Genomic DNA, 43,348 nt, shown 5'->3' with positions numbered 1-43,348 from the left:
GTGCGAAATGTTTCTAGTTTAAATTGAGAATGGTCACATTACTCAGGTAAAGGCTAGACAGTTCCTTTCGGAACTGAAGGGTTATATCGAAGAATCAAATGATGAGGTAACGCTCGGAAGGGTTCTCTCTTAGTCGAATAGCACTGGATTTAGTAAGAATGATTGTGTTATAAGCTCGGTGAAAAGGCGTGAGAAATTACCGTACCAGGTCCGCTGACGAAAGCCTACTCGAGGGAGTGGTGTAATTCATGATGCTTGAGTTGAATGAATATGGTGAGAATGCAAATAAACCGAAAAGAAATGGTTAAGCTGACGAACTTCTGAATGTACGGGTCTAGAACTGCGATACATAGAAATGTGTATATCACCAAATTGTGAGGTTAGATGTGGGTGAGTAAGACTAACTAATATGAAAATCCATGATACGTTACAGGCGTATGTATCTAACAGGCTTAGAGGAAGCACCTAAGTTCATTCTATAATAGATATAATTCAACGTTTTAAGCTGATAACGTGGAGGGCTTACTCCCCTAAGAAACGTTGACAAGGAAAGCAATAATGATACTAGTTACTGTATAACTTGCCTTTATATCAGTGAAAGTGGTGGCACAGTACCAATGAAGTGTCTAATCCACATGGAGGGATAGCCACTAGACTAATAAAGATTTATTCAACCAAGTAAGGCAGTTCTTTATCGATTAATAAGGTTCTTGTGAGACTAATAGAGGTTTAACTCCAAAAGGAGTCACCGACTTATTGAAACGGAAGAAACTGAGACACAATGAGTATTATAGTATGCAAGATTGTTTTGATACACTCTACGCTCAAAGTGTTTGTGGTCATCATTTCTATAACTTAACAGAATTAATGAGTTCTAAGGATAATATACGTCTTGCCTACCGAAACATCAAAAGAAATACAGGTAGCAAAACTGCGGGAATCGATAAATTAACAATTAATGATATTCTGCATTTACCAGTTGTAGATGTAATAGCTAAAGTTCAAGGTATGTTCAAATGGTATGAACCACAACCAGTTAGACGGGTTTTCATTCCAAAAGGAGTAGATAAAACTAGACCTTTAGGGATACCGACGATATGGGATAGAATTTTTCAACAATGTGTACTGCAAATTTTAGAGCCAATCTGTGAAGCTAAATTCCATAAACATAGTTATGGTTTTAGACCAAATCGCAACACTCATCATGCCAAAGCTAGACTTGAATTTCTCATTAACCAATCTGGACTACATTATTGTGTTGACGTAGATATTAAAGGTTTCTTCGATAATGTAAATCATAGCAAACTTTTAAAACAAATGTGGTCAATAGGCATTAGGGATAAATCCCTTCTTTCTATTATATCTAGGTTATTAAAAGCAGAGATTGTAGGAGAAGGTATTCCTACAAAAGGAACACCGCAAGGTGGTATTCTTTCACCTTTATTATCTAACATTGTGTTAAATGAATTGGATTGGTGGGTTAGTGACCAATGGGAAACATTTGAAAGCAATTATACGTATTCGACTAATGGTAGTAAGTATCAGCAATTAAAGAAATCGAGTTTGAAAGAGTGTTTTATTGTCCGTTATGCGGATGATTTTAAGGTGATGTGCCGAACAAGGTCACAGGCAATTAAAATAAATTATGCATTAAAAGAATTCTTGAAAAAGAGATTACACTTGGAGACGAGTGAAGAAAAATCAAAGGTCGTGAACTTAAAGAAAAACTCTTCAGAGTTTCTAGGATTTACAATAAAAGCCATAAGAAAAGGTAAGACCAGATTTGGTTTCGTAGCAAAGTCTGATATGTCAAAAAAGGCTAAAGCAAATGCCTTTCAAAAGATTAAAGAAGCGATAAAAGTAATCAAGAGAAAACCCTGCATTCAGACCGTTTGGAATTTTAATACCGTTGTAATGGGTATCCAAAACTATTACTCAGCTGCAACTCAAATTACAATTAACTTGAATGAGTTAAATCTATATCTACGCAAGACGTTATACAATCAACTAAAGAATATTCGAACAGAGGCAAGTTTTCATGAGATGTCAAAGACATTACAGAAGCGATACAAAGGATATAAGTCCAAACTATTTAAAATACAAAATATGGTCTTTGTCCCCATCCATGCGCAACGATGGAGAAAAACACTTGGTTTCTCCCAAGTGATATGTAACTATACTGCCGAAGGCAGAGCAAAAATTCACAATAGCCTAAAGGCTATCAATAAAAATACGCTTTCTTACGTCATGAGAAACTACATTCCAAACAGATCTATTGAATATAACGACAACAGAATAAGTAAGTTTATTGCCCAGTATGGCAAATGTGCAATTTTAGGTGAAGAATTAGGTATTATCGACTGGCATTGTCATCATATTAATCCTTTTCACATTTCAAAAGATGATAGCTACTCAAATTTAATAGTTTTGAATAAGGCTATACATCAACTTATACATTTGAAAGACAAAGTAAAAATTGAAAAGTTCCTAAAAGCTGTAAAGCTTACAAATAAGCAATTAGAAAAAGTAAATAACTTACGACTGAAATGTAACAATGAAATAATCTAACTTTGGAAAATCTTCACTCGGCTGCTTAAAACATAGAAAGAATAAATTGGATTAGTTGGAACGCCGTATGCGGTGAAAGTCGCACGTACGGTGTGAACAGGGGGAAAAGCCAGCGATAACTTCAAAGGCTTACCTATCTGTATCAATAAGGACGATACGACCTAAAGGCAGATTTTCTATATGTCTGCCAATTTTTCGTAATTTTTGTAACAAAACTTACTTTACTTAGTCTTAATTATGAAAGGAGGTAGAAATGTGACTGAGTTTGAGAGTATATACAATCAATATTTCCGAGATGTTCACTCGTTTGTATTATCATTAAGTCGCAATGAAAAGATAGCAGAAGAAATAACACAAGAAACTTTTTTTAAGGCTTTAAAAAGCATTGATAAATTCAAAGGCAATTGCAAAATCAATGTATGGCTTTGTCAAATAGCGAAAAATACATACTTTACCTATCTGGATAAACAAAAGCGATATGCTACAGACGATATACCAGAAGAAATAAGCGAGAATAGCATTGAATCAATGATAGTGAATAAAGAAGAAACCTTCCGTTTACATAAGGTCTTACATCGCTTAGAAGAGCCTTATAAAGAAGTTTTTACATTAAGAGTGTTTGGAGAACTGTCCTTTAAACAAATAAGTCAACTTTTTGAAAAAACGGAGAGTTGGGCAAGAGTAACATTTCACCGAGCTAAAGGTAAAATTCAAGATTTACTGAGGGAGGAATAGATATGAGCAATAAAGTGTCATGTGAAATAATTAAAGACATGCTTCCGTTGTATTATGACGATGTATGCAGTGATGAGAGCAAAAGAATGGTAGAAGAACACCTTGTTGGGTGTCATAATTGTAAAAATGAATTAGATAGATTAAAAGCTGATTTTAAATTACCGAAAGAAGAAATCGAAACAATTAGAAATGATAGTAATGTTATAAAAAATATTTCTTCTTTTTGGAATCAGTCAAAAATTAAATCCTTTATGAAAGGGATAATTATTAGTGCATTATTGTTTTCACTCATCATTTTGGGGTATTTTGCTTTGTTTAATTGGCAAATCATAAGCGTTTCAACTGATAAGGTAGAGATAAAGAATTTAGGCCAATTGGCAGACAGCAAAATTTTCTATTATGCTGAGCCAAATGATGGTTATAGTTTGAATAGATTAAAATACGATATGGATAAGGAAGGTAACTTTTATATTACTCCTTTACGACCAATAATTAAGCAAGAAGCAGAACCACATAACGGTTTGGTAAAGAGCTATGATTATATTGACATTAAGTACCAGGAGAAAGAACGTGGTAAGGAGATAAAAATGATTTATTATGGAACTCCAAAAGATAAAATTTTGATTTGGGAAAAAGGAATGGATTTACCAAAAGTGAGTGAAGAAATAGAGCAAATGTATTATAATGGTAAAAGCTCGTGGTAAGGAGCTTTTAAGTGCTTGTTCACAAGATGGGAAAGAATATAGGGTTTTGAAGGAAAAAGTAAAAATTGAATTGTTAAATACGAAACTGGATGATTTTGGAGGGTTAAAATTTGTTATATTTAGCTTTATTAATTGGTATCGTTTTAATTGTAATTACGGATAAGCTTACCCAAGCATTTAAATTATCCAGCATCTGGGGATTGATTGGTCACATTTGTGCATCACTTGTGATAATAATGGTCGGCAAACTTGAGGTTAGTCATATTAATCTAGGTAATCATTTCGAATTAGGATATTTGGCGATTCCATTTACTTTATTATTCCTTGTAGGTTTTACAAATGTAATGAATATAGAAAAAGTGCAAAATCCTTCAATATTGTTGTTGCCATTCGTTTCTTTAGTTTGTTTCTCAATAGCAGCTTACTTTATAGGCCATTCATTTGTTTTCATAACGGGGATTTGTTCTAGTTTAACGATAATGGTTATTCTGCTATACGGCTATTTTACTGGTAAAGTATTTGTAAGACGAACGCTTACTACGTCAATAGGTTTCATAATAGCCGTGCTGTCAATATCCCTCATTGAAATATCTATTGTAACAATTTATATCCCGTTATTTACTTTAGCACTACCATTCACTTTATATTATTTAATTCAAGATAAAATTACGAATGTACAATCAATTACAGTTAGCTTTTTAACCGCTATTTTATTTGGTGTATTAATGTACATAGTTCCTTTTAATATAATATGGTATCTCGTTGTTGGGTTAACGAGTATCTTGGTTATCACACAATTTTCACGTAAATATCGCTTTATTTAGAAACTAAAGTTCTTACTCTACTAATGGGGTGGTTTATATGAGGATATCATTGAGCTGTTTTAGACAGCTCTTTTTTCTTATTATTCTAACGGGGCAGCAGAATAAGGACTTCAAGGTTTTTACATTGAATTACATGTAAAAAGTGGGGGAAATAATGAATAAATTTATAGTATATCTAGAACAGCGGTAGTAGGTAAAGGAGGGAAAGCCACACATGTGGCTTTCCATCTAGAAATTTTATTTTTATGAGTGTACGTATTCTGGATGCCACCTTATATTTGGATATCAATGACATACTGTCTAAAGAGTAAATTGCAAGCACTCCATCATTACTTTTTGCAATAAAAGTATTTTTGTTTGGGTTGAGCATACCACGGTATGCAAATTTCAGGCCCTTAAATTTGGCAATCATTTCATGAATGTCTAAATCAATAATATTGAATATTGATAGCAGAGCCATTAAAAATAATCTGATAATTATGTATAGATAGTTTAAAACCCATAGATATATGACTCCTTTCTGTTATCTATAATATTTGTTGATTCTGATAAAGCATGTGAATAATTGTACTAAAACTAACAGTGCAGGATAGTTACTTAAGATTATGGTAATATTTTTGTTAAATAACAGAAAAAAGTGAGTGTGTTTTATTTGAACATAAGATATGATTCATCATACATCTATATCGAAAACATTGAAGATGAGGCTAAGATTCTCAATAAATTTTGTAAAGATAAAGGAAATAAACTTGTTTTTTTAGAACTATATTATGAAGAAGATGTGGCTGCGTTATTTATTAATAACTATCGTTTTAAAATCTTGGATAATGCCGTCGTATATAAAGAACAGGAAAATAAAACATCAATATTACATAGTCCAGCTACAACTATTGATATTAGAAAAACATTAAAGGTATTTCCGTGCGATTTCTCAGCTATTGTATTACAAAAAAACACACCAATAAGAATTAAATACCATATAAGAGGTTATGAGTCTGACGATGGGTTTGGTATAAGAATTAAGGAGTTTAAAAACGGTTCTTTTATTAAAGAGATACTTCCGCTATTAACTCAGACCAAATAAAATATATAAAGTCAGGGGAAGGGCATACCATAACATAAATTAATTTTCCCTTATTCAACTGACGGGGTGCTTAGTTGAATAAGAGATAATCCAAAAGCAACAATCTTTGAGAAAACAGTCATTTATAAAAAGATTAATTAAGTATTACAAACATTAATGCTTGATGAAATGGGTGATTGTCGTGGAGGCTGAGCGACTCCTCGAGGATCAGACCACAACGTCACAGATGAGACCCCGCAGCGAAGCGGCTCATCGGACACCCCTAGGAAGCTTTATTCTGTCCGAAAGCGATGCGTCAACAACAAAGCGCCCAGTCGGAACGAAAATCACTCCCTCGTTTTGCCGAAGGTAATTAAAAAAACATTTATGTCTTCTTTATTCTTCATCATAAGCTTGAATTATTTTTTGTATAGATTTCAATGTTTCATAAAAATCCTCGTACTTCTCTATGCCAATATCATTGATAATTCTTTTTTGGATATCTTCCCAGATGGGGGCTGCCTCGTTTAATTTTTCAACCCCTTTTTCAGTTAGTGTAATGACCTTCGTTCGAGCATCTTGCGGATCTTTCATTATATCCACATAGCCATTTTGCTTTAACAAGTTAATATTGCGTGTAATAGTTGTTTGATCGAGCAGCAAAATTTCACCTAGTCGACTTATGGAAACGGATTGTTGATGATCGATATTTGCTAACATGGAGTATTGTGTAACTTTTAAGCCAGTGGACAGTAGTAATTTATCATACAATTGTGTCACGACTCTTGTTTTTTTTCGAAGGTTTGCACATACACATATTTGTGTGTAATCTATATTCTTCATTGCTCCGTACTCCTTTTTTGAGTGAGTTCAATATTATAGTAGCCTTATTGATATATTTTGTTAAGCTAGAAAATATTTCTTGACGGTAATTAAAGCCGAACCTAAAATTAAATGTATGTATATACATGTATTTTGAAAAGGTGTTCTCGTAATAAATATATGCATATACATACATAATGGCCGTAAATATAATTATATCTTTCTTATTAATAACTACATCAAAATTTTTCAAGAAATGAAGGTGTTAAGATGAAGCGTATTCATTATAGCTGGATTATTTTAATTATAACCTTTTTCTCCATTATTGTTGCAGGGATTACAATGTCATCATCAGGGGTATTCATAGACTCCTTTGAAAAAGAATTTAATTGGGATCGATCTTTAATTGCTTTAGCATTTGCAGTGAGTCTATTTTTATATGGATTTTCAGGCCCGTTTATGGCGGCATTACTAGAAATAACCGGTTTAAAGAAAATGATGCTAGGTGCGATGGCTACATTATTCATTGGCATGTTGCTTACACTTTTCATGACTCAATCATGGCAGTTAATCATTATATGGGGCGGTATTATTGGTTTAGGAGCAAGTCTTTTTTTAACGGTGTTAAGTCCGTATGTAGCCAATCATTGGTTTGTGAAAAGTAGAGGGTTGGCAGTAGGGATTTTAACGGCGAGTACTGCAACAGGGCAGTTAATTCTCTTACCTTTATTGGCAATTATTATTGAGCATTATTCTTGGCGATGGGCGATTGTATTAATTCTCATATTAAGCATTATTATGTTCATCACTATTTCTATATTTATTAAAAATAAACCTGAGGATATTGGAATTCTTCCTTATGGGATGGAAGAAGAGTTAGAAATACAACACGAGAATCAAAAGAAAAATCCCATTAGTATTGCTTTTAACGGTTTATTTGAGGCTATTAAGAGGAAAGAATTTTGGTTACTAGCGGGAAGCTTTTTTATTTGTGGACTTTCAACTAGCGGGTTGATTGGTACTCATTTCGTTTCTTACTGTATTAGCTTTGGTGTTCCTTTAGTAACCGCTGCATCTTTTCTTTCTTTTATGGGGGTATTTAATCTCGTAGGCACCACATTATCAGGATGGCTGTCTGACCGTTTTGATAATCGATGGTTATTGTTTTGGTATTACCTTTTAAGAGGAGCATCTCTGCTTTTACTTCCATATTCATTAATGCAAGGGTCATTTACTTTACTAACAATCTTTACAATATTTTATGGATTAGATTGGATTGCCACAGTACCTCCAACAATTAGTATTTCTAGACAAATTTTTGGTACAAATAAAAGTGGCATTATTTATGGGTGGATTTTCGCTTCACATCAAGCGGGAGCTGCAGTTGCCGCTTATGGTGGAGGCCTAATCTATAAGTTTTTCAATTCATATACTTGGGCCTTTTTCCTTGCAGGGATGTTCTGTGCATTGGCAAGTTTATTTGTCATCATCGTGAAAAAACAAACACCCCAGCAGGCCAATATTTGAAAAAATCAATTCAAAAAGTTTAACCGATAATATTTATTGGTTCAACTTCACAGTGTTGAAAAACAAAATGACCAAGGGAATCTGTGAGGATGTTGTAGCGTTTTAATAGGATGATTTCCGTTCCAGGAACTTGCCCCCCTTTGGGCGCAATTATCGTAGGTTCTCGAAATTTTATCAGCGATTGGTATTTGGGATAATCGGGCCGTTTCTCCCGCTTTTGTTGCGCTGACCTTACGCATTTGCACATAAAAACCGTTGCTGGAATTTAGTGGTAACGTGATAAACTAGAGTAACATGCCGGAAGATACATACTAAGTGAAATGGCTGATTGGAGTGGTGACTGAGCGACTCCTCAGGGATTAGCGATAGGGGAACGAAGGCTAAGGGCATCACGTCCTGTGATAACGCCCTCGTGACCAACATCGTGTTGGCCCAAGCGACTCATCGGACGCCCCCAGGAAGCTCTGCTCTGCGCGAAAGCGAAGCGTCAGCGGCAAAGCGCTCAGTCGGAACGGAAATCAGACCCTTCTCTATGCCGAAAAGCCATACTTATTTAATACGACACCTTAATTTCATTGAAGCAATAGATATAACAACATGAAGTTGAAGCCAATATTATACCGGCTTCAACTTTTTTGTTAAAAAATTTTTGACATCGTCCAAACAAAAGTTTATAATGTAAACAAATATAATAAAAGGTGATGCTATGAATGAAAGAGAACAGGCGGTCCTTGCTTTAATTCGCCAGAATCCGTTTATGTCTCAGCAAGAGATGGCCGATAAGATGAAGCTATCTCGACCAGTCCTTGCTAATTTAGTGTCGAGCTTAACGAAGCAGGGGAAAATTGTAGGTCGTGCATATATTTTGCCTGAGGAAAATGAAGTTATTTGTATCGGTGGAGCCAATCTCGACCGAAAGTTTCATGTCAAAGGAAATGTCCAATTTGGTACGTCCAATCCTGCTAGCTCTTCATTTAGTGTAGGTGGTGTTGGACGAAACATTGCTGAAAACTTAGGCAGATTAAATCATCAGGTAACATTGCTAACTACCGCTGGCAAAGATGCTGATTGGCAAGTAATCCAAGAAGCGTCAGAGCCATTTATGAATTTACGTTATGTAGAGCAGATACCTGACGCTTCGACGGGTTCCTATACTGCGGTTATGGATGAGCAGGGCGAGCTAGCATTAGCGGTAGCAAACATGGAAGTATATGATCTTTTATTGCCAAGTTTGCTAAAAAAACATGAGGCAATGCTAATGAATGCGGGTTGCTTTATTATGGACTTAAACTGTCCAAAGGAAACAGTGGCTTACATACAGCAGGTTGCGATTGCTCGTGACATTCCATTTGTCATCGTGCCGGTATCTTCGCCAAAAATGAATCGATTACCGGATACGTTGCAAGGTGTAACATGGTTTATTTGTAACACAGATGAAGCAGAGACGATTGTAGGTCATACAATCGAAAACTCTGAACACTACGAAAAGGCTTTACAGCAACTTCTTACATTAGGTGCTGAGCATGTCATTATTACAGCTGGTAGTAAGGGTGTGTATGCCGCTTCTACTACAACGAAGCCAAGTCATTTCTCAGCTAAAGCTATAGAAAAGATTGAAGATGTGACAGGAGCAGGAGATGCCTTTGTCAGTGCAGTAATCCATAGCTGGCTTACTGGCAAATCCTTTGCAACATGTATTGATGCAGGCTTAACAAATGCCAAAAATACACTTGCATCGCCATATACCGTAAGACCTGAGCTATCAGTTGATTTGTTAAACAGTGAAATGGAGGAATAACAACATGAAAGAATTCATCGTATTATCAGAAGAAGTAAAAGCAGGACAAGCGAAAGGTTTACCAATCGTAGCATTAGAATCAACAATTATTTCTCACGGAATGCCATATCCACAAAATGTAAAAACAGCACGAGAAGTAGAACAAATTATTCGTGATAATGGTGCAGTACCTGCAACTATTGCATTAATTGATGGGAAAATCAAAATCGGTTTATCAGATGAAGAACTTGAAATGTTCGGTAATTCACAAGGTGTAGCAAAGGCATCTCGTCGTGACTTAGGCTATCTTTTAGCAACAAAAAAATTAGGAGCGACAACTGTAGCTGCGACAATGATTTGTGCGGAGCTAGCTGATATCGAAATTTTTGTAACTGGCGGTATCGGTGGCGTACACCGTGGTGCTGAAACAACAATGGATATTTCAGCAGACTTAGAAGAGTTAGCACAAACAAATGTTGCTGTAATTTGTGCGGGTGCTAAGTCCATTTTAGATATTGGTTTAACTTTAGAATACCTTGAAACAAAAGGTGTACCAGTCGTTGGATACGGTACAGATGAACTTCCAGCATTCTACACACGTCAAAGCGGTTTTGATGTAAACTTCAAGATTGATACGCCAGAGGAAGTGGCAGAGATGCTACGTGCAAAATGGCAATTAGGCTTAAAAGGTGGAGCAGTCATTGCAAACCCAATTCCAGAGTCTGAAGCACTTGAACATTCATTCATTACAGAAATCATTGAAAAAGCTCTAGTAGAAGCAGAAGAAAACGGAATTCAAGGTAAAAATGTGACACCATTCTTACTTGGAAAAGTGAAAGAATTAACAGAAGGTAAAAGCCTTGATGCCAATATTGCATTAGTAAAAAATAATGCAGTAGTTGGGTCGAAAATTGCAGTAGCTTATAATAAATTAAGCTAATTAACTTTTAACGAGAAAAGAGACTCTTTGCGAAATATAGAATTCGCAAAGGGTCTTTTTATTCATTTGTGGGGATATTTTTCCAATTTTCACATTGTTCACGAGAATAACTAAACAAAATGACACAGTTACTTTACAATAGCCCATTAAATTTTATACAATTAAGTTTATATCTAATCTGAAAAATTTGACGAGCAAGGTGGACATGTTATGGCGAAAGAGCAAATTTTGACTCCCGAGGACGTTTTTGAGTTAGTCAAATCCTACATGAATGATGAAAATGTCGCATTCGTGAAAAAAGCATATGAATTAGCAAGGGATGCCCATATTGAGCAATTCCGAAGCTCAGGTGAACCGTATATTATTCACCCAGTGCAAGTAGCTGGTATTTTAGCTGAATTACAAATGGATCCAGAAACAGTTGCGGCTGGTTTTTTACATGATGTTGTCGAGGATACGGATTTTACGCGCGACGACTTAGTACGTGAATTCGGCGAAGAAGTTGCAATACTTGTTGACGGTGTAACAAAGCTTGGGAAAATTAAATATTTATCTAAAGAAGCGCAACAAGCAGAAAATCATCGAAAAATGTTTGTAGCGATGGCGCAGGATATTCGTGTCATTTTAATTAAATTGGCAGACCGCCTACATAATATGCGCACATTAAAGCATTTACCTGCAGAAAAACAACGCCGTATTTCTAAAGAAACACTTGAAATTTTTGCACCACTTGCGCATCGTCTTGGGATTTCGACTGTTAAATGGGAGCTTGAGGATACAGCACTTCGTTATTTAAACCCCCAACAATATTATCGCATTGTCAGTCTTATGAAGAAAAAACGTGATGAGCGTGAAGCATATTTAGACAATGTCATGACTGAAATGAAGTCACAGCTTACAGATGTTGAAATTGAAGCGGATATTTATGGTCGCCCAAAACATATTTACAGTATTTATCGTAAAATGGTGTTACAAAAGAAACAATTCAACGAGATTTATGATTTATTAGCCATTCGTGTACTTGTCGATAGTATTAAAGATTGCTATGCCGTACTTGGGATTGTGCATACATTATGGAAGCCGATGCCTGGCCGTTTTAAAGATTATATTGCGATGCCAAAACAAAACCTATACCAATCATTGCATACGACAGTAATTGGTCCTTATGGTGATCCATTAGAAGTACAAATTCGTACGAAGGAAATGCATAAAATTGCAGAGTACGGGATTGCAGCGCATTGGGCATATAAAGAAGGTAAAAAAGTTGATAATGAAAAACAAAATGTTGACCAAAAATTAACATGGTTCCGAGAAATTTTAGAATTCCAAAACGAATCATCGAATGCTGAAGAATTTATGGAATCTTTAAAATTTGATTTATTCTCTGATATGGTCTATGTATTCACACCTGAAGGAGATGTCATTGAATTACCGGCAGGCTCTGTACCTATCGACTTCGCATATCGTGTGCATTCAGAAGTCGGAAATCGTACAATTGGCGCGAAAATCAATGGTAAAATGGTGCCGCTTGATACACCGTTGAAAACGGGAGATATTATTGAAATTTTAACTTCAAAGCAATCATTTGGTCCGAGTCGTGATTGGCTGAAAATAGCCCAATCCTCACAGGCCAAAAATAAAATAAAGCAGTTTTTCAAACGTCATCTTCGTGAGGAAAATATCATCAAGGGCAAAGAGATGATAGAAAAGGAAATCCGTGCACAAGGTTTTGACGTGAAAGAAACAATGTCAGCGGAAAATTTGAAGCGTGTATGCGAAAAATTTAACTATACAAATGAAGAAGATTTATATGCTGCTGTCGGCGTGAATGGTATTACAGCTCAGCAAGTTGCTAATCGTCTAGCGGAGAAGCGCCGTAAAGAGCGTGAACAAGAAGAAGCTCTTGAGAAAATTGAACAAAAAATGAAAAACCCTATTCCTCAAAAACGAACGGAATCGGGTGTTATCGTAAAAGATATAGACAATATGCTTATTCGACTTTCTCGTTGTTGTACGCCAGTTCCTGGAGATGAAATTGTAGGCTTCATTACAAAAGGTAGAGGTGTTTCAGTACACCGTGCAGACTGCCCAAATATCCAAGTAGAAGATGAGCAGGAGCGTTTAATAGAAGTAGAGTGGGAACATGGACTTACTCCAGAGAGAAAAGAATACCCTGTCGATATTGAAGTTTCAGCTTTCGATCGACCAGGCATTTTAAATGAAATCATGCAAATTGTTAGCGAAACGAAAACGAATATTTTAGCAGTAAGTGGTCGTGCAGATCGCGATAAAATGGCAACGATTCATTTAACGATTTCGATTTCAAATATTTCGCATTTGCATAAAGTAGTGGAACGTATTAAGCAAACACCTGATATATATTCAGTACAACGCGTTATTAACTAATTGATTTCTTTATTAAATGAATAGTTGGGCAGTAGCAACTTTGTTATGTACCGAAAGTTAATACTTCTGGTGCATATAATGAGGAATTGAGGTTTAAAAAAATGAAAGTAGTTTTACAACGTAGTAAAGCAGCATCTGTTACGGTTGACGGAAAAGTAACGGGAGCTATTGATAGTGGCTATGTTCTTCTAGTGGGAATTACACACGAAGACACGCAAGAAAATGTTGAATATTTAGCAAAAAAAGTAGCTAATCTTCGCCTATGGGAAGATATTGATGGAAAAATGAATCATTCCATTTTAGAGCATGGAGGGGCTATTTTGTCCGTCTCACAATTTACGTTGTATGGGGATGCAAAAAAGGGGAATCGTCCAAGTTTTACAAATGCAGCAAGACCAGAAGTTGCGGAACCGTTATGGGAGGCTTTTAATAATGCCCTACGCGAACACGGTTTACATGTAGAAACAGGAATATTTGGTGCAATGATGGACGTTGCACTTACAAATAATGGCCCAATTACGATACTTCTTGAGTCTAAATAAATGGTACATTTCCTATAATTCCTTCATACATTTAATAGTATGGTTAGTTTTGTAGGAGGGAAGTGTGTTAATGGTGACTCAGGGAGAACGCATATCAAATCCATATTTATACGAAACACTAAACATGATGATTGGTCATGCAATAGTAGTGCAAACAGTGAAAAATATCCATCAAGGAAAATTAATCTCTGTATTACCTGACAATATCGTTGTAGAGATTAGTCGGACTCCATTGTTCATTCGTATGAAGGAAATTGTGTGGGTTACGTTGGCAAAAAGGAAAAAATGAGCTCATAGGTCTCTATACTCAGAAAATATGAGTTGGAGGCCCCTTTTGTTTTAGTGTGTAATTAGTAGTTAGTGAATATCGATATATCATTTACAATACAGTGCCAAAACACCGTATTATTAGCTGATTTCAGTTCCATCAGCATATTTACACTTCTAAAAAGAAAACGTCATATTTGTTTGATAATCAAAAATAAGCTGCAAAGGAATGATAACTCTAGATTCCTTTGCAGCTTATTTATATTGCCTAATGGACAGTGATTTTTTCGTACCGAAAGCTATACGTCATGCAGTCCCAATAATTCAAGTTTCACTTTATTGATTTTCGTTAAAGTAATCTAAAACGCCTTGGTAGATGCCGAGAGTAGCTTGTTCCCGGTATTTAGCGGTTGTAATAACACGTTCCTCACTACCATTACTTAAGTAGCCCAGCTCAATAAGGGCAGCTTTTTGACGATTTTCTCGTAGAACTAAATAATTTCCTTGTTGGGTACCACGATTTTTTAAATCGATTTTATTTGAGAGTCCATTATTTATTGCCTCTGCAAGACCTTGTTGATTACTATTCATATAATATGAGGTGAAACCATTAATGGAGCTATCGTCAGTTGCATCATAATGTAAACTGATAAAAGCATCTGCCTCATATTGGTGTGCAATTGATACGCGTTTGCGGAGGTCAACATATTCATCTGATTCTCTTGTCATGACAACATTTGCTCCAGCAGCACTCAATTTTGAAGCAAGAAGAGATGCAGTTTTTAACGTAATTTCTTTTTCGTCGGTTCCACGTTGTCCAGTAGTACCGTGATCATTCCCACCATGTCCAGCATCTACAATAATCGTTAACCCATTTAAAGTACCTTTCTTGCGTGGTTTCGATTTTTCCTTTTTTGTAGGAGTAGTAGCTTTACTCGACGAAGAAGTCGTAACGACCCAGTTCGCTACAAAAGCAGTCTTATCATCTATTTGTATTTCATAAAAATCATTTTTAGTGCCTACAATAGGGTAGGTTTCACCAGCGTCTACGCGTTCAACCACATCAGCAACTGTTGATGCATCCGTCCGTAAGTTTGTCCCATTATATATGACTGTGACAGATTCAAGCTCTGAGGAAGCAGAAGAAGATTTTGATGCCTTACTTTTTATATTTGAAAAAGTACCATAAAAGCTATAAACCCAACCTGTTTTTTTATTGTTATATTGAATTTGTACCCAGTTATGTTCTTGAGCTAGTACCTTAAAGGCTTGTCCATTTGAAACAGTTCCTATTTTGCTAGCATTTAAGTCTGGCTTTTGGCGCACATTAAGAGCATCCACTAAAACTGTAAATGTTGTATCTTTGTTGACTTTTTTTGTGGATACTTCGACTTTAGGTTCATCAGCCTCAGCTTTTACCTTTTTTTCAGGTAGATCATTGATCGTCACATAGTCAGTGGATACCCAACCAACTAGCCCATTCCAATCTATTTTCGCCCACTCGCCATTTTTTTCAATAAGGTTAGCTTGGTCGCCTGTTGATAATTGTCCAAGAACTGTTGAAGATATGTCAGGCTCAGTACGGATATTTAGACGATCGACTTGTGAAATTAACGTTTGATTAGCTACTTGCTTATCGTCTATCGAAGCGGTTAGCCAGGATGCTACCCAACCTTCGTACTTGCCTGCTTTTACTTGTATCCAATCGCCCTCACGACCAATAGAGGTTAAAGGGTCACCCTCATCTAATGTCGTAATAATTGGATAAGACAGTCCAGGTCCCTCACGTAAATGAAGAATCATTCCAGTTACTTTTAAATCACTGGAGTCGGCTAGTGCTCTTTGAACAGAGTGACTTGGAAAAGCAAACGTTAGCACTAGTACGAAGATGATTAGAATATGTAAAAGTTTTGTCCTCATCAGATTCCTCCTATTCTTGTTCTATTTTACCATGCTTTTGTAATAGAATTCGTGGGAAAAAGGTAACGGAATTTGTTATTTTAACGAATGTAATGTAAAAAAAACAAAAACAGTTGACATTGCCTTTTGATGTGACTAACATAAAGGGTAATCAAAAAATGATTAACCGCTTATGACCAAGCAAGTAGCGTATACCTCTATTGGAGAAGAGAGGGAAAGACCTAGGCTGAAATCTTTCCTACAAAAATGTATAACGTGAATAACACTTGAGAGGCTTTTTTCTGAAAAGTAGTGCTTAGTAGGAAAAAACGGAATCGGCCGTTATCCGATCAGGAGGAGGACGCATGTATTTGATGCGTCAACTAGGGTGGAACCGCGGAAGCTTGTACAGCTCTCGTCCCTTGCATTACGCAAGGAGGCGAGGGCTTTTTTATTGGATAAATTTTAAGGAATTCATACTTAAAATGATAAAAGTCCAGAAGACAGCTTGCTCATAAGCAATTTACAAAGGAGGTATTTCTATGAGTTTTAAAGTGCCACGAGGGACGCAAGATATTTTGCCTGGTCAATCTGAAAAATGGCAAAAGGTAGAAGCGGTTATCCGTGATATTTGCCGTGTCTATCGTTACAACGAAATTCGCACACCAATTTTTGAACAAACAGATTTATTTGCACGTGGTGTCGGTGAAACAACAGATGTTGTTCAAAAGGAAATGTATACATTTGAAGATCGCGGTGGCCGTTCATTAACATTACGTCCGGAAAATACAGCTGGAGTAGTTCGTTCTTATGTTGAGCATAAAATGTTTGGTGCACCTGATCAACCAGTAAAGCTTTCATATTTAGGACCTATGTTCCGCTATGAACGTCAACAAGCAGGGCGCTACCGTCAATTTGTTCAATTTGGAGTAGAAGCCATTGGTTCAGCGGATCCAGCTATCGATGCGGAAGTAATCGCGCTAGCAATGGATGTCTATGGTTCAGCTGGTTTAAAAGATTTAAAATTAGTCATTAATTCACTTGGCGACAAAGATACACGTGATTCACACCGTACAGCACTGCTACAACACTTCGAACCACATATTCATGAGTTTTGTTCGGATTGCCAAAATCGTTTGCAAAAAAATCCACTACGAATTTTGGACTGTAAGGTAGACCGTGAGCACCCATTAATGAAATCTGCACCAGCATTAACTGATTTCCTAACAGAAGAATCAGCAGCATATTTCGCACAAGTTAAAACGTATTTAGATACGCTGGGAATTTCATATGAGGTTGATCCAAACCTTGTAAGGGGTCTTGATTATTACAATCATACGACTTTTGAAATTATGTCAACAGCTTCTGGCTTTGGATCGATTACTACACTTTGTGGTGGTGGGCGCTACAATGGCCTTGTACAAGAAATTGGTGGACCAGATGTACCAGGTATCGGGTTCGCATTAAGTATTGAACGCTTGTTGTTAGCACTTGAAGCTGAAGGTGTTGAATTAGACACAGCATCAGGACTTGATGTCTATATGATCGCTATGGGCGAAGATGCGAAGCTAAAGACAGTAGAATTAACAAGTACCTTCCGTGCAAAAGGCATTTCTGCTGAGATGGATTATTTAGATCGCAAAATGAAAGCTCAAATGAAATCTGCAGACCGTTTAGGTGCAAAATATACGATTGTTTTAGGTGAAACAGAGCTTGAAGAGCAAGTAGCTACTGTTAAGCATATGGAATCAGGAGAACAACAAAAAGTAGCGTTCTCAGAATTAGTGAATTACCTTTTAAAACAATAAACGAACACAAGCTGTTAAAACATAAATCATTTTTATCATTACAGGATTAACTGTCCAAATGATTCAAATATCTACGTCGTTTTGGACAGTTAATTCATTTAACAATGAACAGATACTAATTTTCCATAGCATCAATTCTCTATTTAGTAGGAAGTGTATGCTACATATTTAAAATAAACGGTCCATCATCAAAAGTTAGGGATGACATATTGTAAAAACATATGTCAAGTGGATAAGTGAAACTGGACGCCTCCATTAAAGCGCCAGTCTGAACGAAATCAACTTTAAGTAATGGTGATGAGCCAAATAAATTTTGGAGGAATTAAATAAATGGCAACAAGAACACATGCTAGTAACGAGCTTTCAGAAGCATTACAAGGTGAAAAAGTCGTATTAAAAGGTTGGGTACAACGTCGTCGTGACCTAGGTGGTTTAATTTTCATTGATTTACGTGACCGTACTGGAATCACACAGGTAGTGTTTAGCCCTGACGTAGCAGAAGCACATGCTTTAGCTGATAAAGTACGTAGTGAATATGTAATTGAAGTAGAAGGAACAGTGATCCTTCGTTCAGAAGACCAAATCAACCCAAATGTACCAAACGGTAAAATTGAAGTAGAAGCAACAAAATTAATCGTCATTAATACAGCAAAAACAACACCATTCCAAATTGAAGATCGCACAGACGTATCCGAAGATCTACGTTTAAAATATCGTTATCTTGACCTACGTCGTCCGGTTATGTTTGATACATTCAAAATGCGTTCTGACGTTACGCGTACAATTCGAAACTTCTTACAAAACGAAGGCTTCTTAGAAGTAGAGACGCCAATTTTAACAAAATCATCTCCAGAAGGGGCTCGTGACTATTTAGTACCATCACGTGTTCATGAAGGTGAATTTTATGCATTACCACAATCACCACAGCTATTTAAGCAATTATTAATGGTATCAGGTTTTGAAAAATACTTCCAAATCGCACGTTGTTTCCGTGATGAAGACTTACGTGCTGACCGTCAACCAGAGTTTACACAAGTTGACATTGAAACAAGCTTTTTAACGCAAGAAGAAATTATTGAAATGAACGAACGCTTAATCCAAGCAGTTATGAAAGAAGTAAAAGGAATTGATATCCCTGCTCCATTCCAACGCATGAAATATCAAGAAGCAATGGATCGTTACGGTTCTGATAAACCTGACGTACGTTTTGGTTTAGAGCTTGTTGATTTAAATGACATTTTTGATGGCTGTGATTTCAAAGTATTTGCTGATACAGTGGCACAAGGCAAACAAGTAAAGAGTATTAACATTAAAGGTGCAGCAGATAAATACTCTCGTAAAGACATGGACGAGTTAACAAAATTTGTTGGTATTTACGGAGCGAAAGGTCTTGCTTGGTTAAAAGTAACTGAAGAAGGCTTAAACGGACCGATTGCAAAATTCTTTGACGATGCATTAGCAGCTGCTTTAATCGAACGTATGAAAGCGGAAGTGGGCGATATTTTAGTATTTGTAGCTGATCAAGCGTCTGTTGTAGCAGCTTCATTAGGTGCTCTTCGTACGAAATTAGGTCAAGAACTGGGCTTAATAGATGAATCACAATTTGCGTTCCTATGGATTACAGATTGGCCATTATTAGAGTACTCTGAAGAAGATGGTCGCTATAAAGCAGCACACCATCCATTCACACGTCCATTTGACGAAGATATTCAATTAATGGAAACAGATCCTTCTGCAGTCCGCGCACAAGCATACGATATCGTATTAAACGGTTATGAGCTTGGTGGAGGTTCATTACGTATTTATGAGCGTGAATTACAAGAAAAAATGTTTAATTTACTTGGTTTCACAGAAGAAGAAGCAAGAGCTCAATTTGGCTACTTATTAGAAGCATTTGAATATGGTGTACCACCACATGGAGGTCTTGCATTTGGTCTTGACCGCTTCGTAATGCTACTTGCTGGCCGCACTAACTTACGTGACACAATTGCATTCCCGAAAACGGCAAGTGCTAGCTGCTTAATGACAAACGCACCTAGTGAAGTGTCTCCTGATCAATTGAGCGAGTTAAGCTTAGCCATTAAACCATTTAGAAAATAATTTGTACTTCTAAATACCTGGATTTCCTAGCGAAATTTGTTAGGAATCTAGGTATTTTTTGCGTTTTCGCAAGAATACAGATTTTTTTAAAGAAAATAGTTTGAATTATCAGAAATATAATGTTATTATAACTGTAATACGAATCCTGATGTGTTTGTCTAATTGCTATCTCTACTTAACAGTTTTGACCGAACACTATAGAATCGGGAGCCTTCATTTTGTAGTCGCAAACAAGCCCCATGCGGAGCGGGACGTTTAAAGCTGCAAAGCGGGCACCCCCCTGCGAAATGCGGGTTCAAAACGAATGTTTCTTGGCATAACGGCACAATCGGGATTCGTCATACATAATGATTAAGCAAAAAAAGGAGCGTTATTAATGCTCCTTTTTTTAATGCAATTAATAAGTTGTTCAAAAAGGCAACTGCTACAAGCGCTAAAAAAATTAGAGGAGGACTTGCGATGACCCTTGGCTTAAAAAAAGAATGAAGTGAAAATTGTACCATATGATAGTGAATGGAAAAATGAATTTATGAGAGTTTGTTCCGAGATTTTATACGAATATCCAATCTGATCGTATTCAATATATTGGTAGAACCTCGATTGATTTGTACGATCGATTTGTTCAATTAATGAAAGAAAAATTGAATGATATTTAAAAAACATATAATTTGTGTATAAGCTGATTGGAGTGGAGGATGGGCGACTCCTCGGGGATCAGCGATATAGAGGAACGAAGGCTAAAAGCATCACGTCCTGAGATAACGCCTTCGTGACCAACATCCTGTTGCCCCAAGCGGCTCATCGGACGCCCCCAGGAAGCTTTGCTCTGTGCGAAAGCGAAGCGGCAGCAACAAAGCGCCCGGCCGGAACGGAAATCAACTCCACGCTATGATGATTAAAGCTGAAAGTTTAGAAAATACAAAAAACACTTTTTATTTTGGAGGTAATGGCATATAATTGGTATAGACAACTATACCGAATTAAGTAATAGCTTGTTAACTTCACCAAGCTCCTCAAAGATGTTAAGGGGGTGATCTATTGAAGAATACGCTTTTAATTTCCAATGTTACGATCGTCAATCATGATGAAGCGCCGTTTAAAGGAGACATTCATATTGATGATGGTAAGATAATTAAAATAAGTCATAACTTATCTGATAAGGCTGAGCAGTATATAGATGGTAAAGATAATAATTGGTTCCTGTTACCTGGCTATATTGATATGCACATACATGGCTCTGCCGGGCATGACGTGATGGATGCTACGCAATTAGCACTGCATCAAATGGCACGCTCTTTAGTACAGGAAGGCGTGACAGGCTTCCTTGCTACTACAATGACGCAATCTATTGAAGCAATTGAAAGCGCTTTAGCGAATGTTGGTCAATTTGAAAATAATGAGGATGAAGCAAGCTTATTAGGTATACATGTAGAGGGACCATATATATCAAAAAAACGGGCAGGCGCACAACCAATCGAATACATTATTTTACCGTCTACCGAGCAATTTGCATACTGGCATAAAGTAAGTAAGCAACGCATTAAACAAGTTACCTTTGCCCCTGAGGTAGAAGGAGGCTTTCCGTTTATTGAATCGTTAAAGGATTTAAATGTTATCGCTTCAATTGGCCATTCTGACGCATCCATGGAAGAGGTGGATCGGGCAGTAGTATTGGGCGTAAGGCAGGCTACACATTTATATAATCAAATGCGCCCTTTCCATCATCGCAATCCAGGTGTCGTTGGTGCAGTACTTTTAGATGATCTAGTAAAGACTGAAATTATTGCAGATTTCGTGCATAGTCATCCTCAAGCTATTAAGCTAGCGTATCGTATAAAAGGCGCAAAGGGTATTATCTTAATTACCGATGCGATACGGGCAAAAGGCTTACATCACGGTGATTATGATTTAGGTGGTCAAACCGTTCATGTTTCTATGGATGGCGCTCATTTATCTAATGGGGCTTTGGCTGGTAGTGTGCTAACGATGGAGCAAGCAGTAAAAAATATGCAAGCAATCACCAATTGCTCATTGCAAGAAATTGTCGCAATGTCCTCTACGAATGCTGCTAAGCAATTACAACTTGCAACGAAAGGTCATATTGCAGAAGGCTATGATGCAGATTTTGTATTACTAGATGAAAATTTAAATGTACAAAAAACTATTTGTCGGGGTAAAGTTGTATTTGAGAAATGAAAGTAAAGAGGCGATAAGGATGGTACAAAGTTTGTTAGATAAAAATTCTCATATACCTATTTATATACAAATAGAAGAGATCATTAAACAACGTATTTATTTAGAAGAATACAAAATCGGTGAAAATATACCTTCTGAGCGAGAGCTTTCTACGCAGTTTGATGTTAGTAGAATGACTGTGCGTCAATCTATCACAAATTTAGTCAATAGCGGATTGCTGTATCGTGAAAAAGGCAGAGGTACGTATGTCGCTAATCCAAAATTAGAACAACCGTTAAAAGGATTAACAAGTTTCACAGAGGATATGCGGGCTAGAGGGATGGAACCAAGCAGTAAAGTTTTACGCTTTGAGAAAATCGTACCACCAGTTGATATTGCTAGAGATCTCATGTTAGAGGCTGGTGAAGAGGTATTCTTCGTTGTACGTATTCGTAGTGCTGATTCCAAGCCAATGGCCATCGAAAGAACGTATATTCCAGTAAAAATATATCCTGAATTAGATGAAAAGAAAATAATGGGGTCATTATATGCGTTAATTGAAGCAAAGTTCCATCAAAAAATTGGAAACGCTATTCAGCAAATGGAAGCAGCTATTGTTCTAAAAGAAGATAGTAAATTTTTGCAAATTAATCATACGGCACCGGTGTTAATTATTAAACGTACAAGTTATTTATCTGATGGAGTTCCGTTTGAGCTTGTGCGAAGTACTTACCGAGCTGATCGATACAAATTCATTAGTGAAATTAAAAGGTGATTCTATGGATGCATATTTTCTAGAAATTCAAAAGATAATGCAGGTCGTCAAAGAGCAAGAATATCCCAAAATAAAAGAAGCCGCACAATTAATTGTACAAAGGCTTCAACGCGGAGGAATCGTCCAATTATTTGGTTGTGGCCATTCGCATCTTTTAGCGCAGGACGCATTTTATCGCGCGGGAGGGCTTGTACCTGTACGTCCTATAATTATTGAACCTTTAACATTACATGCAGGAGCAATGACATCATCAAAAAATGAAAAGGACCCGACGATCATTGAACAGTATAAAGATCAGTTTGATTTTCATGACAATGATGTTTGCATTGTTATTTCAACCTCTGGGAGAAATCAAGCACCTATAGATGTAGCATTTTTAGCGAAAGAAGCGGGAGTACTTGTCATGTCTCTGCAATCGCTTACTTATTGCGAACAAACGACACGTCATCAGAGTGGGAAGCGCTTAGAGGATGTTGTAGATAAAGTGATCAATACGCATATACCAATAGGGGATGGTTTACTGCATCACAATGATATACAGTATGCTCCATCCTCTACAGTTATAGGTTCAATTATATTAAATATATTATTTAGTGAAGTCATTGAGATCATAGCTATATCTGACGAAGTATTACCCGTTTTTAAAAGCAATAATGTTGACTCGGATTCGTCTCATAATGAGGCTATGATTGCCTATTATCATCATCGAATTAAATTTAAATAACAAGCGGAGGGATATTTATGAAGAAAACATATAAAATAACAGCGCCGGAGGGACTACATGCTAGACCCGCAGCTTTACTTGTAACAGCAGTAACACCATTTGAGTGTGATGTTCAATTAACCTATAAAGAGAAATCAGTCAATTTAAAATCAATTATGGGTGTTATGGCACAAGGAGTAGCACCCGGAAGCATTGTAGAAATTTCAGCAGATGGGCCTGATGCTGAGAAACTTTTTCAAACAGTAACAGAATTAATTGTTTCTAAAGGAATTGGAGAAGAATACTAAACATCAAAGGCATTATTGTCTCTCAAGGGCAAACTATAAAGATTCAAGGTAGTTTTTTAGTGTAACTTTAATTGCGAGAATATTTAGTGTGGAAAGGGGGGGCTTTTTTCTATGGAAATAAAAATAATCCCACCAAAAGATTATTTACAGGTACATCAATTAAGAGATTATTGTTTTCCTAATAAGTATACTGGTGCGCGTCGGGATGATTTTCATTATTGGGTTGAGCATAGCACAACATTAGGGGCTTACGATGAACATAAAGTAGTTGGACAGCTCTTAATATTGCCACTTAATATGACAATTCATGGTGAAAATTATGATATGGGCGGAATTGGCTTTGTTGCAACCTATCCTGAGTATCGGCAGCAGGGGATTATCAAAAAGCTTATGACAGAGGCACTGAAGAAGATGCGAGAGAATGGGCAAAGCATTTCTGTGTTAGCACCATTTTCTGTATCCTTTTATCGTTATTTTGGATGGGAATTATTTTTTGAGAAGCTACATTATACGATTCCACAATCGATGTTTCCTGCTTTTGGAAAACAAGTGGACGTTGTAAAACGTATGAGCCTTGAATGGCCAGAGCGTGATCTTTTTCAGGTGATTAAGGGTTTTCATAATGCACAAGCACTTTTCAATAATGGAAGTATGCTTCGAGATGACGCGTGGTGGAAAAGAATAGAGAGAAGGATGCCTGAGAGTCATTTCGCGGCATATTTTAACGATGATAAAATTGCAGGTTATATTCGTTATAAAATTAAGGATGAGACGTTTGAGATTCATGATTTTATTGCTGATGATTTACTAGCAGAGCAAGCGATATGGCGTTTTATAACGTCGCATGCGGCGAGTGTAAGTAACATTAAAGGGGTTACTTCTAACAACCATCAATTTGGCTTCTATTTTAAAGAACCGCAGTTTAAAAAGGAAGTCGTTCAAGATGTGATGGTAAGGATCGTTGACGCTTTGAGGTTTATGCAACATTATCCGTGGGGTGATATTCAGGAGCCGCTATATATTCAAATTGAAGATACGTTTTGTAGTTGGAATGAACACGTATTTCAAATAAATAAAAGTGGAGATGTCTCGATAATTGAGACTAATTCTATCCCAGAAATGCATATGTTAACATTACCAATTAATCTTTTTTCAGCGATGATGGTTGGCTATTTAACTGTAAAGGATGCGGTTATGTATGCAAATAAACATTTGACTGAAGACATTATTGGTCGTTGGCAGCTTGCATTACCCTCTAATAAACCAGCATTTTATGAGTACTTTTAAGAAAAGCGTTCATGAATGAATAACTATCGGACAATTTGTTCTGAAAATTTAAATTTTTTAAACTTTTTTCTGGACTATACCACTTAAATGAATCCATTCAGTTGTCTGGAACAACGATATAGCCCAGTTTTCAAAACTATTTCTTGAGGAAAAAAATAGTGTAAAAAGGATATTGTGGTATATACCAATAGGTGCTATTCTCAACTTAAGAAAGCGATTTCATACGTCTTTCAGCAAATGTCCAAACATTCGCGGAAAGACGTAGGTCTCTGGCTGATGTCACGGAATCGGAAAGGGTTCTTTGTGCTAGCACAAAGCAGATTCCGGACGCAATTATGCCAAGGCATAATTGATAAATATAATCGCTAGAAAGACGAACTTAAATCACGAAGAGGAGTGTTTAGATGAAAAACATTATGCTAGTGTGTGTAGCGGGAATGAGTACTAGTTTGCTAGTGTCAAAAATGCAGAAAGCAGCGCAAGAACAAAATATTGAGGCAGATATTTATGCAATTGCTGAAAGTGAGGTCGACAAAGTATTAGCTACTAAAATGGCGGACGTGCTGCTACTAGGTCCGCAAGTCCGTTACTTAAAAGGAACTTTTGAAACAAAATACAAGGAAAATTTTCCGATTGATGTTATTAACATGATGGATTACGGCATGATGAATGGCGAAAATGTTTTAAATCAGGCGTTAAAGTTGATTGGTTAAGGGGGGCTATGGCAATGGAAGAAACAGTTTTGATGGAATCTATTATGGGACTGATTGTGCACAGTGGTAATACGAAAAGTGAATGTATGGAGGCAATCCAGCTAGCAAAAAAAGGACAGATTCAGGAAGCAAAGGAAAAAATACAGCTAGCCAATGATTCATTGATTGAAGCGCATCATTCTCAGACGGCTTTACTGTCACAAGAGGCAAGGGGAGAAAAAGTAGAAGTGTCAATGCTGTTAATTCATGCGCAAGATCATTTAATGAATGCCATTACGTTTCGTGATCTAGCATCAGAAATGATTGAGTTGTATGAACGAATCAAAGGGGAGTAGCATCAAGCCTTGATGTCACAATAAAAAGTAAAGGGAGTGTGTGAAATGTTCCGTTTTTTAGAAGAAAAATTTGTGCCGGTTGCAGCTAGGGTAGGGAATCAGCGTCATTTAGTTGCCATTCGAGATGGTTTTATTACAATCATGCCATTGACAATTGTTGGATCACTTGCGGTACTTGTTAATAATTTGCCTATCAAATTTTATCAAAACGCACTTGATGCTATTTGGAAACATGAAACTTGGACACAATGGGGAGGCAATATTTGGGGAGCGACATTTGGAATTCTCTCGCTATTATTAGCCTTTACAATTGCTTACAATCTTGCAAAAAGCTACGACAAGGATGGACTATCAGCCGGTGTCATCAGTCTTTCCAGTTATATGACGTTTGGAACTTTTGCTGAAGGTGGATTAACAGGGTTAACTACAGGTACAGGCGGTTTGTTTATAGCCATTATAGTTGCTTTGCTGTCAACGGAAGTATTTTGTAGATTGTCTGGCAACCCTAAGCTATTAATTAAAATGCCGAATGGTGTACCGCCAGCTGTTTCAAAATCATTCGCTGCATTATTGCCTGCAATTATTACAATTGGTTTATTTGCTTTAGTTCGTACAATTATTTCGGCAGGCTTTGATATTCCTGATATTGTCGGTTCATTCTACACAGCAATTCAAGAGCCGTTTATGGGCTTAACAAATACATGGGTTGCGGCTTTAGTTTTAGCATTCATTCCTACGTTTTTATGGACATTAGGTGTTCACGGTGCTAATATTATCGAACCATTTATGCAAACGATCAATTTACCAGCTATTGAAGCGAATGTAAAAGCCATTTCATCTGGGGAAGTAGCGCCATACATCGTAAATAAACCATTCTTTGATGCCTTCATCAATATGGGTGGTTCGGGTACGACAATAGCACTTATAATTGCTATTTTCATTATCGCTAGAAAGAATAAACAATATAATACCGTCGGAAAATTGTCGGCAGCACCAGGCCTTTTCAATATTAATGAACCATTACTTTTCGGTCTTCCAATCGTCTTAAACCCAGTGTTATTTGTACCGTTTATTTTGACACCGATGGTTAACGTAACAATTGCTTTCTTTGCAACAAAGTGGGGCTTTGTGCCGGCAGCTACGGTTTCGCCTCCTTGGACAACGCCACCGATTATTAATGGATTCTTAGCAACTCAATCTTGGCAAGGAGCTGTTCTTAGTATTGTTTTACTGATTATCGCAGTGTGTATTTATTTACCGTTTATTTCGATGGCAAACCGTGTTGCAAAGCAGAATGAACAGCAAGCCGCGGTATCAGAGTCTGAAAACGAACAGCAAGTTACAAAATTAGAAAATCAAAAAGTAGAAGTGTAATTGTGAACTAATGGAGGTATTTGCAATTGAGAAGATTAGGGATTTCACTATATCCTCAGCATAGTACACTAGAAGATATGAAGCGATATGTTCAGCTCGCTCATGATAATGGTTTTGATCGAATATTTACATGCCTAATGTCGTTAAATAACGATCAGGAGCGACAAAAATTACAGCAGATAAACAAATTTGCGCAGCAGCTTGGCTTTGAAATTTCAGCTGATATTGCACCAGCTGTTTTTGAAGATTTAGGCTTAACGTATAAAGATATTGGTTACTTTAAAGAGCATTATCATTTAGCGGCATTGCGCTTAGATATGGGTTTTTCTGGCCAGGAAGAAGCGTTTATGTCCCTCGATGCAAGCAATTTAAAAATAGAGTTAAATATTAGTATCGGTACTAAATATGTAGACAATATATTATCCTATCAACCGAATAAAGATAATATTATTAGCTGTCATAATTTTTATCCTAGACGTTTTACAGGTCTATCACGCCAACATTTTTTACAAACATCTAGGCAGTTTAAAGCTAATCATATTCGAACAGCAGCAATGATCTCATCTCAGCATGCTTTGTTTGGACCTTGGGAAGAAACCGAGCATGGCTTACCAACATTAGAAGAGCATCGTCATTTGCCAATCACTGTGCAAGCGAAGGATTTATGGCACACTGGCTTAATAGATGATTGTATTATCGGCAATATGTATGCTTCTGAGGAAGAATTACGTGCATTAGGCCAATTAAATCGTCATAAGCTAGAGCTGAAGGTTGAACAGTCTGTTGAAACATCAATTTTAGAAGAAGCAATCCTTTTTAAGGAGCCGCATTTTAATCGTGGTGATGTTTCGGAGTACGTGATCCGTAGTACGCAATCTCGTGTTAAGTATAAAAATGGTGACTTCCCTGTACACGATAGCCGCCCATTAATATTGGGGGACGTGACAATCGATAATAATTTAGATGTTCGTTATAAGGGCGAGCTCCAAATTGTTTTAAAGGAAATACCGAATGCTGGGTCAACAAATGTTGTGGCAAGAGTTGTAGAAGAAGAGCAATTTTTATTGGCACATATTCAGCCATGGGCATCATTTGGCTTTACGAAATGATTACAGAAAAAGGGATTAAGCCATGCGTTACTAAGTGCTTAATCCCTTTTTATGGTTCATCACCAAAATTCGAGGGTGACTTTTGTACTATGTAAATAAGTTGATCTTCGTTACGGCTGGGCGACTCCTTGGGGATTAGCGATAGGGGATCGAAGGCTAAAAGCATCACGTCCTGTGATAACGCCTTCGTGACCAACATTCTGTTGCCCCGACGCCCCCAGGAAGCTCTGCTCTGTGCGAAAGCGAAGCGCCAGCAACAACAAATGTTTTCTGTAGCGAAAGCGAAGCATCAGCTACAAAGCGCCCAGATGGAACGGAAATCAACCACACATTTTGGTGGTAATCCTTTTTTTTATTTTGATTTACCAATGTTTTCTATAGTAACAACTACAATTAAGCCAGGGCGAAATTGATGGAGGAGAAAGGAGCAAAGAGAAATGTATGTATTAGCGATTGACGGTGGAGGAACGAAAACGTCAGCAGTGATTTGTGATGAACTCGGCAATATTTATGCAAAAGTCGTAACGACTCGAAGTAACCCTACAGCAATGGATGTTCAATATTTTCAGTCAACGATTCATAATATACTGCAAAAATTACAACAACAAAATTCGCAAGTTTTTGCAGCCATCGATAGTTGTTTTGCTGGCATGGCTGGGGTCAAGGAACTACAGGCAGAAAAAGTTGTAGAAACGATAGTACGCCAATACGTTCCTAAAACAACAAATGTTTTTGTTGATAATGATGCTCTAATTGCACTTTATGCAGGCACACTTGGACAGGCAGGCATTGTGCAAATTGCTGGGACTGGTGCTATCACAATGGGTTACGATCATGAGCATCATTTTCATAGAGTAGGGGGCTGGGGTTATCTTTTTGATGATGAGGGCAGTGGCTATGATATAGGTGTTCAAGTGCTGAAGGCTATTTTTCAAAGCTATGATGGCCGCGGAGACTCAACAGTGTTGACAGATGTTGTGCTACGTTATTTTTCTGTGGAAACAGTACCACAATTAATAGAGTGTATATACGGAGAAGAACATCCTCGGACAGTGATTGCACCGTTAAGTAAATATGTTTTTGAAGTGGCAGAAAAAGGAGATCGTGTCGCTACTAAAATCATAGAGGATGCTTGTAAGAACTATTATGTGGCGATTAAAGCATGTTACTCCCATATGGCTTGGAAGGAAGGAGAGGTACCTGTCGTATTAGTGGGAGGCGTTTTTAAGAATGAAGCGTATTTTTCACAAGGATTACAGCAATTTGCACAAGCAGACGGGATACCATTGCAATTTATGGCGCCAGTCTTGCAACCAATTGGTGGGGCAGTAATTGCGGCTTTCAAGCAAATAAACGTGCAGCTTGGCGCAGGTTTTGTGGAATCTTTCTCTAAAAATTATGAACAGGAATGAAAGCGATACGATGAAAGGCGATTGAATGACGTTTTATTCAATTGCCTTAAAATTTCGGCCTCTAGCTTTAAACACTGCCCAACATATAGATTTTGATGGACTCAATTCAAACATTACATATTTAAGCCTCATCACCAAAAGTTGTGGATGACGTATTTAAAAATATATACCTTGTATATTAGTTGATCTTCGTTGCGACTGGGCGACTCCTTGGGGATCAGCGATATAGAGGAACGAAGGCTAAAATCATCACGTCCTGTGATAACGCCTTCGTGACCAACAACAAAGCGCCCATTCGGAACGGAAATCAACCACACGATATGGATGAGCCATTTTTAAAAAGTATTTTGATTAGGAATACTCATTTTTTTTAGTTATAATTTTTACTTGATGAATATCGTGATAAAATGTAAGATAAGTTTGATTTTATCTTAGTATATAACTAGGTTTACTAATGAAGAAATCAGTGGAAGGTCTTTATCTACCGCTAATTATTCATTTTCACTAATAGTGCTTTTATGGGCAGTTATATAGTGCTCATTAAAGCGGAATCAAAATTCAATAGACGGAGAGTGTAAGGATGTTACATCAATTTTCACGTAATGAGCTCGCAATAGGAACAGAGGGACTCGAAAAATTAAAAAATACAACAGTAGCCATTCTTGGTGTAGGCGGTGTAGGTTCATTTGCTGCTGAGGCATGTGCACGCAGTGGCATAGGTCGCATTATTTTGGTAGATAAGGATAATGTAGATATTACAAATGTTAATCGTCAATTAGTTGCCTATCTTTCAACGGTCGGGAAATCTAAGTCAGGTGTCATGAAAGAACGTATTGCTGATATTAATCCAGAATGTGAAGTAATTGATATGCATATGTTTTACACAGAGGAAACATATGAGCAATTTTTCGCACAAGGCATAGATTATGTCATTGATGCAAGTGACACAGTGATGTATAAAATTCATCTTATGAAGGAATGTTTAAAACGTAATATACCGATTATTTCTAGTATGGGTGCGGCAAATAAAATGGATCCTACTCGTTTCAAAATTGCGGATATTTCAAAAACGCATACGGACCCATTGGCTAAAATAATCCGTACGAAATTACGGAAGGACGGTATTCATAAAGGAGTAACGGTTGTTTTCTCGGATGAGAGTCCGATTGTAGTTCGTCCAGATGTAGTGGAGCATGTCGGAAAACCGGATGCAGCTATCCGTAAAGCAAAAATGCCGCCATCTTCAAATGCCTTCGTTCCTTCAGTGGCAGGTTTAATTGCAGCAAGTTGGGTAGTGAATGCAATCGTAAAGGATGTAAAAATTACACGTGTACAAGGCTAATGCACTTTTGATAGTTGGTCGATCAATTCAAAATTATCATCGGTAAAATTAACAAAATATTTTATCGATAAACTTAAATAATTTCTCGATAAAAATAAAAATTAATCACTATCAGTTATGGTGGTGGACCAATTTGTGGAAGTGGCTGTCTCATTGAAGACAGCTGCTTTTTATATGTTACAATAGTAAAGTTGTAAAAAAGAGGTCAAAGATATTTGTTAGGTAGTTAATGAGGGAGAGACGGTCGCCTGAACGTTAGGGCAGCTTCACATTATGACTCCTCCAATATTTGCTGTAGAACCTATAAAAGGAGGCATTTTATGATGGAGCAAATCTATCAAATGGAATATAGAGGCTTAAATCTATTCGATGAAATTAGCACAGTAGAATTAGCTATTGATGAAGAAGGGCAAACAATACACATTTTTGATGCTGGACAGGTTGTTAGCCCTATTTTTAATTTTGATGTTTCGGCTTACGAGCTATCAGATGGTTTTTACAAAATGGCGGATATACTCCGACATAAACGTATATTGACTAATCAGCAACCGGGTAATGAACTAACACTTAGTGAGTGGTTAATTACAAACACTGCCTATTTTTATATACCACAAAAAAGAATAAAAAAATATGCGCAAGGAAGTATAAAAGAAATAATTGATCGAACGAAAGAGCAATCTTTATTTGATGATTATGTTCAAAGAACATAATTTTACCAGAATAGTTCGCCTAACGTGCTCAAAATGCTATTAATTCACGAAATTGTCTTATTTTTTTCATGTGACCACTTCTCTATTTGGTTTATTGCTATAATTTGAATAAATTCCAATAGATAATAGATCAGTTTGTTTGGAATGTACACGACTGCTTTGGGAAGTAGAAATGGCGTTTAGAAAACAAATGAGAACATCGGAGAGTGGTAAAATGGAGATTCAAGTAATTCGTGATCATTTAGATATTGTAAAACTTCAGCAGCAAATGAATGATATTGTATTTGACTATTTGGATACATCTAACAATTATCCAAAGGCCATGAGAGGACTAAATCCTTTATATACACAAGTTACAACATATTATAAAGAGTATTTAGACAATAGGGCAGGAGAATTACCAAGTGCCAATACATATTGGCATTTGTTTATAGATTGTTGTGCAAAGCTTTGCTACTTTTTAGCGGCATCAACTTATTATTCATCTAATGAGTTACAAAAAACACCTGAAAAAGTTGAGCAATTATTAACAATTGCAGCCTATTCTTTACCTAGCATTGACCAGGAGGAGAATGAACAATTATTATCTGCGATTTTCGCACTTTATAGCGAAGTCGTAAAAGATGAAGAGAAAACTGTATCACTGCGAAATGCAGTACTTGAACAAAAAGGTGCAGTCAAACAATGTATGCAACAATTTAAATTATTTGTTGAGCATGAATTTACAGAATAATATAGGAGTGATGTATCATCACTTTTAGATAATAGAATTACAGTTTAGAATCTGCTTACTTTTTGCGGTTAATCCAGCAATCCTTATAGCACGCTACTTTGCGAGGGATGATTGGGTTTTCCGATTGTTAAAGTTTTGCAGATTTTTTTTTGCTGTTAATAGATTATTGCAAGAAGAACGCAATACGAGTGTTAAAATTTTGTTGTACGAAAATAAAAAAAGGACTTTTTTCTTAAAAGGTATTTATAAATTTTTGTCGAAATATAGTTAAAAAATTGAAAATCTATGCGTAAGATTTTTCATCATTGTTTTGTTAAAAGAAGTGGCAGCACAATTATGCCAGGCATAATTGATTGGAAGGGGGCTGTTCAATGTTAATAAACGGTATCGATATTGATTTAGCAAAATTAGAAAAACCACTCTTATTAGTAAGTGAGGATGAGGAATTATTATTTCTACGGCTTATACAACCAACACTCGAACATGAGCTTAATCAATGCGAATTAGCACTCGCGACAAGAAAATCTATCTCATTAGTTAGAGATTTTTGGTTAGCATTGTATAAAGGTGGAGAAAAATTATATATCAACAGTGAACATGCGCTCCTGTATCCAATTCGTTTAATCATATTTGAACTAGTGACACAAGCTGAGTACTTTAAACATTTGTCGAAAAAATCTATTGGAGATGAAAGTTTGTCACTTATTTATGCCATTATCCTAGTACAATTTGCCTTACGGTGGATAAAGGAACGGTTTAGTGATAACAAGGAAGTGAATGAGGCATTAAGATTATTATATAGAACTACAGATGAAAATGCGGAGGATCAACTCTCACCGTCAAGGGAGCAATCGATCGGTCAAGCGATTGCTGTAAAAGCAATTCGATTTGAAGTAAGGGAGAACTCTAAAGAATTTGCTAGTCTACTTTATCAAACTTATAATTTTCTTCATTATTTACATGATGAGCAGAAAGAGACGACTAAATTATTTGCAATTAGAAATATGGAAGAAATATTGAACCGATTTTACAATAACCGTTATACAACAAATAAGGAGACTTTTACAGGATGATTGCTAGTACTCTTCCTGTTATTTTGAAAGTAAGGAATTAAAAAATGAGGCACTTCTAGTTCAGATTGAAGCGCCTTACTTTCATGAAAAAATAGTATATTATGATTTTCAGTTAAGCTAATCAAGTAAAGATATTACTTTTCATCCTTATGAAAAGATTTAAGCTTTTCGTAGATTCCTGCCATTCGTTTTTCTTCACCTGCAATAACAGGTTTATAAAATTCTGTGCCCACTAGCTCATCAGGTAAATATTGCTGGTCAACCCAGCCACCAAATGTGCCAATAGGGTTGTTGTGGGGATATTGATAGCCTACATGACCTAAATCTTTTGCTCCCTCATAATGAGCATCGCGTAGATGATAGGGAATATCGCCAGTTTTTCCTTCATGAATGCTGGCAATAGCGGCATCGATGGCTGCAATAGCAGAATTAGATTTGGATGCAAGGCACATTTCAATAACAGCACTTGCAAGCGGGATTCGTGCCTCAGGTAGCCCTAAACGCTCTGCCGCTTGTACAGCCGCAAGCATATGTGGTCCTACATCAGGATTGGCAAGGCCTATATCTTCATAAGCCATCACAAGTAAGCGTCGACTAACAGCAACTAAATCGCCTATTTCCAATAAATGAGCTAAATAAAACAATGCTGCATTCGTATCACTTCCACGAACCGATTTTTGCAACGCAGATAGCAAATTATAAAAATGAGATCCTTTTTTATCACCATAAACACCAATTCTACCGATAAGGTGCTTAAGAATATGATCAGCAGCAATTGTTCGACCGTCGACTTCATCACTTGCATAATAAAGCGATTCAAGCAAGGTTAATGCCTTCCGAGCGTCACCATTAGCTGCTTCAGCAATTTGTTCAATTTGAGGATCTGTTAAGACAAAATGATGTTTACCTAGCCCACGTTTCTCATCAGAAAGTGCATTTTTTATAAGTTCGATGATATTTTCTATCGTTAAACGTTGTAGTTGGTATATTTCTCCGCAACGTGAGCGGATAGCGGGATTTACATCATGGTATGGATTTTCCGTCGTAGCTCCAATTAACACGATTGAGCCATTTTCTACATGTGGCAACAAAGCATCTTGCTGTAATTTATTAAAACGATGAATTTCATCTAAAAAAAGAAGGACTTTTCCTGAGATTCTAGCTTCTTGTACAATATCCTCGACATCCTTTTTACCAGCGCGAGTAGCATTAAGCGCAAAAAAGGGAAGGTTCGAGCTTCCTGCTATGGCATTCGCTATTGACGTTTTGCCGATACCTGGCTCACCAAATAGTAGCATAGATGGGACATGCTCATTTTGAATCATTTTATAAAGAGCGGTAGTAGGACCGATAAAATCTTGGTGTCCTACAATTTCATCAAGGGTTAAAGGACGCATGCGATAAGCGAGTGGTTCATTATGCATTGAAAATTCCCCCTTTCAATTGTTTTAATTGATTTTAAACTTATTTCAGCGGGTGTCACGCAATTATGCCGAGACATAGTTGATTTGCTGAATGTTTTTTTGCTTAAAATAAAATGATAATAGTATTTTGCCTAACTATAAGAAGGCGCAATTAATAGTATATCATAACCTCCTGAGAGTATTTCCGAGTTATACGAGAGGAGATTATGATATACTGTTTGTAGTATTTTTGACTAGACTATTTGAGGGTGATAAAATGAAAATTTCTACAAAGGGCCGTTATGGTCTAACGATTATGATTGAATTAGCGAAGCATTATGGAGAAGGACCTATTCCACTGCGAAAAATTGCTGCAGAAAAGGAGCTTTCTGAGGCATATTTAGAGCAATTAGTTTCACCATTACGTAATTCTGGCTTAGTGAAAAGTGTGCGCGGAGCATATGGTGGATATATGCTAGCAAATCCACCAAGTGAAATCTCTGCGGCTAATGTAATTAGTGTGTTAGAGGGTCCTATTCAACCAGTAGAAGGTATTGAAAATGAAGAAGCTCCTCAGCGAGAATTATGGCTTCGTATTCGTGATGCTGTGAAAAATGTATTAGATACAACGACAATTGAAGATTTAGCACAATATACTGAGGAAAATGTAGCGGAAGGCTATATGTTCTACATTTAAAATGTCTAGGCTAAAGCACATCTCCTTGCTCAATGGCATGGAGATGAATCTTTAGCGCTTTTCGTACAAAGGAGTTTTCAACATGAATTCATATATTTATCTCGATCATGCTGCGTCTTCACCAATGAATGACAACGTAATAAACGCTATGACTACAGCCATGCAACAAGTTTATGGGAATGCATCAAGTATTCATGGGATCGGTCGAGAGGCGCGCAAATATTTAGATGATGCACGTGAAATACTTGCCAAATCTATTGGTGCTCAACCTGGGGAAATTATTATAACAAGTGGTGGAACAGAGGCGGATAATACGGCTATTTTTGGCACTGTTTATGCACGGGCTGCTGAAGGGAAGCACATCATTACTACACAAATTGAACATCACGCGGTGTTACATACTTGTGAAAAGCTAGAGCGAGATGGCTTTGATGTGACATATTTACCGGTAGATGAAAATGGACGTGTTTCTGTAGAAGACGTACGAAATGCATTGCGTGAGGATACAATTTTAGTAACGATTATGTACGGTAATAATGAAGTCGGTACAATTCAACCGATTGCCGAAATTGGTAATTTGCTACGCGAGCATAAGGCTGTTTTCCATACAGATGCTGTTCAAGCATATGGTTTAGAGTCAATTAATGTTGCTAATTTACAGGTTGATTTATTAAGTGTTTCCGCACATAAAATTAATGGACCTAAAGGTATTGGTTTCCTATACCAAAAAGCCGGAATACCATTCACTAGCTATGCATTAGGTGGCGCACATGAGAAAAAACGTCGTGCTGGTACTGAAAATGTGCCCGCAGTGATTGGCTTTGCAACTGCAGTGCAAATTGCAAATGAGTTGCGAGAAGAGAAGCGTGCGCTATACAATCGCTTTAAGCAAATTATGCTGGATGTTTTTACGAAGGAAAATCTAGCATTTCATGTGAATGGAGAGTTAGAAAATACGCTCCCACACGTTTTAAATGTAAGTTTTTCTGGTATGGAAGTAGAGTCATTCCTTGTAAATCTTGATATGGCAGGTATTTGCGTATCTAGTGGTTCTGCATGCACTGCTGGCTCCATTGATCCATCACACGTATTAGTTGCGATGTTTGGTCAAGATACAGAGGAATTACGTAACTCGATTCGTTTTAGCTTCGGTCAAGGTTTAACAGAAGCTGATGCACAACATGCGGCAGAAAAAACAGCAGCGATTGTGAAAAGACTCGCGAAAAAATAATTTGCTCAAGTGTGTTTATTTTTCTAATATAATCCTTTTTAATTGATTGTAGACCGTAGCGAGAATTTGTCTCTTTGAATTGATTCGAATGCGTAAAAATAGGATCAATTAACACATCTATTAAAAATTAGATCCGTCACCAAAATTATGGATGACTTTCGTTAAAACGTATACTATGTGAATAAGTTGATTGGAGTGGAGACTGGACGCCCCAAGGAAGCTTTTGCTCTGTGCAAGAGCGTAGTGGTAGCGTCAGTGGCAAAGCGCCCAGTCGGAACGGAAATCAACCATTCATTTTGATGATAAAGAAATTGAATAAAAGAAAAGGTGACCATAATGAAAGAAACACGTGACCCCTCACAAATTCGTGTTGTTGTCGGCATGTCGGGTGGGGTAGATTCTTCGGTTGCTGCATATTTACTGAAACAACAAGGATATGAAGTAATCGGGATATTTATGAAAAACTGGGATGATACAGACGAAAATGGCGTTTGTACAGCTACAGAAGACTATGATGATGTTATTAAAGTATGTAATCAAATCGGTATTCCTTACTATGCTGTGAATTTTGAAAAGCAATATTGGGATAAGGTTTTCTCTTACTTTTTAGAAGAATATAAAGCAGGACGTACACCAAATCCTGATGTTATGTGTAATAAGGAAATTAAATTTAAAGCGTTTTTAGAGCACGCGATAGATCTTGGAGCTGATTATTTAGCGACAGGTCATTATGCTCGAGTTGATCGAAGTGGTGATGGCGAGGTGAAAATGCTTCGTGGTATTGATAATAATAAAGATCAAACGTATTTCTTAAACCAATTATCACAGGAACAATTGTCGCATGTAATGTTCCCAATTGGACATATTGAGAAAAAGGAAGTCCGTAAAATTGCGGAGGAAGCTGGGTTAGCTACAGCGAAGAAAAAAGATTCAACAGGAATTTGCTTTATTGGAGAGCGTAACTTCAAAGAATTCTTAAGCCAATATTTACCAGCTCAACCTGGTGAAATGGAGACGATGGATGGTGTCGTAATGGGCCAGCATGATGGATTAATGTACTATACGCTTGGTCAACGTCATGGTCTTGGAATTGGTGGCGATGGTGAACCTTGGTTCGTGTTAGGAAAAGATTTGGAGCGCAATGTGTTACTAGTTGGACAAGGTTTTAATAATGATTCATTATTTTCTACTTCGCTGACTGCTGTGAAAATGAGCTATACTTCGACAAAAAAATTGCCCGGGAAATTTTCATGCACAGCAAAATTCCGTTATCGTCAAACAGATACACCAGTAGAAGTGGAAATTTTAGAAGATGGACGTACACATATTACGTTTGCTGAGCCAGTGCGTGCGATTACACCTGGACAAGCTGTAGTACTATACGACGGTGAAGAATGTTTAGGTGGCGGTACAATCGACGAAGTCTTTAAAAATAACGAAAAACTAACATATGTAGGTTAATTAGCGAAAAGACTGCTTATACTACTTTTTCTGAAGCGTATGGAATTAAAGCAGTCTTTCGCTACATAGAGGTGAAGAAAAACAATGAATTTTAACGAGCAGGGCATTCAAGCCTTTCAAGAAAAGCGCTACGAGGATGCTGCACAACTTTTTACACAAGCAATTGAAGCAGAGCCAGGAAACCCAATTGGTTATGTGAATTTTGGAAATCTCTTAGCGGTCTTAGAGGATACTGAACGTGCAGAACGCTTCTTTCAAAAAGCAATCACTGTTGATGAAACGGCAGCAACAGCTTATTATGGTTTAGCAAATTTATATTATAACGCTGAACGATATGCAGAGGCAGTAAAGCTTTATGAACAAGCGCTAAAGCATAAAATTGAAGGCGCAGATGTGTATTATATGATGGGCAAATGCTTTGAGCGAATGGAAAATCCGAAGCTTGCACTGCCATATTTACAACGAGCTTCAGAGCTTGCACCGGAAGACACACAAATCCGTCTAGCATATGCAATCGTGCTATGTGCGCTAGAAATGTTCGTAGAAGGTAAAAAAGAATTAGATCATTTGATCGAACAGGATTGGAATAACGCAGATGCACATTACAATTTGGGTGTACTATATGCGGTATCTACTGAGCAAACAGAAGATGCTATGTACCACCTAAAACAAGCCTTTACGTTACAGCCAGAATACGACCAAGCACGTTATCTTTATGATATGATTGCACAGCGATTTAACTAATATAATTTAAAAGGATGCCAAAATTACATTGGCATCCTTTCAAATTGTCTACAAGAGAACACATATATATTAAAGCGTATCAATAAATAAAAGTTGATTTTCACTCTGAGTGGGCGCTTTCCGCGGGCTTGGCTTCAATCTCCTAGTCACTGGGCTTTCAGCGCAAGCTAATCCCGCTGGAGTCGCCACTCTCCGTGAAAAATCAACAGTTCCTCAGCGATAGTATGCATAGACAAGATGAATAAAAGAAGTATTATAGCTATGAATCTATACAAGAAGATACATGCTAAGTGAAGTGGTTGATTGGAGTGGAGGCTGGGCGACTCCTTGGGGATCAGCGTTACAGATGAGACCCTGGAGCGAGCAACGCGAGTGAAGCGGCTCATCGGACGCCCACAGGAAAGCGCCCAGCCGGAACGGAAATCAACCCCTCGCTTTGCCTAAGAGCAATACTTTTTTTATGGGGAGCTTAATTCATTGTCATAAAACTTTTTCAACAAACTGAAAGGATGCCTAAACTAGTTCAGCATCCTTTCTGATTTTAGTCTTCATCATTCTTAGAGGGATAATCAAATGGTAGTCGATAAATATATTGTGCTAAATGTGCAATTGGAGCAGCATCTAATAATGAAGGTTCTGCTTCGTTAGCCTTTAGAATATTAATTTCTTTATTCAGTCGTTCCATCTTTCGATCCAGCTCAGCTACTTGAATAGCAGCTTCCTTCAATTCAAAACGGATATGTTCAGGTACTTCCTTGTTGTATTTGTAATAAATTTTATGTTCAAGGCTAGCCCAGAAGTCCATTGCAATGGTACGAATTTGAATTTCGGCATATACCTTCTCCATACGATCAGACATAAAAATAGGGATTTTTATTATAAGATGCAAGCTTTGATAACCATTTCCCTTTGGCGATGCAATATAATCTTTTACCTCTACAACTTCAATATCATTTTGTGCCTGTATCATCGCACTCACTTTATAAATATCCTCTACAAAGGAGCATGTAATTCTGATACCTGCAATATCACGAATGTTATCACGAATCGTTTCAATAGATGGCTCAAGGTTATTTTTTTTCATTTTCAATAATATACTTTTAGGTGATTTTACTCGAGTTGTTAAATGCTCAATCGGATTATATTCATGAATTAGCTGAAATTCTTCTTGTAAAATATTTATTTTCGTCTCTATTTCCTGCAAGGCGAATTTATAGACTAAAAAGAAGCGTGTTAATTCTGTTTGGAAAGTTTTTAGAGTAGTTGCTTCAAGTTCATTTTTCATGGTTTATAAAATCCTTTCTTTTAATACATTTTCAATACTAGCTTATCAAAAATAGCTACTAAATAGAAATAAGTGCTCTGAATCTATGTATAGTATTCCAATTTAAACCTTCATTGTAAAATTAAAAAAGGGGGATGTTTAGTCCCCTTAGTTAAACGATAATTTCAATATTTAAATACTTAGAAAACTTAAGTAACATTTGCTCATCATCAAGCTGATCACAATACCCCGTCTTTTTTGCAATAATCTACCACGTCTGAATATGGTAAATTTCCACCAAAAATTGAAAGAGCACTACCTATTGTAACGTGAAGCTTACCATTTGAAATATTTTCAAACCTCTTTAAGTCATCTAAAGATCGAACGCCACCAGCATATGTTGTTGGAATCGTTGTCCAAGTAGCTAAATCATGCACTAAACTTTCCTGCATACCGCCTTTTTTTCCTTCCACATCAACAGCATGAATAAGCAGTTCGTCACAGAAATTTTCGATAAATGCAATAGACTCAGCATTTACTTCAAAATCACTAAACTTTGTCCATTTATCAGTAACAACAAACCATTTTTTATCGCGCATACGGCAGCTTAAGTCGATGACAAGATGTTTTTTACCAATACTTTGTACTAATTGCTTGAGTCGATCTAAATGGAGCTTACCATCATTGAATATAAATGATGTGACAATAACATGAGTAGCGCCTGCATCGATAAACTTTTTTGCATTTTCTGTCGTGATGCCGCCGCCAACCTGCAATCCTTGAGGATATGCCGCTAATGCTGCTAATGCGGCCGTTTCGTTTCCATTACCTAGCATGATGACGTGACCACCTGTTAATTGATCCTTGGCAAACATTTTTGCATAATAACTAGAGTCATGATTTGAAATAAAGTTCTCGATAACTTCTTGATCCTTATGACCTAGTGTGCTGCCAACAATTTGTTTTACTTTACCATCGTGTAAATCGATGCAAGGTCTAAATTCCATTAGCTTCACAATCCTTCCGTACAATAAGTTCACCTATATAATAGCATGGAAAGGTTGATAATAACTGTGAATTGTCAGTTATCGAAATATTCTTTCAGTAAAGCTTTCAGGCGCATTGTTTATCTGTGCGACAGCGATAATTATATCGAGGCATACGTGATTAAAATTTAGTGAATTCTCTTTTTAAACGATTTTTCAAGTTACGGTGTGGTAAAATATAATGATTGAAAATGAACGGGAAAGGACGAACCGAAAATGGCAGATAATCTTGATTTATTTGAACTAAATAAATTTTTTATACTCGGACGTCCAATCGTCTCTATCTTCCATAATGCACAAAATATGTACTCGATAGTCCGTGTGAAAATTCAAGAGACCAACTTACAGTATGAAGATAAGGAAATAATTGTTGTTGGATATTTTCCACCGTTACAGATGGATGAACAATATCGTTTTACAGGTTTATTGAAACAACATCCTAAATATGGTGTTCAATTTCAAATTGAGACGTTTACAAAGGAAGTGCCAGCAACAGAGCAAGGAATTATTCATTACTTATCGAGTGATTTGTTTGTTGGAATCGGAAGAAAAACTGCTGAAACAATCGTAGAAAAACTTGGCGCAAATGCGTTACGTCTTATTTTAGAGGATCCAAATGCGCTTGATGCTGTACCTCGTTTATCTGCTGAAAAAAAAGAGGTTATCCATCGGACGATTGAACAAAATCTAGGCTTAGAACGAGTGATGATTCAACTTAATGAATGGGGTTTCGGACCACAGCTCGGCATGAAAATTTACCAAACGTATCGCACAGAGGCAATCGAATTATTAACTGAAAATCCATATCGCTTAATTGAAGATGTAGAAGGTGTAGGTTTCTTTCGTGCCGATGAACTAGGTTCTAAATTAGGAATTACCGGCAATCATCCAGACCGTATTAAGGCGGCGATTCTACATACTCTCAATACGGCAGCATTATCAGATGGGCATGTGTATTTAGATGCAGAAAATGTTTTACCACTTGTAAAAGATATACTTGAGCAGAGCCAACGAGAGGAAATTCCCTTTGAGACTATTTCTAAAGCTTGCATCGAATTGCGTGAGGAAAGTAAAATCTGTGGGGAAGAAACGAGACTCTATTTGCCCTCCCTATATTTCTCGGAAGTAGGAATTGCATCAAAAATAGTAGCTTTAATCGAACGTAACAAGAAGGCTGAACATTTTAGTAAGGACGAAATACGCAAAGCGATTGGCGAAACAGAAGAGCTGCTCAATGTTACATATGCTGAAACACAAGCGAATGCTATTCAACAAGCGCTAAACTCAGCCGTTATGATTTTAACCGGTGGACCAGGTACAGGTAAAACAACAGTGGTTCGGGGAGTAGTAGAAGTGTATGCAAAGTTACACGGACTATCATTAAACCCGAAGGAATATGCACAAAAAGAAGAGCCTTTTCCGATTATTTTATGTGCTCCAACAGGACGTGCAGCCAAGCGTTTATCGGAAT

The 43,348-nt window shown here is 37.0% G+C and carries 37 protein-coding genes, 1 other RNA gene and 1 other annotated feature (1 of these 39 only partly in view); of the genes, 33 read left to right on the top strand and 5 right to left on the bottom strand.

The window, feature by feature from the left end; genetic code table 11:
* Positions 1-795: 795 nt before the first annotated feature.
* The 5 genes from ltrA to ABE34_RS24775 all read left to right on the top strand — a co-directional run bounded on the left by ltrA (position 796) and on the right by ABE34_RS24775 (position 5,915).
* A complete protein-coding gene (gene ltrA, locus ABE34_RS24800; protein ID WP_197139928.1) occupies positions 796-2,568 on the top strand; it encodes a group II intron reverse transcriptase/maturase in 1,773 nt (590 codons plus the stop codon).
* Positions 2,569-2,823: 255 nt separating this feature from the next.
* Complete coding sequence (locus ABE34_RS24795) at positions 2,824-3,303, top strand: RNA polymerase sigma factor (RefSeq protein ID WP_053594324.1); 480 nt, start codon at positions 2,824-2,826, stop codon at positions 3,301-3,303.
* Between the two features lie 2 nt (positions 3,304-3,305).
* Entirely contained in the window at positions 3,306-4,007 is a 702-nt protein-coding gene (locus ABE34_RS24790) for a zf-HC2 domain-containing protein (protein ID WP_197145039.1), read from the top strand.
* A gap of 110 nt (positions 4,008-4,117) precedes the next feature.
* Positions 4,118-4,831 (top strand): UDP-N-acetylmuramyl pentapeptide phosphotransferase, encoded by a 714-nt coding sequence (locus ABE34_RS24780; RefSeq protein ID WP_197145037.1) that lies wholly within the window; start codon positions 4,118-4,120, stop codon positions 4,829-4,831.
* A 652-nt stretch (positions 4,832-5,483) separates the two neighbouring features.
* On the top strand, positions 5,484-5,915 hold the full coding sequence (locus ABE34_RS24775; RefSeq protein WP_197145036.1) for a hypothetical protein: 432 nt from the start codon (positions 5,484-5,486) through the stop codon (positions 5,913-5,915).
* A gap of 375 nt (positions 5,916-6,290) precedes the next feature.
* Here the strand turns inward: ABE34_RS24775 and ABE34_RS24770 are convergent, their stop codons facing one another.
* The gene (locus tag ABE34_RS24770; RefSeq protein ID WP_197145035.1) at positions 6,291-6,737 is read right to left on the bottom strand and encodes a MarR family winged helix-turn-helix transcriptional regulator; all 447 of its coding nucleotides are present in this window, start codon (positions 6,735-6,737) and stop codon (positions 6,291-6,293) included.
* A 249-nt stretch (positions 6,738-6,986) separates the two neighbouring features.
* Here ABE34_RS24770 and ABE34_RS24765 point away from each other — a divergent pair, with 249 nt between their 5' ends.
* From ABE34_RS24765 to ABE34_RS24740, 6 genes are all read left to right on the top strand, one after another.
* Complete coding sequence (locus ABE34_RS24765; RefSeq protein ID WP_197145034.1) at positions 6,987-8,243, top strand: MFS transporter; 1,257 nt, start codon at positions 6,987-6,989, stop codon at positions 8,241-8,243.
* 706 nt (positions 8,244-8,949) lie between these two features.
* Positions 8,950-10,041 carry a carbohydrate kinase gene (locus ABE34_RS24760; RefSeq protein ID WP_197145033.1) on the top strand — a complete coding sequence of 364 codons (1,092 nt, stop codon included), beginning with the start codon at positions 8,950-8,952 and terminating at the stop codon, positions 10,039-10,041.
* 4 nt (positions 10,042-10,045) lie between these two features.
* Positions 10,046-10,960, top strand: coding sequence for a pseudouridine-5'-phosphate glycosidase (locus ABE34_RS24755; protein ID WP_197145032.1), 915 nt, complete (start codon positions 10,046-10,048; stop codon positions 10,958-10,960).
* Between the two features lie 210 nt (positions 10,961-11,170).
* Positions 11,171-13,366 carry a RelA/SpoT family protein gene (locus ABE34_RS24750; RefSeq protein ID WP_197145031.1) on the top strand — a complete coding sequence of 732 codons (2,196 nt, stop codon included), beginning with the start codon at positions 11,171-11,173 and terminating at the stop codon, positions 13,364-13,366.
* A gap of 101 nt (positions 13,367-13,467) precedes the next feature.
* Entirely contained in the window at positions 13,468-13,908 is a 441-nt protein-coding gene (gene dtd, locus ABE34_RS24745; RefSeq protein ID WP_197145030.1) for a D-aminoacyl-tRNA deacylase, read from the top strand.
* Positions 13,909-13,978: 70 nt separating this feature from the next.
* Entirely contained in the window at positions 13,979-14,197 is a 219-nt protein-coding gene (locus ABE34_RS24740) for a DUF2642 domain-containing protein (protein ID WP_206700762.1), read from the top strand.
* A gap of 314 nt (positions 14,198-14,511) precedes the next feature.
* Here the strand turns inward: ABE34_RS24740 and ABE34_RS24735 are convergent, their stop codons facing one another.
* On the bottom strand, positions 14,512-16,095 hold the full coding sequence (locus ABE34_RS24735) for an SH3 domain-containing protein (protein WP_197145029.1): 1,584 nt from the start codon (positions 16,093-16,095) through the stop codon (positions 14,512-14,514).
* 163 nt (positions 16,096-16,258) lie between these two features.
* Positions 16,259-16,500 (top strand) — a binding site (T-box leader).
* A gap of 116 nt (positions 16,501-16,616) precedes the next feature.
* On the opposite strand from ABE34_RS24735, the gene hisS reads away from it, so the two are divergent.
* From hisS to ABE34_RS24650, 17 genes are all read left to right on the top strand, one after another.
* Positions 16,617-17,882 (top strand): histidine--tRNA ligase, encoded by a 1,266-nt coding sequence (gene hisS / locus ABE34_RS24730; RefSeq protein WP_197145028.1) that lies wholly within the window; start codon positions 16,617-16,619, stop codon positions 17,880-17,882.
* 330 nt (positions 17,883-18,212) lie between these two features.
* Positions 18,213-19,982 carry an aspartate--tRNA ligase gene (gene aspS, locus ABE34_RS24725; RefSeq protein WP_197145027.1) on the top strand — a complete coding sequence of 590 codons (1,770 nt, stop codon included), beginning with the start codon at positions 18,213-18,215 and terminating at the stop codon, positions 19,980-19,982.
* A 139-nt stretch (positions 19,983-20,121) separates the two neighbouring features.
* Positions 20,122-20,321: non-coding RNA, 6S RNA (gene ssrS, locus ABE34_RS24720), on the top strand.
* Between the two features lie 699 nt (positions 20,322-21,020).
* Positions 21,021-22,178, top strand: coding sequence for an N-acetylglucosamine-6-phosphate deacetylase (gene nagA / locus ABE34_RS24715; protein WP_197145026.1), 1,158 nt, complete (start codon positions 21,021-21,023; stop codon positions 22,176-22,178).
* Between the two features lie 31 nt (positions 22,179-22,209).
* On the top strand, positions 22,210-22,932 hold the full coding sequence (locus ABE34_RS24710) for a GntR family transcriptional regulator (RefSeq protein ID WP_197145047.1): 723 nt from the start codon (positions 22,210-22,212) through the stop codon (positions 22,930-22,932).
* 4 nt (positions 22,933-22,936) lie between these two features.
* A complete protein-coding gene (locus ABE34_RS24705; RefSeq protein WP_197145048.1) occupies positions 22,937-23,656 on the top strand; it encodes a sugar isomerase domain-containing protein in 720 nt (239 codons plus the stop codon).
* Positions 23,657-23,673: 17 nt separating this feature from the next.
* A complete protein-coding gene (locus ABE34_RS24700) occupies positions 23,674-23,943 on the top strand; it encodes an HPr family phosphocarrier protein (protein ID WP_197145025.1) in 270 nt (89 codons plus the stop codon).
* Between the two features lie 111 nt (positions 23,944-24,054).
* Complete coding sequence (locus ABE34_RS24695; RefSeq protein ID WP_197145024.1) at positions 24,055-25,230, top strand: GNAT family N-acetyltransferase; 1,176 nt, start codon at positions 24,055-24,057, stop codon at positions 25,228-25,230.
* 404 nt (positions 25,231-25,634) lie between these two features.
* On the top strand, positions 25,635-25,943 hold the full coding sequence (locus ABE34_RS24690) for a PTS sugar transporter subunit IIB (protein ID WP_197145023.1): 309 nt from the start codon (positions 25,635-25,637) through the stop codon (positions 25,941-25,943).
* A 14-nt stretch (positions 25,944-25,957) separates the two neighbouring features.
* Positions 25,958-26,278: a PTS lactose/cellobiose transporter subunit IIA gene (locus tag ABE34_RS24685; RefSeq protein ID WP_197145022.1), complete on the top strand. Its 321-nt coding sequence runs from the start codon at positions 25,958-25,960 to the stop codon at positions 26,276-26,278.
* A 45-nt stretch (positions 26,279-26,323) separates the two neighbouring features.
* Complete coding sequence (locus tag ABE34_RS24680; RefSeq protein ID WP_197145021.1) at positions 26,324-27,652, top strand: PTS sugar transporter subunit IIC; 1,329 nt, start codon at positions 26,324-26,326, stop codon at positions 27,650-27,652.
* 26 nt (positions 27,653-27,678) lie between these two features.
* A complete protein-coding gene (locus ABE34_RS24675; RefSeq protein ID WP_197145020.1) occupies positions 27,679-28,761 on the top strand; it encodes a DUF871 domain-containing protein in 1,083 nt (360 codons plus the stop codon).
* Positions 28,762-29,198: 437 nt separating this feature from the next.
* Positions 29,199-30,173 (top strand): N-acetylglucosamine kinase, encoded by a 975-nt coding sequence (locus ABE34_RS24670; RefSeq protein ID WP_197145019.1) that lies wholly within the window; start codon positions 29,199-29,201, stop codon positions 30,171-30,173.
* 580 nt (positions 30,174-30,753) lie between these two features.
* Positions 30,754-31,515, top strand: a complete 762-nt coding sequence (locus ABE34_RS24665; RefSeq protein ID WP_079562833.1) for a tRNA threonylcarbamoyladenosine dehydratase — start codon at positions 30,754-30,756, stop codon at positions 31,513-31,515.
* A gap of 320 nt (positions 31,516-31,835) precedes the next feature.
* A complete protein-coding gene (locus ABE34_RS24660) occupies positions 31,836-32,225 on the top strand; it encodes a hypothetical protein (protein WP_241747222.1) in 390 nt (129 codons plus the stop codon).
* Positions 32,226-32,439: 214 nt separating this feature from the next.
* Positions 32,440-32,958: a hypothetical protein gene (locus ABE34_RS24655; RefSeq protein ID WP_197145018.1), complete on the top strand. Its 519-nt coding sequence runs from the start codon at positions 32,440-32,442 to the stop codon at positions 32,956-32,958.
* Positions 32,959-33,329: 371 nt separating this feature from the next.
* Positions 33,330-34,031, top strand: a complete 702-nt coding sequence (locus tag ABE34_RS24650; RefSeq protein ID WP_197145017.1) for a hypothetical protein — start codon at positions 33,330-33,332, stop codon at positions 34,029-34,031.
* A gap of 134 nt (positions 34,032-34,165) precedes the next feature.
* Here the strand turns inward: ABE34_RS24650 and ABE34_RS24645 are convergent, their stop codons facing one another.
* Positions 34,166-35,455: a replication-associated recombination protein A gene (locus ABE34_RS24645; RefSeq protein ID WP_197145016.1), complete on the bottom strand. Its 1,290-nt coding sequence runs from the start codon at positions 35,453-35,455 to the stop codon at positions 34,166-34,168.
* A gap of 256 nt (positions 35,456-35,711) precedes the next feature.
* Between ABE34_RS24645 and cymR the strand changes: the two genes are divergently transcribed.
* The 4 genes from cymR (at position 35,712) to ABE34_RS24625 (ending at position 39,567) form a co-directional block, all read left to right on the top strand.
* Positions 35,712-36,131, top strand: coding sequence for a cysteine metabolism transcriptional regulator CymR (cymR, locus tag ABE34_RS24640; RefSeq protein ID WP_053484768.1), 420 nt, complete (start codon positions 35,712-35,714; stop codon positions 36,129-36,131).
* Positions 36,132-36,213: 82 nt separating this feature from the next.
* A complete protein-coding gene (locus ABE34_RS24635) occupies positions 36,214-37,362 on the top strand; it encodes a cysteine desulfurase family protein (protein ID WP_197145015.1) in 1,149 nt (382 codons plus the stop codon).
* Positions 37,363-37,698: 336 nt separating this feature from the next.
* Positions 37,699-38,823, top strand: coding sequence for a tRNA 2-thiouridine(34) synthase MnmA (gene mnmA / locus ABE34_RS24630; protein ID WP_197145014.1), 1,125 nt, complete (start codon positions 37,699-37,701; stop codon positions 38,821-38,823).
* Between the two features lie 84 nt (positions 38,824-38,907).
* Entirely contained in the window at positions 38,908-39,567 is a 660-nt protein-coding gene (locus ABE34_RS24625; RefSeq protein WP_197145013.1) for a tetratricopeptide repeat protein, read from the top strand.
* 541 nt (positions 39,568-40,108) lie between these two features.
* Here ABE34_RS24625 and ABE34_RS24620 read toward each other — a convergent pair.
* Together ABE34_RS24620 and hisA are read right to left on the bottom strand one after the other, a co-directional pair.
* Positions 40,109-40,852, bottom strand: coding sequence for a GTP pyrophosphokinase (locus ABE34_RS24620; RefSeq protein ID WP_197145012.1), 744 nt, complete (start codon positions 40,850-40,852; stop codon positions 40,109-40,111).
* A 218-nt stretch (positions 40,853-41,070) separates the two neighbouring features.
* A complete protein-coding gene (gene hisA / locus ABE34_RS24615) occupies positions 41,071-41,838 on the bottom strand; it encodes a phosphoribosylformimino-5-aminoimidazole carboxamide ribotide isomerase (RefSeq protein ID WP_197145011.1) in 768 nt (255 codons plus the stop codon).
* A gap of 255 nt (positions 41,839-42,093) precedes the next feature.
* Between hisA and recD2 the strand changes: the two genes are divergently transcribed.
* A protein-coding gene (gene recD2 / locus ABE34_RS24610) for an SF1B family DNA helicase RecD2 (RefSeq protein ID WP_197145010.1) crosses the window boundary here: on the top strand, positions 42,094-43,348 show its 5' portion. 1,178 nt of this gene lie beyond the right edge of the window; 1,255 of the gene's 2,433 nt are visible here — the first part of the coding sequence; the start codon lies at positions 42,094-42,096; its stop codon lies off the right edge, out of view.

Origin of the sequence: Lysinibacillus sphaericus, assembly GCF_015844675.1 — a bacterium.
Taxonomy (GTDB): domain Bacteria; phylum Bacillota; class Bacilli; order Bacillales_A; family Planococcaceae; genus Lysinibacillus; species Lysinibacillus sphaericus_E.
This window is presented reverse-complemented; position numbering and strand designations above follow the sequence as displayed.

Bases quoted from the DNA above. Each gene is read 5' to 3' on its own strand.
- ltrA (WP_197139928.1), top strand. From the start codon at position 796: ATGCAAGATTGTTTTGATACACTCTACGCTCAAAGTGTTTGTGGTCAT.
- ABE34_RS24790 (WP_197145039.1), top strand. From the start codon at position 3,306: ATGAGCAATAAAGTGTCATGTGAAATAATTAAAGACATGCTTCCGTTG.
- ABE34_RS24770 (WP_197145035.1), bottom strand. From the start codon at position 6,737: ATGAAGAATATAGATTACACACAAATATGTGTATGTGCAAACCTTCGA.
- ABE34_RS24765 (WP_197145034.1), top strand. From the start codon at position 6,987: ATGAAGCGTATTCATTATAGCTGGATTATTTTAATTATAACCTTTTTC.
- ABE34_RS24760 (WP_197145033.1), top strand. From the start codon at position 8,950: ATGAATGAAAGAGAACAGGCGGTCCTTGCTTTAATTCGCCAGAATCCG.
- ABE34_RS24755 (WP_197145032.1), top strand. From the start codon at position 10,046: ATGAAAGAATTCATCGTATTATCAGAAGAAGTAAAAGCAGGACAAGCG.
- ABE34_RS24750 (WP_197145031.1), top strand. From the start codon at position 11,171: ATGGCGAAAGAGCAAATTTTGACTCCCGAGGACGTTTTTGAGTTAGTC.
- dtd (WP_197145030.1), top strand. From the start codon at position 13,468: ATGAAAGTAGTTTTACAACGTAGTAAAGCAGCATCTGTTACGGTTGAC.
- ABE34_RS24740 (WP_206700762.1), top strand. From the start codon at position 13,979: ATGGTGACTCAGGGAGAACGCATATCAAATCCATATTTATACGAAACA.
- ABE34_RS24735 (WP_197145029.1), bottom strand. From the start codon at position 16,095: ATGAGGACAAAACTTTTACATATTCTAATCATCTTCGTACTAGTGCTA.
- hisS (WP_197145028.1), top strand. From the start codon at position 16,617: ATGAGTTTTAAAGTGCCACGAGGGACGCAAGATATTTTGCCTGGTCAA.
- aspS (WP_197145027.1), top strand. From the start codon at position 18,213: ATGGCAACAAGAACACATGCTAGTAACGAGCTTTCAGAAGCATTACAA.
- ABE34_RS24705 (WP_197145048.1), top strand. From the start codon at position 22,937: ATGGATGCATATTTTCTAGAAATTCAAAAGATAATGCAGGTCGTCAAA.
- ABE34_RS24700 (WP_197145025.1), top strand. From the start codon at position 23,674: ATGAAGAAAACATATAAAATAACAGCGCCGGAGGGACTACATGCTAGA.
- ABE34_RS24695 (WP_197145024.1), top strand. From the start codon at position 24,055: ATGGAAATAAAAATAATCCCACCAAAAGATTATTTACAGGTACATCAA.
- ABE34_RS24690 (WP_197145023.1), top strand. From the start codon at position 25,635: ATGAAAAACATTATGCTAGTGTGTGTAGCGGGAATGAGTACTAGTTTG.
- ABE34_RS24685 (WP_197145022.1), top strand. From the start codon at position 25,958: ATGGAAGAAACAGTTTTGATGGAATCTATTATGGGACTGATTGTGCAC.
- ABE34_RS24680 (WP_197145021.1), top strand. From the start codon at position 26,324: ATGTTCCGTTTTTTAGAAGAAAAATTTGTGCCGGTTGCAGCTAGGGTA.
- ABE34_RS24670 (WP_197145019.1), top strand. From the start codon at position 29,199: ATGTATGTATTAGCGATTGACGGTGGAGGAACGAAAACGTCAGCAGTG.
- ABE34_RS24665 (WP_079562833.1), top strand. From the start codon at position 30,754: ATGTTACATCAATTTTCACGTAATGAGCTCGCAATAGGAACAGAGGGA.
- ABE34_RS24660 (WP_241747222.1), top strand. From the start codon at position 31,836: ATGATGGAGCAAATCTATCAAATGGAATATAGAGGCTTAAATCTATTC.
- ABE34_RS24655 (WP_197145018.1), top strand. From the start codon at position 32,440: ATGGAGATTCAAGTAATTCGTGATCATTTAGATATTGTAAAACTTCAG.
- ABE34_RS24650 (WP_197145017.1), top strand. From the start codon at position 33,330: ATGTTAATAAACGGTATCGATATTGATTTAGCAAAATTAGAAAAACCA.
- ABE34_RS24645 (WP_197145016.1), bottom strand. From the start codon at position 35,455: ATGCATAATGAACCACTCGCTTATCGCATGCGTCCTTTAACCCTTGAT.
- cymR (WP_053484768.1), top strand. From the start codon at position 35,712: ATGAAAATTTCTACAAAGGGCCGTTATGGTCTAACGATTATGATTGAA.
- ABE34_RS24635 (WP_197145015.1), top strand. From the start codon at position 36,214: ATGAATTCATATATTTATCTCGATCATGCTGCGTCTTCACCAATGAAT.
- mnmA (WP_197145014.1), top strand. From the start codon at position 37,699: ATGAAAGAAACACGTGACCCCTCACAAATTCGTGTTGTTGTCGGCATG.
- ABE34_RS24625 (WP_197145013.1), top strand. From the start codon at position 38,908: ATGAATTTTAACGAGCAGGGCATTCAAGCCTTTCAAGAAAAGCGCTAC.
- ABE34_RS24620 (WP_197145012.1), bottom strand. From the start codon at position 40,852: ATGAAAAATGAACTTGAAGCAACTACTCTAAAAACTTTCCAAACAGAA.
- hisA (WP_197145011.1), bottom strand. From the start codon at position 41,838: ATGGAATTTAGACCTTGCATCGATTTACACGATGGTAAAGTAAAACAA.